Below are 57,671 nucleotides of genomic sequence, written 5' to 3'. Positions count from 1 at the left end.
TGAATCGATGCTCTGCAATCCCGATAAAACCGTAAAGCAAACAAACGGAATGGTTACAAAGATACCACAGGCAATCTCCCAGGCAAAGTATGCACCTGCCGTTGGTGTCCAGTTTATATTCTTTTCTATAATTCCCAGTGTTTTTAACAGAGTATTTAATGTTCCATAATCCGTATTAATGATAAACTTCCATACAGATGCCTGAATTACAAGTGTTGTAGCCCATGGAAATACAATAATCGCACGCGCGATCTTACGTCCTTTGAATTTGTTATTCAATATAAGAGCAAGAATGAATCCCAGCAAAGTGGACAATCCTACTACCACAATAGTCCAGACAACCGTATTTTTTAACACCATCGGAAACGCCGATGTATGGATTACTTTCAAAAAGTTATCAAATCCAGTAAATTCTTTTACAATTCCAGCCCTTGTAACCTTGCTTAATGACATTCTCAATATGACAAAAATAGGAATGATAATAAAAATTCCCATCAGAATCATACTTGGTGCCATCCAAATGTATGGTTCCACTTTCCGAAACTTTTTCTTATTCATAGTTATCCCTTCTAACTTTTTCTAGAAAAAATAGGGGAGCAGCAAATTGCTCCCCTATCTACATGTTCATTATGCGTGAATTAAAATTATTCTCCTGCGATAGTTGTCTGAAGTTCATCAAGCAATGTCTTAACATCTTCACCATCAAGTGCTCTCTGTTCAACATCGATAACGCCCTTCTTAACATCTGCCCACTCAGCTTTTGCTGTTGGGTAGAATTTACAGCTGTCAAGGATAGAAATCCATGATTCCTGTGATGGATCAGCTTCTACCATCGCCTCTGCTCCACTCTGTGTAGCCGGCAGGAATCCTTCCATGAGTACCCACTCAGAATAACGTGCATCATCATAGAAATAGTCGAAGAATGTCTTGATTGCTTCAATCTGTTCATCTGAGTAGTCATGATCGAAGCACATAAATCTGTCCATAACACCTGCAGATACAGATGTACCGCTATTGGTTGGAATAGATGCCACACCATAATTAACTTCATATCCACCATCTGCGCAGTATGTTGGAAGGCTGTTTGGTGCAATTACCATAGCAAGCTTGCCAGCTCCGAACAGATCCTGAAGATCATAACGTGTCTCAGTTGCAGGTTTTTCATTGGTAAGACCATCTTTTACAAGACCGATCTCATACTCAACTGCTTCTACGTTAGCGTCTGAATTCAGTGCCCACTCTCCGTCTTCGTCAACGAAGCCGCCGCCGTTATTCCATGTATAGTATGCAAATGCAGCCTGACCTTCGTCAGTTGTCATATCAATACCCCATGGATAAACATCTGGGTTAGTCTCTTTAATCTTCTCACATGCTGCTTTCAGTTCATCCCATGTTGTCGGAACTTCAACGCCTGCTGCATCAAGAATATCTTTGTTGTAATACATCGCACGAGCAGATGCAAGGTCAGGAATTGCCCAAACTGTTCCGTCAATCTCTGACTGTTCCAGGAAAGCCGGATACATCTTATTATATGTCTCTTCAGATACCACATCCTGAATTGGGAGCAACAGATCATCTGCCTGATAATCTGCAAATACGTCAATATTCAAAATATCCGGTTCCTTGCCACCAGAAATACGCGTATCAATTACAGATGAAATATCATTCCATGATACTACTTCTACACTAAGATCGATATCTGGATTGTCCTTGTTAAAGTCCTTAACAAAATTATCCCACCAATCCGAAGTGTTCTGTCCATACTGAGCTGCTACAACGCTGATAGCCGTCTTTCCATCTTCGGATTTCTTGTCATCTGACTTAGAATTGCCACATGCAACCATTCCGAATGCCATTGACATCACGAGAAGTGATGCAACTAATTTCTTTTTCATAACTCTCTCCTCTTCTTAAAAATAGAAACCTTTCCTCTAGTGACCGCAAGTATTTTATCTTGCATTGTGTATGGATTCTTGTCAAAGCATTAATTAATTCGAGTTTCCTCTCTTAACTCTATTCCCCGGGCATCTTCAACCTTATCCTTACACCACATTTATTATGTTGCTTTCATTTTCTCATAAATTTGCACAAAAGCCTTTGCATTATCAATCTTTTATTTTGCACAATTAACCACATTTAGAAGCGTAGCAACTTTTTATCGTTCATATTTTTATGCTATTTCTATAAAAGTCTCTATCTTCCACTTCACCGCGTTGGTTTGATAATTTTGATACATTCTTGTCAATTACTGTAGTCAAGCGGATATTCGCAATCCGCTTCGCTACTTGCTCATAACCGAATGCTGCTTTGCAGCTTATCAGGAGTGGCTTGCACCACTCCTGATACAAGCAAGTTCCAGCCCACTGCTTATTGCTTTGCGCAATTGAAGCAGGGGACTTGCTTGATTCGGTTAAAAAACCGGCTGTCTCCAGCCGGTAAACAATGTTCAATATTAATTACAATTCTTAGTATTCGATTTCTACCGGAACACCCTTCTCTGCAGACTCAAGAATAGCCAGAATAGCAATCGCTGTCTTTCTGGAATCTTCCAGCGTTACACGGAATTCTCTTCCGTCAACCAGTCTGTCTACAAAATCACGGATACTCTCATAAGAAAGTCCCTTACACTTATCAAACACCATGTTAGATACCAGAACATCCGGTACGCTTGACGACTCTTCTGTAATCTCCTCGATCATATTGTGAGCAGACAGGTTCAGTTTCATCATACCTTCTGTGCACATTACATCACAAAGGAAGTCATTCACATTTCTGTTACCATTTGGTGTAACCCATCCATTCTCCATCTGAGCTACTACACCGTTCTCAAATTCGATTGTAGTCAGATAAATATCCGGAACATCTACTCCTCTTTCTTTCAGAAGTCCTTCTCTCTTCACTGAGTATACTCTCTTAGCTTCAGAATCAACTAACCATCTCAGAGAGTCAAGACTGTGGCTTCCCAAGAACCAGAGAATAGAAGATTTAGCAGCCCATGAAAGCATATCTGTAGCCACCCACTTCACATCACTGTGACGAATATATGCTGTGTATGGTTTGCCAAGCTTACCGGAAGCAATCTCCTGTTTTGCTTTGTTAAATGGAGCATTCCATCTGTTGTGAAGGTCTACCATGCAGCGTACACCATTACGTTCTACTGCTTCACAGATACGGTCAATATCTTCTCTTGTAGTTGCCAGTGGTTTCTCGATCAGAATGTCTTTACCGGCATCAGCCATTGCGCAGGCAATGTCCGCATGTGCAAAATCCGGTGTAACAATTGCTACTGCATCGATCTCAGGATCTGCTGCCAGTTCCTTGTAGTCAGTATATACTTTGCGGATTCCGTATTTATCTGCGATCGCCTGAGCTTTTTCTTTGTTCATATCACAGATAGCAACCGGATCAGCGCAGATATGCTCTGCGTAAATTGATGCGTGTGTTGCTCCCCATGTACCAGCTCCAACAATACCCATTCTAATCTGTTTTAATTCCATAATATTTATCCTCTTTTCTTTCAGTCTGTCTGTTTCCCGAATTTATTATTTACTGTTTCACAGCTCCTGCTGTCATACCGCCTACCAAGTGTTTCTGCAGACACAGGAACAGGATTACAACCGGTATGGTGATTAGTACCGATCCTGCCATTAATGTTCCCCAGTCCGTCGCATACTGACCTTTGAAACTGGCGATACCTACCGGAAGAGTCCAGTTATCGTAGCTCTGCATAAATGAACTTGCGAAGAGGTACTCGTTCCAACCGTTGATAAATGCGAACAATCCTGTAGATACCAGTCCCGGAACCGTCAGCGGAAGTGTTACCGTAAAGAAACAACGGAATGTTCCCGCGCCATCTACTCTCGCCGCCTCTTCCAGAGAGATTGGGATCGAATCAAAGAAGCCCTTCATCATCCAGGTACAGAACGGTACCGTAAATGTAACGTACGCTAACATCAATCCGATCTTGGTATTCAAAAGTCCAAGATTACTCATGATAATATACAGCGGAATCATCAACAGTGATCCCGGAAGCACCTGCGTAGTCAATACGATATAGCTGAGTGCCCCCCGGCCCTTGAACCGGTATCTGGATATTCCATATCCACCAAGCACAGCTATAATCATGGAAAATATCGTTGTCAGGAATGCTACAAAAATACTGTTTGCAGCCCACTGCTTAAAATTAAATGTAGCAGTCTCTGTCGTAAACATACTGGTATATCCATCCATTGTCGGATGCTTTGGAACGAATGTAGGTGCTGCTGTATAGATCTCCGAATTCGTCTTAAACGAAGTAGAGATCATCCATATAAATGGAAACAGCGCAAATATGCATACAATAATTACCAGTATAATAGTTACCGCTTTGCCGCCTTTTTTGGTTTTCATTAGTCGTCCTCCCCTCTGTTAACTGCTCTGAAGTAGAAGAAGGTAAAGACAAGCGATACCAGAAGCATCAGCATACCGGCTGCGGCTGCCTTACCGAAGTCAAATGACTTGAACGCCGTCTGCTGGATAAAGATCGTCATGATCTCTGTCGCTCTGGACGGACCGCCTTTTGCAAGTACATATGCGATCGCATAGTCTTTGATCGTCCAGATAACCAGCAACAGGAATACTACCGTTGATACGGATTTGATTCCCGGTATGATAATGTAACGTACCTTCTGAAGCCACGAAGCACCATCAATATCAGCAGCTTCAAACAAATCTTCCGAAATGCTCTGCATACCAGCCAGAAGCATAATTGCCACAAATGGAAATCCTTTCCAGATATTAACCACCATCGCCGCCGGTAATGCAACCTTTACGTCCTGCAGGTAAGCAATGTTCTGCGACAGAATACCTGCATTATTCAGCAAGAAGTTGATAATACCGTAATCTCGGTCATACATCAGCATCCATACCAGACAAGCCACAACCTCCGGTACTGCCCACGGAATAATTACCAGCGCACGGGCAATTCCTCTTCCTTTAAACTTGGTATTCAGCAGCAGGGCTGTAAGGAATCCTAATACATATCTTCCAAGCACGGTTACCAGGATATAGATCACTGTTACCTTAACAGAATTATAAAAATTCGAATCCGAAAGCAGGTTCTTATAGTTATCCAATCCCACAAAATAATTACCATCTGCCGATGGTCTTACTATGTAGTAATACTGGAAACTCATGATCGCCGCTTTCACGATCGGTATCAGCAGAAAGACCAGTAATATCACCAGCAAAGGTGCCAGAAAAAGGTATGGTTCCATCTTCTTCTTTAATTGTCTCTTTTTTCCCATATCCATGTTTCTACCACTCCCTGAAGCTTGTCGCTTCATTTCTTTCTATATGCAAGAATGCCAGGCAGGCTGGCATTCTCGCGCCATTGCGTATTTATTATTTATTCATTACTTCTTCAATCTTAGACTGTGCATCATCCATCTCACTCTTAACATCTGCTCCCTGCTCTGAGAACATATGCTGGCATGCATCCAGCATGATCTGAGAAATCTCACCAAGCTGTGGGATGTTAGGGTCAGCGATCAGAGTTGTGTAATTATTCTGCATAAAGTCTACGATCTTGTACTCAAGCTCGTGATTCTTAATGTACTCATCACTTGTAGAGTAATCTGTGTTACTTGGGATCATACCGCAGTCAGCGATAATAGCCTGTGCTTCATCTGTAGTCATCCACTCAAGGAAATCATATGCTTCCTGTGGGTGCTTGCAGTCTTTGTTGATCATAGTAACCAGTGGATAATTGGTCGGGTTTGGTTTGTATGTCTCGCCATTGTATACGATATCCGGCTGAGCGATGATGCCTGTATCTTCCAGGACATCGTCACTTGTCATACCTACGAACCAAGGTCCGTCCATACAGAATGGAACTTCACCATTCCAGAACATCTCACGCACATCACTCTTATCTGTTACAAGCTTAGCAGCTTTGTCTTTCAGAATAAAATCCTGCCACCACTGAGCAGCCCATACGTTGGCATCACAGTTAACATTTACATTGTCTGCTGTGTAAGGCTCACTCTCTCCATTCGGGAAGTAAAGTCCACCGGATACCGGTCTTGCAACCAGTCGGTTCCATTCACTTACAGTAAATGCATGAGTTCCGGATACGATACCTGTTGCATATCCTCCATCCTTTGTGAACTTTAAGCATGCATCTCTGAAGTCATCCAGTGTCTTAATGTCATCCGGGTTGATACCTTTCTCTTCCAGCATAGACTTGCGATAGAAGATACCAGTAGTTCCCCATGCATAACTTGAGATAGCCAGTGTCTGTCCATCTACAGTACACATATCCTGTCCGGTCAGTTTAGATTTCAGATCGTCACTCATGTAATCATCAAGATTAACGAATGTTCCTTCTGGTTTCAGAGCCTGGTAAGTAGAGATATTCTCCGGATATACCTGGATCATGTCACTTGCCGTTCCTGACTGGATCTCATTGGTAATATTATCCCAATATCCATCATAACCAGCTCCAAGAACCTCGATCTCAATATCTGGGTTCTTTTTGTTGTAGGCTTCCAGAAGGGCATCGATTGCTTTCTGATGTGGTTCCTCTACATAAACGGATGTAGAGAATGTCAGCTTAATCTTTCCATCCTTTTCGCCTGACTCCTCTGAATCGTTCTTGCTTCCGCATCCTGCAAGTCCGGCCACCATAGCCGCGCAAAGCAGAACAGAAAGTATACGGTTCCTCTTTTTCATACCTTATCCTCCTTTAGTACTGAATATAATACGCTATATTCATTCTCTCGCAATCTTGCACAAATTGCTTTGCATTATCAGTTATTTAATTTGCACAATCTGCTCAATACTTCGGATCACCAAATTTTTAAACGTTTACTTTTTGTGCATTTTTGCTTTATTTCATAGCGGACAGTGCTGCTTCATCCGCTACTACTACCACGTCATTATGAAGTTGCAGGACAGATGCCGGCACCTTCGGTGTAATCGGTCCACACAGTGCTTTTGCTAATGTCTCAGCTTTATCCTCTCCACTGACCATCAGAAGTACCTTCTTTGCACGCATGATTGTTCCGATACCCATTGTATACGCCTGTTTCGGCACATCATCTGCAGATGCGAAAAATCTCTTATTTGCCTCAATTGTGCTCTCCTGCAGATCTACACAGTTGGTCATCTTGGTAAATTCATCACCCGGCTCATTGAATCCGATATGTCCATTGTGTCCCATACCTAGAAGCTGGAGATCCACTCCACCCATACTCTTAATCTGATTCTCATAGCGGATGCATTCTTCCTGTGGATCCTCTGCAATACCATTTGGAAGGTGTGTATTCGCCGGATCAATATTTACATGATCAAAGAGATGTTTGTGCATAAAATAATAATAGCTCTGATCGTTATCTCTGGTCATTCCTCTGTACTCATCCAGATTCACGCTCTTCACTTCTGAGAAATCAAGATCTCCCTTTTTGTACCATTCCACAAGCTGCGCATACATGCCTTCCGGCGTAGAACCGGTAGCCAGCCCCAGCACGCAGTCCGGTTTTGTGATTACCTGTGCAGAAATAATATTTGCTGCCTTTCTGCTCATATCCTGATAATCTTTTGCTTTGTATATTTTCATAACGTCCTCCTTCTCGGCACTTATAACAGTGCACCTTTTTTAATAATTCGCTTTATATTCAGATCCTGATCCAACAGAACCAAATCCGCATACTTTCCTGCAGTAATACTGCCATACTCCTTATCAACACCAAGGCATCTGGCCGGATTAATCGTTGCACATTTCACTGCTGATTCCAATGAAATATCCATCTTCTTCACTGCGGTGCGCATACAGTCCATAAGATTCGTTACCGAACCCGCCAGTGCTCCGTCCGATACCAGCGTTGCCCGATTGCCCTTTACCTGTACATCAAGTCCGCCCAGGGTATAAACACCGTCCGGCATACCTGTCGCACGCATGCTGTCACTGATCAGTACAATACGGTCATCACCAAGCATCTTAAATGTGGCTCTTACAGTTGCCGGGTGGATATGAACGCCATCACAGATCAGTTCGGCCCACACATGTTCGCAGTCTGCAGCTGCTCCCACCACACCTGGTGCCCGATGTGTAAATGGCGGCATGGCATTATAAAGATGCACCGCATGATCTGCACCTGCCTGAAATGCCGCAAGTGCCGTATCATAGTCTGCATTCGTATGCGCCAGCGACACATGGACTTCATCCTTTACTTCTCTGATGAACGATACCGCATCTTCACTTTCTTCCGGTGCAATGCCAATAAACTTCACCAATCCTTTTGAAGCCTCCAAAAATCTGCGGCAGATATCTACATCACACGGAATGATATTCCTCTCATCCTGCGCGCCTTTCTTTGCCGGACTGATAAATGGTCCTTCCATGTTGATTCCCACAAGATCCGCTCCCGGTGCAGGATTCTTCTGATACTCAGCAGCATTTGCAAGAATCTGTTCCAGTTCAGTTGTCGGAAGTGTCATAGTTGCAGGCGCGATCGTTGTAACACCTACCGAAGCCTCATATGCACTGATTTTTTCCAGGGCTTCCCTGGATCCGTCACAGAAGTCTGCACCAATGCATCCGTGGAAATGCAGATCGATGAGACCGGGAAGGGCATATGCACCTTCACCATCGATCACTGGCTCCGAAGCATCTTCTGTGACAGATCCGGCAAACAGTTCTCCCTCTATGTATATTTCTGCGTCTTCAAAGTTACAATTTTCGGTATATTTCTTAACATTCTTAATGATCATAATACTTTGCTGTGATCTCCTTCATCTGATCCCATTTTTCTTCCATATCTTTTACCAGTTTGAACTGTGTTCTGCAACGATCCAGATTATGACCTTCCCGATGTACCTTAAAGTAATGATCTCCCTCCAGATAATCTGTCAGAAAACGCATACCACACTCGTAAGTCATCGTCTTTGCTCCCATTGGCAGAAGTTCCATCTCACGGGCAGTGAGTTTACCGTCACACCCTTCTACGAATCCTTTTGTATAGGCTTCAAAGTATTCCATACTGCAGGATACTTTGTCCAGATCTTTCTCATCTTCTGCTGCTGTACTTGCACCAAATCGGATAGAATCGCCAAAATCATTCACGGAAAGTCCCGGCATTACCGTATCCAAATCAATCACACACAATCCCTTTCCTGTCACATTATCAATCATAACATTATTCAGCTTGGTATCGTTATGTGTTACACGAAGCGGAATCTCGCCATTAGCCAGACAGTCACACAGATAATTGGCCACATCTTCACGATCCAGCACAAACCGGATCTCTTCCTGCACATCCTTTGCACGTCCCATCACATCCGCTTCGACTGCTTTCTTGAACACTTCCAGTCTGGCTTTGGTATCATGGAAGCCTTTGATCACTTCGAACAATGTATCTGCCGGATAATCTGCCAGCATTCTCTGGAAATTACCAAATGCTACGCCACTCTGATAAAACTGCTCCGGTCTCTCTACCTGGTCAAAGCTGGTCGCGTCCGTGATAAAGATATAGGATCTCCAATAATCGCCAAACGAATCTTTATAATATGGCTTGCCATCTACTGCCGGGATCACACTCAGTGTCTCACGCGTCGGATCACCTCCGGCCGCCGCTATCTTCTCACGCAGGAAATCAGTCACACCCAGAATATTCTCCATCAGCTGAACCGGTTCCTCAAATATTGAATTGTTCATCCGCTGAAGAATCACTTTCATCCGTCCCATCTTATTCAATTCGAACGTCAGCAGAAAAGTATCGTTGATATGTCCATTTCCAAAAGGTTCGTCCTTGATCAGTCGTCCCTCATACTGAAAATGTGCGATTGCTTCGCTCTTCTGCACCTTCATCACCCGTGCCATAATTTTCCTCCTTTTATCCAAACCACCAGTTTGTCTGTATTGTACTTCACAATTGCACAAAAATCTTTAGCTGATTCTTCGCTATTTTTGCACAATCGTCCTATTCTTTTTGCATTTTTTTGAGTTATACGTTAAAATATTTGTATAAAAGTTACTATTCACAGCCGATATACAGATACTGATAAGAGCGTCGTGCTTGCACGTAAGCGATTGTCAGCATCTATATATCGAGCCTGTGAAGCAGGAACTCCACCCACATAAGCAGTCTTAACTCCGTCAGGAGTGAAACTGGAGCCTCGGAAAAGGCGACGAGTGCGCATGTGCGTGGAGGACTGTGAATAGTACCGTACAACACAGAGGTGACTTACATGGCATATATTGGCAACGAATTAAACACAGTCTTCACTGTAGGAAAACTCTACAGTATTCACTATTTTGAATATATGAGCACATTTGCATTTGAAGGAGAATCCCACGATTTCTGGGAGTTCGTATACGTAGACAAGGGTGAGATAAATATCACTGCAGGTACGCGCAATATTGTATTAAAGAAAGGGGAAGTTATATTTCACGAACCGAACGAATTTCACAATGTTAAGGCAACCGGTGATATTGCCCCTAATCTGGTCGTTGTCGCATTTGAATGCACCAGTGAAGCCATGCAGTTTTTCCGGCGCAGGATTCTAAAGTTAGATGATATGGAACGCACACTGCTTGCCAACATCATTGTAGAAGCAAGACATTGTTTCGACTGTCGACTGGATAATCCTTATCTTCAAAATATGCCAAAGAAAGAACAGGAAGACTTTACCGGTTCTGAGCAGCTCATTCGTCTTTATCTGGAACAATTTCTGATCTTTTTGACCAGACACCCACTGAGCACGACTCCGTCTGACACAGTCTCTGATTCCCGTTCCATCAAAGCCACCAAAATCCGCAATGATCTGGAGATTTTCCGCCGGGTCATTGAATATATGGAAGCAAATCTTTCCGAAAAACTGACGATCCAGAAGATCTGTCGGGATAATCTGGTCAGCAGATCGCAGCTTCAGAAGCTTATTATGCAGCAAACCGGAATGGGCATTATCGAATATTTTTCCCATTTAAAAATTCGTGCAGCCAAGGAAATGATCCGCACGCAAAAGATGAATTTCACCCAGATTTCGGATACACTTGGGTATTCATCTATTCACTATTTCTCCAGACAGTTCAAAAAAATAACCGGCATGACTCCGTCAGACTATACCTCTTCTATCAAGGCAATGTCTGACCCGGAGACAGCCGGCAAATAACATTTCTATATTACTTAGATGCCAGGGTCAAAAGGTCTAAATCCACATGAGCTCGCTCATAAGTGGATGAAAGTCCTTGGGACCCGCCCCAACATCTTACTTATTGTACATGAGCATGCTCCTGCGACGTCACAGATACGCGCTTCGGCATGCTTTTTCCTGAAACCGGAAGCTCCATATTCATCACCGCAATTGATCCCAGAACTAATACGATTCCTGCGAGATTACCAATGCCTACCTTTTCATGGAACACCATCACACCTACGATTACCGCCACAACATTCTCTACGGATGCAACTACCGGAACTTTACTACTTTCTTTGATCTTGCTCACACCATTAAAATATATGATATAGCAGATTCCTGTCGGAATCAGTGCATACACGAATCCATATGCAAGAATCTTGAAATTCATCGGATCTGCTACTGTCGTCCATGGATGTCCGAACAAGCCAAGGAAAATTGTTCCAAACAGGAAATTGTAAGTTGCCACAACAAACGGAGAAGATTCTCCGGATGCCAATCTTCCAAAAATGCCTACCAGTGAATAGCATGCCGCAGATGCCAGACCAAACAGCAATCCTGAAGCTGCAAACGACATTCCCTTCAGGCTTCCGCCAGTCACTGTCAGTACGCATCCTGCCAGATTCAGGATCATCGCCAGGTATTTATTCGGTCCGAATTTCTCGCGGAACAAAAAATACGATATTACACTTGCAAATGCAGGTGCCATATAAGTCATGACGCATGCAAAAGATACGCCCAGACTGTTGATTGCGGAACTATATACATAATTGTACAGTGCCTGACAGACCAAGCCTAACAGTGCGCAGGAGATCAATGTATTTTTACTGATCTTAAAGGCTTTCGGTCCCTCTTTCACTAATGTGATCACCGTCAATATCAGCAGGCTCAATGCAATCCGCACAAATCCGGTATACGCCGATGTAGACCCTGCTCCCTGCATCAGTTTTACGAAAAGTCCATTGGTTCCCCACAGACATCCTGCCACAAATATACATCCATAACTCTTCCAGGCACTGTTCATTTTCTAATTCCCTCACTTCATAGAATCGCGTACATTTTCACGCTCTATAAGAGAATCTAGCACCAGAAGACTTCCGCTGTCAATAACCTTTTTTCACCAGAATGCTTATGTGATTATTAGCATCCCTTATCTCATAAATTTCTCACACCTTGATTATTTCTTATTCTCAGATAATTGCCGAGATTTGTCACGCACATCAGTGTTGTCACGAGAAATGCACCCGGTATCAGTATGATCCACCAGGCTCCATTTAGCAATGCCTGATCTGCTAACGATAACATACTGCCCCAGGATACCACCTCCAGCGGCAGGCCAAGACCCATGAAACTCAAGGTCGATTCTGCCACGATCGCCCCGCGGACATTCATAACTACCATAAACATGATTGATGAGATAAAATTCGGTGTCAGATGGCGGATTAATATATAGAAGAAACTCCCTCCCATACTGCGTGCCGCCAACACATATTCGCTGTTCTTTAGCTGAATCACTTCTGTCCGCACAATCTTCGCAATGCCGGTCCAGCTCGTAATTCCAATTACAAATGCAAGCGACCAGATTGTTGCTTTTCCAATTACTGCCTGCAGTAAAATAATGATCAGAAGTTCCGGCACACTTAAAAATATCTCCGTCAGTCTCATCAATATCTCATCCAGCCATCTCGGTGCATAACCACTGACTGCGCCGAACACAATTGCGATCGCCGTTGAAATCGCCGTCGCAAGGAATCCTATCGACAGAGAAATCCGTCCGCCATACCAGATCATGGAAAAAATATCACGCCCCATGGTATCCGTTCCAAACAAAAATTCACCATTCGGCGCGTGACTGTAATTAGCCAGATCCATATATGTAGGATCTTTGGTCATGATGAACCGACACCCGATACAGCCAAGGATGATCAGCCCCAACAACACAGAAGAGATTATCGGCTTTTTCTGCTTCATCGCATGATCACCTCCGCATCCTCTGTCAGATCCGGGCCTTTCATCCGCGGATCAATTCGTTCATTAATCGTCTGCGCGATCATATTGCACAGGATCACAAGTGCCCCTGATAACAAGCAGATTACCATCAACAGGTTATAGTCCTGATATCTCGCGCTCTCATAAGACAATGTACCGATTCCCGGATAGGAAAATACTGTTTCTATAATATAAGTACCACCCAGAATATGCGGTACTGATATTGCCATAATACTCAGATATGTAGGGATAATATTGCGCACACAATGACGAAACATAACACTTTTCCCGGTAACACCCTTAGATTTGGCAAGAAGCACATAATCTGTGCGCACCTCTTCCAGCAGTTTGTTGCGGATCAAGTACGCGTAATACCAGAGATGTCCCAGCACCACGACCGTCATCGGCAGAATCAGATGCAGGATACGGTCACCCAGATCATTCTCTTTTCCTATTGTATAGGCTCCGCTACTTGGAAGTACTTTGAGTTCCACTGCAAAGATCAGAATCAGCACCAGCGACAGCCAGAATTCCGGAATACAACTGGTCACCGTTCCAATCTTGCAGATCGCACGGTCAATCAGGCGTTCCTCGTTCCACGCGCACCAGATTCCAAGAAGCAGTGCCAACACAAAGATCAGCACGAATCCCACTCCGCCAAGCAGCAGTGTATTCCCGACTCTGCCTTCGATCACTTCCAGCACATCCATTTTATACTTATAAGAAATGCCAAAATCTCCACGTACTGCCCGCCCCAGCCATTTACCATACTGTACAGTGATGGATTCATGAAGACCAAGCTTCTCTTCTGCCCATGCCCGCTCGCCGGCGGTCATTTTCTCTGCCCGCTCGCCGTAATAAGATACCAGTGGATCGCCCGGTGCAAGCCTTGCTATATAGAATACAATTACCGACAAAAGAAAGATACTGACCACAAATATAAGCAGCTTTTTACCATAATAAATCCATGGATTTTTTCGCATTCTTATGCTCTCCTCTCTTCTTTTCTTCCCGGCTCCGGTAATGGGATAGATTCCATCAACCGCTTTGTATAAGAATGCTTCGGCTGTGCGAACACATCTTCTGTGAGTCCGACTTCTACTAATTTGCCATGATACATAACACCTACACGGTCACACAAATATTCCACCATAGACAGATCATGCGCAATAAACAGAAACGTAAATCCATGCTCTTCCTGCAGATGCCGGAACAGATTCACGATCTGTGCCTGGATCGACACATCCAGAGATGCGATCGGCTCATCCGCGATCAACAGCTCCGGTTCCATCACCACTGCACGGGCAATCGCCACACGCTGCCGTTGTCCGCCGGAAAGTTCCCCCGGATACTTGTCCAGAAAACTTTCATCCAGTCCCACGTATTTCATCTGAAACACTGCTTCTTCCCTGTAAGTCCCGCGCTTTGGGCGGATACGATTGATTACGAGAGGTTCCGTGATAATATCTTTCACTTTCATCCGCGGATTCAGACTGGATGTCGAATCCTGAAAAATAATCTGTATATTCTGCTGAATCTGCCTGTGCATCTTCCGGTATACCTTTCTGTCATGCAGCGGTATTCCATTATAATACACTTCTCCAGAACCCTTATGATATAAATTCATGATGCATCTGGCTACCGTAGATTTACCGGAACCAGACTCTCCCACCAGTCCAAATATCTCTCCTTTTCTAAGCTGAAATGACACATCGTCCACTGCTTTTACCGCAAGTTTTCTACTCAATGGAAATGCATGATTCAGATGTCGTACATCCAACAGGACTTCCGCATCCTTCCATTCCTGATGTATCACTCTCTTTTTTCCATTTTCCCGTCCAAACATAATCTTCGGCGCATCTTCCGCCAACAGCCACGTAGCCGCATAATGAGTCGGACTCACCCGAAACATCGGCGGTTCTTCCTCATAATCTCTGGCAACTGCGTAAGGATTCCGGCACGCAAATGCGTCTCCCTTCGGAGGATGCGCCAGATTCGGCGGCATCCCCGGTATCGTAAAGAGTTCTTCTTTTCCTTTTGATAATGCCGGCAATGACTGCAGCAGACACCAGGTATATGGATGCTTCGGCTGATAAAAGATCTCTTCAGTTGTACCGATCTCCACAATCTTCCCCGCATACATAACCGCCACCCGGTCTGCCACTCCAGCGACCACGCTCAGGTCATGAGATACCAGAATTGTGGCTGTCCTGAACTTCTTCTGTATATTGCGGAACAGTTCCAGAATCTGGGACTGGATTGTCACATCCAGTGCCGTCGTCGGTTCATCTGCAAAAAGGATACGTGGATTCGATGCCAATGCGATTGCCAGGACACATCTCTGGCGCATACCGCCTGACATCTGCCCGGGATACTGCTGCATCCTTTCTTTTGCACGATCAATACCTACAAGCCCCAGAAGTTCCAAAACTCTTCCATCCAGTTCCGCCTTTCGGATCTTTGGTTCATGCACACGCACTGCTTCTGCGATTTGTGCACCAATCTTCATCGTCGGATTAAGTGAAGTCATCGGATCCTGAAACACCATCGAGAATACATTGCCCCGAAGCTTCTCCATCTCCCGCTCCCGGTAATCGGTAATATCCGCGCCATCTACAAGGATACGTCCGCCTGCAATATGAGCCGTCTGTGGGAGCAGCTTCATTACGCTCTTACAAAGCACGCTCTTACCACATCCTGACTCGCCCACGATTGCCAGTACTTCGCCTTCCTGCACTTCCAGACTGACGTCGCGCACCGCCTGCACGATCTCTTTTCCCGTATGAAATTGTACAGATAAGTCCTGTAATTCCAGTACTGCTGCCATCTAACATTCCTCTTTATCCCTGCTTATTCTATCGTCCAGTCTGCTACACTCCAGAAGATACCCACACCGTGATGTCCCATAACAGTATCCGGCTCAATTCCTTTGATCGATGACTTTGCCACATAATTAGCATCGATATAGCAGATAAATGTATACGGCGGATCCTGCGTAAGCTCTTGCAGGAATCCTGCATAAGCCGCCTTTCGCACCTCCGGATCTGCCGACTGACGTGCTTCTGTCAGATACTGATCTACTTTCTCGTTAGAATAGCTGGAATAATTCGCACCTTTTCCGGTTCCAAATACTTTATAGGTATGGTCATCTGCATCAAACGGACTTCCCCATCCGATCAGATATGCCATCTGTCCTTCCCAGTCTACCTGTGCCGGAACTTCCACTGTCACATCAATACCGATTGCTTTCAACTGCTGTGCTGCGGCCTGCGCAATATCCACACGAACCTGATCGCCGGCACCCACACAGATTACAAATCCAAGCTTCTCGCCATTTCTGTAGTAATAACCATCATCCTTCTTCTCACATCCAACAGACTGTAGAATCTCTTCTGCCTTCTCCGGATCGTAATCAAAATGCTCCATATTTTCATCATTGTACACATTACGCTGGATCGGGCTATACGCTGTCATTCCTTCTCCCAGCAGTACCGCATCCACGATTGCCTGCCGGTCAATTCCATAATTTATCGCCGGAATAATGTCTTTATTCTCCTGCCAGTACTCATTTGCAAAATTATAAAGAATTCCCCGATAATCGGAAGTCTTCATATCATAACAGGTGTACCCTTCCTTATCTGCAAATTCCTTTGCATCCTTTGGAGTCAAAAGTGCCAGATCCAGATCACCGGACTGCATCTGCATTGCTTTGGCATTATCATCTGTCACGATCTTAAATATGATCTTGTCAATGTTCGGTGCACCTTTAAAATAGTCCTCATTTTTTACCAGCGTAATCGCCTGTCCTTCGTCCCAGCTGTCTAGCTTATAAGGTCCTGTTCCAATCGGATGCCGGAAAAACTCTGACTCCTGCATATTCTCTCCTTCCAGGAGATGCTTTGGCAGAATCGCCATTGTCATATAATCCAAAAATGCTACATTCGGCGCATCCAGCTTGAATGTAATTGTATAATCATCCACCACATTAATCTCCTGCACATCTTCATAATTCGGTGCATTTTCCGAACCGTTATCCGGATCCATAATAGACTCGATGGTAAATTTCACATCATCAGCTGTAAAATCTTCCCCGTCATGCCACTTTACACCCTCTTCCAGATGAAATGTATATGTGTATGTTGATTCATCAAACTCCCAACTCTTGGCAAGTCCCGGTACAACCTCATTATTGCCGTCATGCGCAGTCAATCCATTAAACAACAGGATATTGATCTCCCCATGTTCATCCATCGCCGGATTGATCCTCGTATAATCATTGCTTCCATAAACTAATGTATTACTTTCCTTTGCTGCATTCTCACCTTTCCCTTTTTCCGATGATGCCCCACAGCCTGCTAATCCTACCACCATGCTGAGCACTAACGCTCCTGCTAACAATCTCTTCATCCTTTTGCTCTCCTGTCCGTTATTGATCTGATGATATCCCAGATTTCATGCTATTAATTTATCAAAATTCAAAGACCCCAGACAAGCCCCCCTTAGGGTTAAGGAGGCAGGTTTCCCTTATAATACAAAAGCGCGGAACACAATTCAGAAGAAAAAAAGACCTGCAAAGCTATGCTTTACAGGTCTTAAACTCCCCGAGTTGGGCTCGAACCAACAACCCCACGGTTAACAGCCGTGTGCTCTACCATTGAGCTATCGAGGAATACGTGATTCATATCACTCGTTTAATATAACCCCTTGCGTGAAAAAATGCAAGGGGTTTTTGCAAATTTTTTTAATTTTTTCTACAATTGTTGTTTTTATATTCGAACTGTGTTTTATAACGGACGGTCAATGATTCAGTCAGCTATCAATTCCAGGAATTTTTCATGAATCCGATTATCCGCATCCAGTTCCGGGTGAAATGACAAGCCGATCTGCGCACCGTACTGCACTGCCACAATTCTGTCATCTACATGGGCGAGCACCTGAACCTGCTCGTCTGCTGTCTCAATATAAGGTGCTCTGATAAATGTCATCGGCACTTCTCCGATGCCTTTAACTTCTGCATCTGTATGAAAGCTATCCCTGTACGGTACTCTCACCTCCCGGAAGTACCAGACCAGTTTTTTCATTGCAAGGTCATCTCGCATAGCTGGTTATTGCACAAAAAAAAGAATGCTTCGAAAATTCAAAGCATTCCTTAAACTTTTCCAGACTATCTGAACATTAGAGATCATTAGTTTTTGTCTCCATTATACTCAATAGCATATTTTACAGCTTCATGGATGTCGCCAGCTTCAGCACTGGATTATACTCATAAATCGTTTTAAGAAATTCATTTTCCTGAATCATTGCAATCATGCTTTTTCCGATTCCGGTTGTGTACAACATTGTGATCACAAGAAATACCAGCCACACGATTATCAGTACCATCAGCATACCAAGCACACCGCCTGCCAGGCGATTCACCAGTCCGACTACCGGAAGCTCTGACACCACATTCAGCGAGAAAATAATCGCCCGAAGTATGATCGAAACAACTATAAATGTCAGCAGAAATGCCGCTACATTAATAATCAGTTTTGCCATATAAGCAGACACATAACTCACGAATCCGGTCACACCAAGCTTATCGTAGATCTCACTGTTGTTGTTCGTCAGAAGCAGATTCTTAAATACTGATGGTATGTCCGCATTCTCGATTGCCGAGATCTGCATATCTCGTGGAATTTCGATGTTTTCCAGTGGCTCAGTCCCATTATCTGCACTCTGCTGATTAATGCCATCCAAAATATTCCGCGAAATTCCCATTTCTGCCAGATCATTCTTGCTGATACTACCGTTCGCAATATCTTCTACGGTAATGCCAAGTTCATTTAGTCTGTCTTCGTCCACGCCCGCTGCTTTCAGCGCACTCCGAATCTGGTCTTCTTTGTTCGTTCCGCCTTCTTCGCTGTCTCCCATGACCATCCCGGCAATTGTAGACTCTATCTTCGTCTCCAGAACATCCTGTGCAGGTGTCATCTTTGTAATTCCTTTACTCACATACGGTGTCAAAAAGAAGACTAGCACAAATGTCACGATTGTTGCCAGAAGTGATACTGTGATTTTAATCGCCCCTCTTGCAATACCTATGATCAGACCAAGCAAAAAAGCTCCTGCCACAACGGCCACTAACCAGTTATCCATATATTTCTCCTTACTTTACAAACCGGACAACTTCCATCCCATTTGCACTCATCACTATATATTTGTTCACTCCGAATGTAGGGAATATCTCCAGAATAACATCATCCACTTCACCCTGATATTTATGAATGCCGTTACGAGTATAAACACTACATTTTTTACCATCGTACATCAACACCTGACTGCCACTGATCTTCACATTGGCATAGTCACCGGTAAAGTCTTCCGACAGGATCTTCTTGCCCGATTTATTATACAGGCACAGTTCGTATCCGCCTTTTCCTTCATTTTTTAAAACCAGACCGATATATTTGTCACTGTGAAATGCACTCTTGATCTTTTTATTTATTGTAATATTCTTGGAAAGCTTCGGCTTCTCTGCACCTTTGTAAATGAGCAGACTGTTATCTGTCACTACTGCTGATGTATCCGCATCCATATAATATGCTGATGCAGCCACAACTCCAGGATACTCGTCTGATGTCACTTCATAATCCTGACTCTTCTCCTTGGTTCCATCAAAGCTATAATATACTACTTTGGTCAGAATCTGACCTTTCTGTACACTGAGATAGGATACCAGAAGCATCTTGCCGTCCTCCGACAGACTGACATCCATTGGATATCCCGTACCAGAGAGAGATGTGGTAAGCTCTACAAGCACATTCCCTTCTGCATCATAGCAGACCAGCTTCGGTGAGGCATTGGTCGTAAGTACTGCACAGACAATCCCCTGTGAAGACACGGATACCCGTTCTACCGGAAGTGCCGTCTGCATCTCGCCTTTCAGACCTTTTTTATCCATAACCATGATCGTATTGCCACCTTTGTCGGCTACAACCACTGCTTCATCTTGCCACGTATTTACAATGGGATTCTTAATCTGATAAGGTTGATTCCACTCTTCATCACCCTTACGGTTCACCAGCGCGATACCATCCTTACTATATTTCAATACTCCATTACCAAATTCCAGATAGCTTACATTCCCTTCTGCATTGATCTCATAAGTCGTACTAACTCTGGATGTCGTATAGGTTCTCAGATTAATCACCAATACCATTGCTACAACTACGACGACGATCAGAACCGCCGCGATAATCCTCTTTGTCTTTTGACTCTTCCTATGCTTACGCACCTGTTCGTCAATCTCCTCCTGCACGCCATCTTCTTCCCGGAGCTCCTTCAACACTTCATCAATCAGTGCATCGGTCTCATCCTCATGATTCTCTACTATATGTATATCTGATTTCTTCTTTCGTCTCATTTTTATCCCCTTTACTCTATAGTAACGGTTTTATTCAACATTCCATTTACTGCCTACTTAGACTTTCTTATCATACCACACTTTTATGGCAATAACAATTTCTGTCCGATGAATATCAGATTCCCATCTTTTAATCCATTCATCCTGCAGATTGCATCCGTTTCTGAAGTTGTCCCATAGAGCTTTTTGCTGATCAGATCCAGGGTATCTCCCTTCTGTACCACATAATAATCCTCAGATGAGCCCTGCAGTTCCTCCTGAATCGTAGACGGATCCGGTGTGGTTCCTCCATTCGTCTCCTGCGATGCTTCATCAGTTCCGCCCGCATTCTCTCCCTGGTCACCCTGCCCGGTCTGCTCTGCGATCTGCTGATCACTCTGCTCATCTGAATTCTGCGCATCCTGGCTCTGCGTTTCCTGTGTATCCTGATTATTCTGCGCATTTTTTCCGGATGATCCGTTTGCTCCCATATTCGAAGACAACGTTTCGATCGAATTCTGCACGGAATTCATTTTATCATAATTATTCATGGTTGAGATACCGATTGCAAGCACTATTACAACTAACAGGACACTTGTCAGATATACGTATCTGGATTCCCGCCTCTGCTCTCTGACTTCCATCCGCCCTTTTATGGTGCTGCGAAAATCCTTTGCAGCTCGATCCTCAACCACTTCGCTGGGTGTCACGCCAATCTGCCTGCGTTCCCGGATCATGTAACTCTGCATGTCCGGATTCTTTTCATAAAATATATAATGCCCGCCAATCTCCATCAGTTCTTTAAATTTATAGGCAAAATACAGTTCTTCTTCCTGTCCTTTCAAGATCAATAAACTGTTCTTTTCCGGCATTAATTTTTCGTGCGCTTTTGCCATTTCCCGACTTAATGCAAGCGGTCTGTCCGGTACAGTCTGAAACCATCCTATAATGTCCATTTCATGGAAATATTCCCGGCTCTCCACCTTTGCCGTTTCCAATTCTTCTTTCGTGATCACTGGAGCTATTTCCTCCAAAATACCATCCTTCACCTGCAAGGCACCGGTCACAAAGATACATTCTTCTCCCTCAATCTGCACCTTTTCTCCCAGCAAAAATGCCGTTATCGTCACTTCTCTTCCCTGTTCTTCCAATTGATTCAGAAATGTCTCCACATAATCTTCCACGTAAATGCGCGGACTGTCACTGACATTTCCGATCTGTTTTACATTTTTTGGAAATTGTCTCTCCATTTATACTCACCTCACCCAATATTTGCGCCTATCATAGCACGTGATCTGCGCGTATTTTAGCAATCGGTGAGATCTGTTTTCACAAAGTTTCTTCTTTTTCTCCTGCGGTATGCGAAAAAGCGCCCCGGCAATTGCCGCAGGCGCTTCTCTTCTGTCGTTATTCTATTGATGATGTCGAAATATCTCTGATATCTACAACTGTTCAGAGCACCTGAAAATCTGCTCAGCTCTGAACAGTTACAAACTGACTGTTATACAGATTCGCATAGAAACCGCCTGCTGCCAGCAGTTCTTTGTGGTTCCCCTGCTCGATAATACTTCCGTCTTTCATAACCAGAATCACATCTGCCTCTCGGATCGTTGAGAGTCTGTGTGCTACAATAAAGCTGGTACGTCCCTTCATCATTTTTGCAAATGCAGACTGAATCTTCATTTCCGTACGTGTATCAATGGAAGATGTTGCTTCATCCAGAATCAGCATCATTGGCAGACACAGCATGGCTCTCGCAATACACAACAGCTGTCTCTGTCCGGCTGACAGATTACCGCCGCCACCTGTGATCATGGTGTCATATCCCTTCGGAAGTCTGCGGATAAAGGAATCTGCATGAGCTGCCTTCGCTGCCTCTATAACCTCTTCCTCCGTGGCATCTGGTTTGCCATAAGCGATATTCTCCCGAACTGTTCCGGTGCAGAGCCAGGTATCCTGAAGCACCATCCCATATCTTCCCCTCAGATCATGTCTTGTCATATCCCGGATATCTGCGCCATCTACACGGATCTCACCGGAATCCACATCATAGAATCTCATCAGCAGATTGATGATCGTTGTCTTACCACACCCGGTCGGCCCGACAATCGCCACACGCTCACCAGAATTCACCTTCAGATTCAGATCTTTGATCAGTGGTCTGTCCGGCACATACCGGAATGCTACGTGGTCAAGTTCCACCTCACCTTTACACTCCGGGCTGATTGCCGGATCTTTTTCCGACACTTGATCTGCCTCTTCCAGAATATCAAAAATACGTTCCGCACAGGAAATCGCATTCTGCAACTCTGTTACCACACTGCTGATCTCATTAAATGGCTTCGCATACTGACTGGCATAATTCAGGAACACGCTCAACTGCCCGATGGTAATACCGCCGGATACTGTAAAAAATGCTCCAATCAATGTAATCACCGCATACACGATATTATTCACCAGACGGGTACTGGGATTGGTCAGGCTGGAAAAGAATGTTGCCTTCATCGCCACCTGTTGTAATTTATCATTTACCTCATCGAATTCTGCAAGTTTCTCCTCTTCCAGACCAAATGCTTTGACTACACGCTGTCCTTCTACCAGCTCATTGATCATGGCAGTCTGCTCACCACGGATTGCCGCCTGTGCCTCAAAAAACTTATGAGTTGCGGAAGCAATAAATCTTGCAACCAGGATAGACAGCGGCGTCAATATCAATACCGTCAGTGCAATCAGTGTATTCAGATACAGCATAATTCCAAGAATCGCTACAATCGTGATCACTCCGGAAAATAACTGGGTAAATCCCATCAGCAGACCGTCCGCAAAGGTATCCACATCCGCTACCATACGGCTGACCAGATCTCCGGTCGGATGATTATCCAGATAAGCAAGTGGCAGACGATGCATTTTCCTGCTGACCTTATCACGCATATCTCTGCACACCCGGTACGTAACCCGGTTATTAAATGCCGCCATAATATACTGCGCTGCTGCCGCGATCACAGCTACCACTCCAAGGATGAGCAGATAATGATCACGGTCGCCATGCGACGCTGCTCCTTCTGCAAAGGTATCGATCACATTCCCCGTAAACACCGGGATCAGCAGACTCGCCGTTACGCTGAGCAGTGCACACAGCAGGCTGCACAGCACATATAACTTATAAGGGCGGATCAGAAATAATATCTTTTTCCATGTACGTTTTTCTTTCATGATCTCGCCTCCGTTTTCTTTTCAAACTGACTTTCATAAATCTCCCGGTATACCTGACAAGATGCAAGCAGTTCTTCGTGAGTGCCAATACCTGCCATCTGTCCGTCATCCAGTACCAGAATCTGATCTGCATGAGCGATCGTTCCTGCACGCTGACTGACGATAAACACGGTTGTTTCTTCCGGCAATGTTTTTAATGCTTTCCGAAGTGCCGCATCGGTCGCGTAATCCAGCGCTGATGAGCTGTCATCTAATATCAGGATATCCGCCTGGGCGATCAACGCTCTTGCAATGGTAAGACGCTGTTTCTGTCCGCCGGAGAAATTAGCGCCGCCCTGTTCTACCGGCTCATCCAGTCCACCAGCCTTTCCGCGGACCACTTCAGCTGCCTGGGCAATCTCCAATGCTCTCCACATCTCATCCTCTGTAGCATCCGCTTTTCCCATTAGAAGATTACTTCGGATTGTCCCGGTAAACAGCTGTGCCTTCTGAGGCACGATTGCCACCTTCTCCCGCAACGCCTCCTGACTCCAGTTCTGGATCGGCTCACCGTTCAAATAGACATTCCCCTTCGCCGCATCATAAAATCGCAGGATCAACTGCACCAGCGAAGATTTACCACTTCCCGTACCTCCGATGATTCCGATCGTCTGTCCTTTCTTTGCCGTAAATGTAATATCCGTCAGAGAGTCTGCTCCCGCACCTGCATAGCGCATATCTACATGATCAAACCGAACTGCCTCTGCTGTCTCAGTTCCTTTTGCATTTCCATCAAAGGTCATTGAACTTTCCATATCCAATACCTGACCGACACGCCCCATACTTGCAAGTGACTTGCTGATGATAACGATCAGGTTGGCAAGCTTCACAAGTTCCACCAGAATCTGATTAATATAGTTGATCAGTGCAATGATGTCTCCGGAAAAGAGCACACCCCCCTCTACCATATCGGAACCAAACCAAAGAACAGCAATGATAACTGCATTAATTGTCACATAAGTCAGTGGATTCATGATTGCCGACATATCTCCCACATGAATCTGCGCGTGCAGCAGCTTACTGTTGCGTTCTGCAAAGTTCGTAATCTGCGTCTCTTCTCTTCCAAATGCACGAATCACACGTACACCTGTCAGATCTTCCCTTGTCGCCTCGGTGATCTTATCCAGCTTTTGCTGCGTACGTCTATATAACGGAGCCGTCAGCTTCATTACACCAAACACGATAATAAACAGTACCACAATCGCTGCAACAAACAGCAATGCCATCTTCGCATTGATCGTAAATGCCATGATCATCGCGCCGAATACAATGAATGGACTCCTCATAAACAGACGCAGCGTCATATTCAGTCCATTCTGCACCTGATTCACATCACTGGTCATACGTGTGATCAGTGTTGCCGCTCCTGTCTGATCAAATTCTGTAAGGCTGAGACTCTGGATCTTGTCCAGCAGTTCATGCCGAAGTCCTGCGGATGTTCCCGTTGCCGCTCTCGCTGCAAAATACTGTGCGGTAAAGCTACAGGTAAGTCCAAGCAGTGCCATCACAAGCAGTAATCCGAAATGTGTCAGTATATAATGTGTATCCCTGCCCGCAATTCCCACATCGATCAGATCTGCCACGATCAGTGGCACGATCAAGTCAAAGCATGCTTCCAGCATCTTAAACAGCGGCGCAAGTATACTTTCTTTTTTGTATTTTTTCAAATACGGTATCAGATATTTCACGTTCTCATTCTCCTGTTGTCCCGTAACTGTTCCATACAGTTACCTGCATTTTACATTCTATAACTTTATAACATTTCCAGTATATTACAGATCGCCTTGAACTTCAAATATTACTACTTTATATTGCCCTGAAAATTGTATTCCAAACCACGTTTAACAACTGAAAAAATGGGAGAAACTACCTATGATATTATTGACACAATTCAAGGAGGAACCATTTATGGATTACAACATGTTCTGTTATCAATGTCAGGAAACTGCCGGAGGCTCCGGCTGTACACGCGTCGGTGTCTGCGGCAAACGGCCTTCCGTATCGAATCTGCAGGATCTCTTAGTGTATGTCACAAAAGGACTATCCGCAGTTACAACCAGACTCCGTGAGGAAGGAATGCCAGTCTCCGGTAATGTCAACCATCTTGTTACATTCAATCTGTTTGTGACAATCACCAATGCCAATTTCGACGAAGACTTCATTACTGATCGCATCATTAAAACTCTCGAACAGACGCAGCTTCTTCTACGTCAGTTAAAGGATACTTCTGATCTTCCGGACGCTTCGACCTGGTATGGGGCTGTCGATACCTTTACCGAAAAAGCTGTAGAATCTGGCATCTTATCCAGTGATGATGACGATATCAACTCGCTTCGGGCTCTGATTACGTACGGACTCAAAGGATTATCCGCTTACACAAAGCACGCCAACGCCCTGCTTCAGGACAGTGAAAAACTGGATGCATTTATCCAACGGGCATTAGCCGATACCTTAGATGATGAACTGACTGTTCCTGAGCTTGTAGATCTGACTCTGGAAGTCGGCAGACACGGTGTCGAGGGAATGGCACTCCTGGACAAAGCTAACACCGACGCTTACGGGAATCCTGAAATTACCAACGTCCGGATTGATGTTGGAACACGCCCGGGCATTCTGGTATCTGGTCACGACCTGCGGGATCTGGAAATGCTCTTAGAGCAATCAAAAGACAGTGGCATCGACATTTATACCCACTCCGAAATGCTTCCTGCCAACTACTATCCCGCCTTCAAGAAATACAATCATTTCTATGGCAATTACGGCGGTTCCTGGTGGAAACAAAAAGAAGAATTTGAAGCATTCCGCGGTCCGATTCTCATGACCACCAACTGTCTCGTTCCGCCAAATTCCAGTTATCAGGACCGTATCTACAACACTGGTCCTGTGGGCTATCCTGGCTGCCATTACATTCTGGGCGGAATCGGAGAAGAGAAAGATTTCTCGGAGATCATCGAGCACGCAAAAAAATGCCCACCTCCGGAGCAACTGGAAAGCGGCACGATCGTCGGCGGTTTCGCCCATGCACAGGTCTTCGCACTCGCTGACCAGATCGTCGAAGCTGTCCGCTCTGGTGCCATCCGCAAATTCGTTGTCATGGCTGGCTGCGACGGACGCTTTAACAGCCGCGAATACTATACGGAATTTGCCAAAGCACTCCCGAACGATACTGTCATCCTGACCGCCGGCTGCGCCAAATACCGCTACAACAAATTAGATCTCGGCGATATTAACGGTATCCCACGTGTACTGGATGCCGGACAGTGTAACGACTCTTATTCCATTGCCGTCATCGCGCTGAAATTGCAGGAGTTGTTCGGTCTGGATGATATTAATGAGCTTCCGGTCATTTACAATATTGCCTGGTATGAACAGAAAGCTGTATTGGTGCTGCTGGCGCTGTTGTCTCTCGGAATCAAGAATATCCATCTCGGTCCGACACTGCCAGCATTCTTAAGCCTAAATGTTACCAAAGTGCTGGTTGAGAACTTTGGAATCGCAGGAATTACTACCGTAGAAGAAGATATGAATCTGTTTTTCGGTAATTAACCATGCAAAAAACGGATGTGCAAAAATCTACTTTGATTTTACACATCCGTTTTATTTATCTGTTCATCTTTACACTTACTTTTTTCCCTGAAAATGCAATTCCAAACTTCAATATATCTTTCATCCCATCGTTCTTCATATCAGCATCATATCTTTTACGATCAATCTGATCCAACGCTTCATCTGCAAGCACATCCAAAGATTCTATATCCATGTCTTTCTGCCATTTAAGTTCCATGATAATTCCCGGATATCTCGCTTCTCTCGGAAACATACTGATATCATATCTTCCATCTCCGGATTCCCGGTTCGATGTTATCTTATACTGATTATCCATCAATGCGATCAGTCCCAATACCAGACCGTGATAGAATCCTTCTGCCCCGGCATCATAAAAACTGATGGATTTATCCATGTACTCACCAATTGCCTTTTGAAGCTTACTGTGATCGTTTGTAAAAAGACTTTCCGCGATCTTATTGGCTGTGGTTCTTGTAATCGCTCCGATCTGCAGCAAATGTGACAGAATCTCCGTCTTATAGACTGCTGCGATCTCTCTGTTAGGGATTGATACCTCACACAGATACGAACCGTCCATCTGCAGTTCCTTTTTGGGTGTCTTCAAGTATCCAGCTACTAACAGCAGGCTGTAAATATTAGCCGGATCTTCTGCGATCGATCTGTAGACTACATTCTGGTCAATCCTCGCAACTACTTTTTCGCCTTGCAGAAGTGAATATAATTTCTCGGTTATATCGTCTGTGGCAATCTTTAACACGTCTTCCAGAATCTCATTCTTCCCAGTGTTCACCCAGTATGCCTGCGGTATACATCCTCTGGAAATATAATTAATGACTGACCACGGATTGTAGATATCTTCCTTACCAAATAAATATCCGTCATACCATTCACGAAGTTCCTTTTTCTTCTCAGGCACTTTATAATATTCCAGCATCGCCTGTACTTCCGTTTCAGTAAAGCCAAAATAATTATCATATTCCTCGTCCATCACAGAATTAACCGTCAAATTATTAAGGCCGCTGAAAATACTTTCCTGTGCTATCCGAAGGATGCCCGTCAGAAAGCCATACGAAAGATTCTTATTATCCTTAAATGCTCCCGAGAAGAAATTGCGCATGAATCCTATAATCTCTTCATAGAAATCCTTAGAATACCCCTCCTGAATCGGTGTGTCATATTCATCAATAATAATGATCGGTGCTCTGTCATAATAAGTACAAAGCATCTTTGACAATCTTTCCAGGGACGTTGTAAGCTCCACTTCACCCGCAGTTCCACTAAGTATCTTCTGAAAATATTCTTTTTCATATTCCACAAGTCTGTCACTGGTGATCAGTTCTTGATGTCTCCCATATTCTTCCTGCAAGAGACCACGGATCTTATCAAGCGTTGCTTCCCATGTGTCAAACTTCACATCCTTAAATGTAAGAAATATAACCGGATACTTTCCCTGATGCGCGCGATATTCCGCACCACATCTCCATATCTTTTTATCCACGAAATATTTCGCTGTATTCTCCTCTGAGATCTCAAAAAATACTCGGAGCATATCCATATTCAGGGTCTTGCCAAATCTCCTTGGTCGTGTGAATAATGACACTAACGGCTTCTGATCCAGAAATTCCTTAATCAGCAATGTCTTATCAACATAGTAATATTCTGATTGCGCACGCACATAATCCGAGATACCGATAGGAAGCGGCTTTATCTCTCCCTGCACTTCTCTTTTTATATACTTTCCTGAAATGACTCTTTTATCTACAGGTCTGCTTGCATCATCCGGTATCTTCCAGACACCTTTTTCCTTCATCACACCTGGTATCTTCCCAGTCTTGCACATGTTATTCACGGAACGGTCTGAAATCCCCCATTCCATTGCTTTCTCTTTACAGGTTTTCATGTCGGGCACCTCCCCACGTTTATATCGATAAGTATATTACTTTCTTCGAATATTATACTCCGCAATCCGCAAAATATCAATTTATTTTGATATTTTGCGGATTATAATATGTTTTTTGCAGAACAAAGAATGTGCCTTGGCACATTCTCGCGCCTGCGGCGGTCGCTTGCGACATCTACCTTATCTGCCGCAGTGCGCATCCTCGCGGAGCGGTTTTTACTTTACAGGAAAGCAATTTCCTGTAAAGCAAAAACGCCCCGGCTATTGCCGGGACGCCTGTCCTACATATCATATATCTCTTATACGAATGCTTTTACTTTCTCATAAATGCTGTCTGCATCTAAGCCATATTTCTTAACCAGTTCCGCTGCCGGACCAGACTCGCCGAATACATCGTTGATTCCGATTCTAAGCTGCTTTGTAGGCGCTTTCTCAGTAAGAACTTCTGCTACTGCTCCGCCAAGTCCACCGATTACAGAGTGCTCTTCTGCTGTAACAACCTTACCGGTCTTCTGAGCTGATGCAACGATCAGATCAGCATCGATAGGTTTGATTGTGTGGATGTTGATTACTTCTGCATCAATTCCATCTGCTGCAAGCTTCTCAGCTGCTTCCAGACAGTTAGCTACCAGGATACCTGTTGCGATGATTGTAACGTCTTTACCTTCTCTGAGGGTAACTCCTTTACCAATCTCGAACTTGTAATCCGGCTTGTCATTGATTACCGGAACTGCTGCACGACCAAATCTCATGTAAACAGGTCCCTCATATTCATATGCTGCAAATACAGCTGCTCTTGCCTCAACATCATCTGATGGGCAGATAACTGTCATTCCCGGAATTGTTCTCATAAGAGCAATATCCTCATTGCACTGATGTGTAGCACCGTCTTCACCTACTGTAATACCAGCATGTGTAGCACCGATCTTAACATTCAGGTGTGGATATCCGATGGAATTACGTACCTGCTCAAATGCACGTCCTGCTGCGAACATTGCAAATGTACTTGCAAATGGTACTTTACCTGTAGTAGCAAGTCCTGCTGCCACACCCATCATATTAGCCTCTGCGATACCACAGTCGATATGACGCTCCGGGAAAGCTTTCATAAATACAGCTGTCTTAGTAGCGCCGGCAAGGTCAGCGTCCAGTACTACAACGTCTGCATGCTCTTTACCAAGTTCTGCTAATGCATTACCGTAACTTTCTCTTGTTGCAATCTTCTTTACTTCTGACATATCGCTTCACCTACTTTCTTCAAATCTTCCATAGCAATAGCATACTGCTCATCGTTCGGAGCTGAGCCATGCCATTTAGCCTGATTCTCCATAAAGGATACGCCCTTACCTTTTACAGTCTTGGCGATAATTGCTGTCGGCTGTCCTTTTGTCTCTCTTGCTTCCTTAAATGCAGCAGCAAGCTGATCAAAGTCATGTCCGTCTACATTAATCACATGGAAGTTGAATGCTTCAAACTTCTTATCGATCGGATATGGAGAATTAACCTTTGTAATCTCTCCATCGATCTGCAGGTTATTATTATCAACGATCACTACCAGGTTGTCCAGTTTCTTATGAGCTGCAAGCATAGATGCCTCCCATACCTGTCCTTCCTGAATCTCTCCATCTCCAAGGAGTGTGTATACACGATAGTCCTCTCCAGAGAGCTTAGCTGAAAGAGCCATACCAACTGCAACTGAGATCCCCTGTCCCAGAGAACCTGAAGACATATCTACACCTGGAGTATGCTGCATACATGGGTGTCCCTGCAGGTAAGATCCTACATGACGGAATGTCTTAAGATCTTCTACCGGAAAATATCCTCTCTGTGCCAGTACAGAATAGTAACCTGGAGTTGTGTGTCCTTTGGACAATACAAAACGGTCTCTGTCTGCCTTCTTAGGATCTTTTGGATCTACATTCATTTCTTCAAAATACAGATATGTGTAAATATCTGCTGCTGATAATGAACCACCCGGATGTCCGGATTTTGCGCTATGTACGGCCTCAATGATGCCTTTGCGTACTTCATTAGCAGTCTTCATCAATTCAACTTTGTTCATGAAAATTGCCTCCTATTATGTTTGCTTCCTTCTTAGTAACCCAAGTATTTTTATTATATCCACAAAAATAATATCGGTCAATAGATGTTCCAAAATTGCCACATTTTATGCAAATGTTCAGAACACATTTGCGTTTTATTTCACTTAGAGTTCTGTTCTGCCTTCCAGCGCGCGAAGCAATGTCACTTCATCAATATACTCCAGATCGCCTCCGACCGGCACCCCACTCGCGATCCTGCTGACCTTGATCCCGGTCGGCTTGATCAGCTTACTGATATACATCGCTGTTGTCTCGCCTTCCAGGCTGGAATTAGTCGCAATGATCACTTCGTTCACATCTCCCTGCAGACGCTGCATCAGTTCCTTCAACTTAATATCTCCGGGACCGATACCGAGCATCGGCGAGATAGCTCCGTGAAGCACATGATAGACTCCTTCGTATTTGCCCGTCTTTTCATAAGCCGCCAGATCTCTGGTCGTCTCTACTACCATAATGGTCTTATGATCACGCTTGCTGTTGCGACAGATCGGGCAGAGTTCCTGATCCGTAAGTGTGTAACAGCAGCTGCAATATCTTACATTCTCTCTGGCGTCAACCATAGAATCTGCAAGCTCTTTCACTTGCTCTTTAGGCATATGGATCAGGTGAAATGCCAGACGCTGCGCAGACTTCGGACCAATGCCCGGAAGTCTGGACAGTTCTTCGATCAGTTTCGAAATCTGACTACTATAATAATCCATAATTAGAACATTCCCGGCATATTCATGCCGCCTGTCAGCTTAGACATACTTCCTGCTGCAGCCTGATCTACCTGTGTCAACGCTTCATTGACAGCAGCTACGATCAGATCTTCTAACATCTCAACATCATCCGGATCTACTACTTCTTCGTCAAGCTTTACAGAAAGAAGCTGCTTTTTGCCAGATACCTTCACCTCTACCGCACCGCCTCCGGCTGTAGCCGTGTACTCTTTCGCTTCCATTTCTTTTGCCTGTTCTTCCATCTGGCGCTGCATCTTCTGCGCCTGTTTCATAAGATTTGCCATATTTCCAGGCATTGCTCCGCCTGGGAATCCACCACGTTTTGCCATGGTCTGTATCCTCCTTTAATCTCTGTTAGTCTTCAATGGTAATATCCATGTGAACCATTTTTTGTATATCCACAAAACTATCTTCAAAATGTCTGCCTTCTTCCACGTGGCGGACATCTATCTCCATAGTCTTGCCGATTTTTTCTTCAATGAGATGTATGATCTCTTCCTTGTGCTCCGGCTTGGCCACGAATCCGGCACTTACTTCATCCGGCAACACGATCAGCAGCCTGTCATTCTCACCTGCGCTGAGTCTTGCCTGTTTCAGATACTGCTTCAGCATCATCGACGCATTATCTGCGATACTGCGGAAGTTCTTTGCCACATTCCGAATATCTTCGGATAATGCCTTCGGAAGCTCCGGCTTCGGTCCGGCCGGCTTCTCTTCCACTGCTTCCCGGTACACAACCCGCTCTGTCTGCGGCGCAGAAAGTCCTTTTTCCACTTCTGCTTCCAATGCCCTTATTCTGGATAATAATGCATCTGGTCCACTCTCCATCTGCGGTCTGCACAGCTTGATAAATGTTACTTCCAACAGCACTCTCTTTTGCGATGAAAACTTCAACTGATTCGTCAGATCCGAGAAAATGCGGATGTAGCGGATCAATTCATCCATCTCGATTAATTCCGCCTCTTCCTTCATCCTTGCCAGATTCTCTGTCGAAACATCCAGCACATCTTCCATATTCTCCGAACTCTTCAACAACAGAAGATTACGCAGATACCAGGTAAAATCAGCCGCAAGCTGCGACAGCTCCCGTCCCTGCATGATCAGCTCATCCAGTGTCTCAATCACGCCTTTTACATCTCTCGCCACAAGCTCTTTAAAAATGCGGCTGAACACATCCACATCTACCGCGCCAAGCACTTCCAGTACCCGGTCATAGGTCAGACGCTCTCCGATATAAAACGCCACACACTGATCCAGCAGACTCAGTGCATCACGCATGCCTCCGTCTGCCATTCTGGCAATGTAGCGGACTGCTTTGTCTTCTACATCCAGACCTTCCTTCTCAATCAGTTCGTTCAATCTGTCACAGATGGTTTCAATCGAAATTCTCTTAAAATCATATCGCTGACACCGGCTCAGAATTGTAACCGGAATCTTATGTGCCTCTGTAGTCGCAAGTATAAAAATAACATACTCCGGCGGTTCTTCCAGTGTCTTCAGCAACGCATTGAACGCTCCCGCCGACAGCATATGCACCTCATCGATAATATAAACCTTATATCGGCCTTCCGTCGGACGATATGCTACCTCTTCACGGATCTCTCGGATATTATCCACGCCGTTATTAGACGCCGCATCGATCTCGATCACATTCATCGATGTGCCTGCTGCGATTGCCTTACACATCTCGCATTCTCCGCACGGACTTCCGTCCACCGGATGTTCACAGTTCACCGCTTTGGCAAATATCTTGGCAACCGTCGTCTTGCCGGTACCTCTTGTTCCACAGAACAGATATGCATGGCTGATCCTGCCTGTCCTGATCTGATTCTTTAATGTCTTAACAACCGCATCCTGTCCCTTCACATCCTCGAATTCAGTTGGTCGGAACTTGCGGTATAATGCTGTATAACCCATGTATCTAACTCCCTGTTGTAACCGTTCTGCTCCCCTGCACACATTCGCAAAACCGCACAATTTCGTGCTTTCTCGCTGCTTCGCAGCTAATTTTGCTCATGTGTGTTTGGGAACTCTATTCGAGTTCCCCTGAAATATGAAAAGCGGCTTCTTACCTGCAAGCACGACGCACCAGCTTTTCATATTTCAAAGGGGAGCTGAATCAGTTACTCCTTAATTTATAACATTTTATCAATGTCTGCCAAAAGCAAATCTATTATAGCATACCCCCCGGAATTGTGCTACAATAAACGATAGCGAGAATGGTAAAGGAGATGGATATATCCATGGATAGATTAGATATTAAGCTTTGGAATCTTGCATCCAAAGGACAGATCGTACCGGACAGAAGTTTACTCAAGACACCGGAACAGATCGCTGAGATCAGAAAGAGTGCAGATCTGAACACTGCTGTTCTTGATCACGTAGCAGCACACATCAAAGCAGGCATGTCAACTGCCGAGATTGATAAATTAGTATATGACTTTACAACCGAGCACGGTGGCATTCCGGCTCCACTGAACTATGAAGGATTTCCGAAGAGCGTATGCACTTCTATTAACAACGTAATCTGCCATGGTATTCCAAGCGAAGATGAGATTCTTCAGGATGGCGATATCATCAATGTAGATGTTTCCACTATATTAAATGGCTATTATTCTGATGCATCACGCATGTTCGCTATCGGCAATCTTGACGAACGCAGTGAGAAGATTATGCGTGTCACAAAAGAATGCGTAGAATTGGGATTAAAAGCAGCTAAGCCTTGGGGTCACCTGGGAGATATTGCTCATGCAATCAATTCCCATGCACAGGCGAATGGCTATTCTGTAGTAGAAGAGATCGGCGGACATGGTATCGGACTGGAATTCCACGAAGAACCTTTCGTCAGCTACGTTACCAAGAAAGGCACTGAGATGGTACTGGTACCGGGCATGATGTTCACCATCGAGCCGATGATCAACGAAGGTACACCAGAGTTCTTCGTAGATGAAGACAATGGCTGGACTGTATATACCTTGGATGACGGTTTATCCGCACAGATTGAATACATGGTACTGGTAACCGAAAAAGGTGTAGAAGTACTGACCAAATAAATGACATTTAAAAGGCAGCCCAATGGGCTGCCTTTTTATCAGTATTCCATATTCTTAAGCACTAACACCGAGTACGCTCCCAGATTCACAACAACTTCTCCATCCTGGATCAGATATTCTTCGTGTTCTGTCGTATACCCATTTTCATAGCTGTAGATCAATCTCCGCATACTGCCTTTCTGCGGCAATTCTGCCTGCCACACCGGGATACACACCTGCTGCAGTTCATCACTGTTATTCACCACTGTAACGATCTGCGCCTGGTCATCAAATCTGGCATACGCCAACACATTATCTCCAGCCAGCAGCAATTTGATTGATCCAATGCGAAGTGTCGGATACTTACGGTGGATTGCGATCATGTCTCTGTGAAACGCGATCATCTCCTGATCTTCATGTCCCCACGGATAGGTCCTTCTGCTATCCGGATCAGTAAATCCACACACACCGGCTTCATCGCCATAATATACGGTCGGCGCACCCACCCAGGTCATCTGGATCGCAACTGCTTCCCGCATAACCGCCGGGTTCACATTCTGCTCAGCATCTTCCGGCCGGAAAACTCCGATTCGTCCCACCACATGATTGGTTCTGGTAAGGAATCTGGAATGATCGTGATTAGACAATTCATTCATAGCCACCTGCATGGACGAGTTCAGATAACTTGCCATGTTGTGCGCTACTGAATGACTGAAGGCATATCCATTGCCTCTAAGGTCAGCACGTTCTTCATCACTGTGCTTCTCCATCCCGGTCAGAAACCAGGTCACCGGCTCCATAAATGCATCGTAATTCATAACCGAATCCCACTCTTCACCATCCAGCCATTCTGCCGGATCGCCATAATGTTCCGCAAGAATCAGCGCATCAGGATTCGCTTCCTTTACTGTCTTACGAAACTTCTTCCAGAATTCATGGTTATATTCGTTGCTGTGTCCCAGGTCTGATGCCACATCCAGTCTCCAGCCATCTACACTATATGGCTCAGATACCCATTTTCTGGCAATATGCAGAATATACTTTTCCAAAGCTTCAGAATGTTCATAGTCTAATTTCGGCAGTGTATCATGTCCCCACCATCCGTCATAATTACCATTATACGGCCACTGTTCCGGACCTGCACCCCGGAAATCAAAGAATGTATGATATGGACTGTCCGCAGACACATAAGCACCCGGCTGATAACCGTCCTTCCCTTCGTAAATTTGTTCTCTGTCCATCCATTTATTAAAAGAACCACAATGATTAAACACGCCGTCCAGAATCACCTTCATACCTCTGCGATGAATCTCTGCCACTAACTGCGCAAAGAATTCATTGCTTGCTTCCAGATTTTCCCAGTTAGTTACACGGCTCTGGTAGCGGGTTGCGTGTCTGTTATCCAGATCACCTTCCGCCAGCACATCACCTGCGTCCTCCCTGATCACTCCAAAATGCGGATCAATATAATCATAATCCTGTATATCATATTTGTGATTAGACGGAGAGACAAAAAGCGGATTAAAATAAATAACTTCTACTCCCAGATCCTGCAGATAGTCCAGCTTATCCCAGACTCCCTGCAGATCACCTCCATAAAAATTACGTACATCCATAGCTTCCGGATAATGATTCCAGTCATCGACCTTTCTTACTGGCTCGTGAATATAGGAATATTCCCGTTCCAGCACATCATTGGACGGATCACCGTTACAGAATCGGTCTGTAAAGATCTGATACATAACGGCACCTTTCGCCCAGTTCGGCGTTGTAAATCCCGGAGTAATCCGAAAGTCATACATCTCAATCCACTTATCAGTTACGCCAAAACGATTAAAATATACCACTTCATCTCCGGAAGTCACCCGAAAAGAATACTTCATCATATCCGTTCCGAGCTTCCAGCTGATCCGGTAATAGTCGAATACAGACCCCGTATCTGTCTTCTTCATTTCATAATAGTTGCCGTCCGTATACAGTTCCACACAGTCCACATCCGATGCCGCAGTACGGAAGAGCAGATCTATCGTCTCTTCCTCATTCGGCTCCGGGGGAATAACGTAGCTTCCTGTTCCGTCACAAAATAATGCATCTCTGTTCATAACATCTCTCGCCACACAATTCTAATCTTCTGATATCTCCACACCTTCAAACAGGGCTTCAAATTCTTCTCTTGTAATCTTCTCTTTTTCTATAAGAAGCTTCGCACATGCATCCAGTTCATCATGATACTTACGGATAATGTACTGTCCACGCTGATAACAGGTATCGATAATACTTCGGATCTCTCTGTCAATCTCACCAGCCACTTCTTCACCGTAACCTCTGCCAGTATGTGCCAGATCACGTCCGATAAATACTTCATCACCGTCATTATCGTAATTGATCAGGTCAAGCTTCTCAGACATACCAAACTTCGTCACCATAGATTTGGCTGTTGCGGTCGCCTGTTTAATATCCTGTGATGCGCCAGTTGTAATGTCTCCAAAGATTTCTTCTTCTGCGATACGTCCTCCAAGTGCAACTGTAATATCCTGAAGCATACTGCCCCGTGTCTCAAACATATTATCCTGATCCGGCAGCGGCATCGTATAGCCAGCCGCACCCATTCCCGTAGGAATAATGGATACGCTGTACACCGGTCCCACATCCGGCAGCACGTGGAACAGGATCGCATGCCCTGCTTCATGATATGCAGTAATCTTCTTTTCTTTCTCAGAGATTACTTTACTCTTCTTCTCCGCTCCAATACCCACTTTGACAAATGCCTGGCGGATATCTGCCTGACGGATATACATGCGATTCTCTTTTGCTGCTGTAATCGCAGCTTCATTCATCAAATTCTCCAGGTCCGCTCCGGTAAATCCTGCTGTCGTCTGTGCGATCTGCGTCAGATCCACATCATCACCAAGCGGCTTGCCCTTGGCATGCACCTTCAGGATCTCTTCTCTTCCCTTTACATCCGGACGTCCAACGCCCACTTTACGGTCAAATCTTCCCGGACGCAGAATTGCAGGATCCAGAATATCCACACGGTTAGTCGCAGACATTACGATAATACCTTCGTTCACACCGAATCCGTCCATCTCCACCAGCAACTGATTCAGTGTCTGTTCACGCTCATCATGTCCGCCGCCCATACCGGTACCACGTCGTCTTGCCACCGCATCAATCTCATCGATGAAAATAATACAAGGTGCATTCTTCTTGGCTTCTTCAAACAGATCTCTCACTCGTGAAGCACCGACACCGACAAACATTTCCACAAAATCAGATCCGGAAATGCTGAAGAACGGTACCCCCGCCTCACCTGCGACTGCTTTGGCAAGAAGCGTCTTACCTGTTCCCGGAGGTCCTACTAACAGGACACCCTTTGGGATACGTGCTCCCACCTGGATATATTTCTTCGGATTCTTTAAGAAATCTACGATCTCTTCCAATTCTTCTTTTTCTTCCTGAAGTCCTGCAACATTTTCAAATGTCACACTTTTTCCGCCTGTATGAAGCTTTGCTCTGCTTCTGCCGAAATTCATTGCTTTATTATTGGCTCCATTCTGACGGTTCATCATGTAGAACAACAACAGAATACCACCAATCATAATGACCGATGGAAGCAGAGATGTCACCATCCAGTTCTCTTCCGGCACATCCTCCAACTGATATTCCACATTCTGTTCATCCAGATAATTACAGATTTCTTTGACATCTGCTACATTTAACTGCCATTCATTACCGGAATCATCACCTTTTTTGTTCAATTCTACATGTCCGGTCGGAACATCCCGGTTCTGCACGACCGTCACATCCACTGCATTGCCCTCTTCCACCAGAGAACGGAATTCGCTGTAACTCAGTTCCCGCTCCTTCTGTTCTATCTGATTGGTAAACCAGAGCGCACCAAAGAGGATCACAATCAACATCAGAAATGTGATGCCACCCGCTCCACGTCTTTTATTATTCTCCAAATCTGTATATTCCTCCTACTCTACACCTTCCACAACACCAATAAACGGAAGATTTCTATATTTCTGTGCATAATCCAGACCATATCCTACTACAAATTCGTCCGGAATGTTAAATCCTGTGTAATCTACATCCACCATCTTGACACGTCTGTCCGGCTTATCCAACAGTGTGCACAGACGCATGCTCGCCGGCTTTCTCTCCTGTAATACTTTCATCAGGTAAGACAATGTTCTTCCTGAATCAATGATATCCTCTACGATCAGTACATCTTTGCCTTCCAGCGGTTCATCCAGATCCTTTGCAATTCGTACCACACCGCTCGACTTTGTATCATCACCATAGCTTGATACGCTCATAAAGTCCATGCTGACTGGAACGGTAATTCTCTTTGCCAGTTCACACATAAAAAATACTCCGCCCTTCAGCACACATATCAGATGCACTTCTTTCCCTGCATAATCTTTACTGATCTGCTCGCCGAGTTCTCTGATTCTTTTATCTACTTCTTCTTCAGATACTAATACTTTAATATGCTCTGCCATCTTCTTTTCCTCCGTAATCTTCTACTTGAATCTCCAGGATCCTCTTTGTATGTTCTGTCACCTGGTATTTCTGATTCTGTCTGTATCCTATGATCCACAGAATCTCCTGTCCCACTGCGATCAGCGGTATCTGGTCTCGCTGCCCCTTTGGAATCTTTGCATTGATCAGATAATTCTTCAGCTTCTGCGTATGTCCCTGCGCATCAATCTGCAGATAATCTCCCGATCTGCGTCCCCGTAAGACAACGTTACTCTGTATTATATCATAATCAAACCATTTCGTGTAGAGTCGTTCCTCAAATGCATCCGGGATTTTTTCGCAGGTAAATACCCGCAAGTGCACTCCTTCCTCCGTCTGACGGTCAAATGCCTCCTTGCCAGATCTACAGAGCAGCACTTCTGACAACTTTCCCTCGCATTCTTTTACTCCATTTTTTCCATTTCCCCATCGTTCCATTTCTGACTTCTTTTTTCGGATCCATATCGTATCATATTCTCGCACGGCTTCCAGTCCATATGGGAGCATCACACGCCTTCCACTCTGTCTGTCGCAGAGTTCTGCCACATTTCTCACATGAACCGACTCAATATCCTTCTCTCTTCCTGCCGCTGCTGCGATCACCCGACGAATCAGATAGGGATGCAGTGCCTTGTCCTCTTCCTGAAATGGTTTCAGTGCGATCTGATATCCTATATCCGAATCTTTCACACATGCATTCCACAGCTTATCCGTCTGTCGGTCCAGATAGCCTGCTGCCTGTTCCATCTGCTCTGCATATTCCTGCATATGCTCGACCGTTTTCCGGTTCACATGACTCTCCAGATATGGAATCACATGATTCCTGATACGGTTGCGGGTATATGCATCCTCCAGATTCGTACTGTCTGTCTGATATTCTATATGCTGTTTCCGGAGATATTCCTCAATCTCACTTCTGCGCACAGCAAGAAGCGGTCGGATATAGTTGCCATTGACCGGTCGGATTCCTGCCATTCCTTTCATACCGGTGCCTCGTGCCAGGTTCAAGAGCATCGTTTCAGCATTATCATCCATATGATGAGCAAGTGCAATCTTCGTGCCGTTATAAGCATCCATTGCCTGACGATACGCTGCCCGGCGCACCTCACGTCCGGCTTCTTCCTCCGACAGTTTATACTGTTCTGCATAGGCTTTTACATCTTCCCGCACACACAGGAGCGGAATATCCATTTTTTCACAGAGATTCCGTACAAACATTTCATCTGCATCCGCATCCTTACCCCGCAGACAGTGATTCACATGCACCACTGCCAGTCCAAAGTCCCATTCTTTTTTCAGCTTTTCCAGAAGCAGAAGAAGGCATACCGAGTCAGCTCCTCCGGATACGCCTGCAATTACCACATCTTCTCTTTCTATCATGCTATATCTGCGTATATACGTTTTTATCTTCTCATACATAGCTTTCCCTTTCCATAACAGCATTATTTTATCATGCTTATATGGAAAAATATAGGATAACCTCTGATTCCGCTACATTTCCCAGATTCCGATCACTATGACCGTCATATCATCTATCGGCAATTCCCCGGTACTCTCCAGTACTCGTTCCAGCACATGATGCGCCATTTCTTTCGGATTCTGACTGCTCAGTTCGCACAGATATCTGCCAATCTGTGCTTCCTGTTCTCCCACCGGCAGCGCATCCATTACGCCATCTGTGACCATGACCACAAAGTCTCCGTCCGATAATTTTCTGGTCACGCAGTCAATCTCTATATTCTGCATCACTCCCACAGGCAGAGTAGTCGAAGTAATCTTCTCCACCTCTCCACCATGACGGATAAATGTCGTCGATGCCCCCGCCTTTAAGAATTCGCAGCTTCCCTCATAGAGATTGAACACACACATGTCCACCGTCGAGAAATACACTTCCTCCCGTCCCATAACCAGTGCAGTATTCAAAAGCTGAATTGCCATTTTCTCCGGGAATCCTGCCACCAGCAGTTCCTCCGCCATTTCTACCACCATAGCGCTCTCCCGAAATGCTTCTTCCCCGGATCCCATTCCATCCGATAACATCACGCTCTCCCTGCCGCCGGGCAGATACGTCATCAGAAATGTATCCCCTGAGATCTGCTCGCAGCCTTTTCCGATCTTTGCCACTCCCTGCAGGGTATGATATCTTGCCGCTTCCCGCAGAATAATAGTTGTGTATTCTTCCCAGATAATGGGCTGTTCTCTCGCTTCCGGATACATGGATCTGCCCACGCAATTGCTGACTATTTTCGCCATTTCTTTCGTAGCCACACAGTGTCCTTTTGCCGCTTTCAGCGTAAGATGCACCTCACACTTTCCCGCTTTTGTCATATAAAACACACTGCTGATTACCCGTATCCCGACCTTTTTCAGTTGATTGACAATCTTCTTTTCCAACCGTTCGTCCGAATAAATCCCGGCTCCCAGCTCCCGCGCTGCCTGACTGATCGTATCCGCAAATGAGATCAGCGACCTGGCACAGCCTTCCCGATTCTGCACGATCCGGTTATTCCACAGAAGCTTTTGTTTGGCATCTCCAAAGACCTCCAGCGTCTCTCTTAGAAACCTTGGCGCACGATCACATTTTTTCTGCAGTTTCCGTTTTATCTCCACATTCAGTTCCGCGCCAAACTCTTCTGCCGTACACAGAATCTCACAGACCATCTGGCAGGTCTGAATGCGGTTCTCACACAGACACCAGTTCCGCTTTTCGCAATTCGTACAGACACGCTCCGACACTCGCCGGAACATCTCCTCAATCTCATCTTTCGTGAAACTCCCTTTATAATCCTCCAAATACAAGAACGTCTCTGACAGATGCTTCAGAGACTCTGCAAAACGATCCATCTGTATAATGTATGGATTGGAAAATAATTCCCGGTCCTTCACATACTCCATACCATTTCTCCTTTTCTGCCAAAAAAGAGAATGTGCTTTCACACATTCTCTTTTGCCTGATTCTTTATTCTTTTATCATTTCTTTTTAAATATGATCTCGTTCTCATGCACAAGATTCAATTTATCTTTAGCAGTCTGTTCAATGTACTCGTCTGTACCTACATACTCTTCTAAGCTGTCAATCTCTTTGGATCTTTCTTCCTCTGCGTCAATCTGCTCCTGCAGCTCCTGTTCCTGTGCAATGTATGCCTTATTCTTTGCCCGCAGTGATATACTGCTGACGGTAACAACAGCTACCAGCAAAAGCAATACTCCGCTGACTGCCAATACGCTTGCCTTATGTCTGCGAAGCCGGTTCTTCTTCCGCCTCGCCTGACTCTTTTGTTTAATCTTATTCATTTATATACTCACCCTGTTCCGATACCCCTATCGGATTACCCCTTATCATAATGTTATATTTATCTTATCTTTTTTTATAGTCGATTTCAATAGTTTTCAGGGAATTCTTTTTCTTTTTTTGACGTATCTGTTTACCCTGTTTCGGATCCTTTTTTCTACTGTATAAAATACAGCAGCTCCCACAATAATTCCAACCACAAAATACCACCGGATCACGCCATTACTCACATGATAAATCTGTTCAAACAGATACCATGCCATACAGATCCAATATACCGCATCTTCCACATTTACCAATATTCTGGAATGTCGGAATACCTTCCTCAGGTTCCTGATACATACATATGCACATACCATCGTCATCCCACTGAGTACCGCTGTCGCCAAACCTCTTAATTCGGTTCCAAGCTCCTGCATCCCGACCACCTAACGGAACAGCTTACCAAACAGAGACTCTTCATTTTTCCCTCTGCTGCCAGCCTCCGAATACGCCACACTGTCAATATTCCCCGACAGATCTACTTCGCCTTTTTCCAGATTCAGGCGGTTCACGTGCAGATCCATTCCTTTTACCATCAGCATCCCCTGTTCCGTCTCTAACAGCACCTCATTTAGATCAAATGACAATACATCCAGCACCCCTGTCACCAGACTTGTCTGCCGGTTGTTGATCACCAGCTTGTGCGGACCACGTACCTGCTTCTCTTCCATATTCTTCACAACCTTTCCCCTTCTCACTCTGCCTTATCGTTGTCCTGTAAATAAGGTTATGAACAGCTGCGAAGATTTATTACTGTTTATTCATTCGTCGGCAGTAACATCTGACTTACAGATAACGGAACAGATCCTTTGCCTCTTCCTTCTTTGTCGTATCACGGATATCAAGTACTTCAGCTTTTACCGTCTTTGTGCCAAATTGAATTTCAATAATATCTCCCGCCTTTACCTTTGCAGACGCCTTGGCAACTGCTCCGTTTACCAGAACTCTTCCTGCATCACAGGCTTCATTAGCCACGGTTCTTCTCTTGATCAACCGGGATACCTTTAAAAATTTGTCCAGTCTCATATCATTCTCCTCATTTATTGACTCGCCACACTAATCGAGCAGGCTGACACCTGCTCGACGCGATACAAAAAGGCACCGGGAAAATCCCGATGCCATCATATACACATTCTTCAAAACACTATTAAGCGTTAACAGCATCCTTCAGAGCCTTACCAGCTTTGAACTTAGGAGCCTTGCAAGCACTGATCTTCATTGTCTCACCTGTCTGAGGATTTCTTCCCTCTCTTGCGGATCTTTCAGAAACTTCGAAAGTACCAAATCCAACTAACTGAATCTTCTCACCTTTTTTCAATTCTTCTGCTACTACATCTACAAATGCTTTCAAAGCTTTTTCTGAATCTTTTTTTGACAGCTCAGCTCTCTCTGCGATTGCTGCTACTAATTCTGTTTTATTCATGTATATTTCCTCCTCTTGTCTCTTGGCATCATTATGCTCTAGTCTTATTATACAGTTTTCCATATCCTTGTCAAGGAAATAAAGTCTGAAATCCCTTATTTCATGGGATTTATCGAGGTTTTCCACTACCTGTGAAAACCAAATATTTCTTCCAGTAGTTTTTCCTTTTCTTTCATTTGTGATACAGACATCTGGAACTTTTCTACATTCTTTACAGATGTCCATGCTTTGTTGGATTTGTAATATGATCCTGCAATCTTCCAGAATTTTTCCGGATAAATAAACCGGGCTTTCAGATATTCCATTTCCCGGTCAGTTACCGGACAGATTGCACTATATGCATTCATCATATGATCAAATAATCTCGCGTCCCATTCATGCTTTTCCATCGTCTTCCTTAGAAAATAATAAAAATCCTCCATCTGCACATGAATACGGAATTTTTCAAAATTCGTTGTCGCGATTCCGTCTGTGCAGATCAGAATATTGTGATAATTATATTCTCCGTGAACCATTACCCTCTCGCGCAGACTGTCTTGATACAGTTCCTCACATCGGGATTCAAGCAGTACCTCCATAGCAATTTCTGCCCACTGATACAAGCCCTCATATTCCTGAAGAAACCGGAGTTCGAACTCATCCTTCGTCCTGCGGCTGCGCACAAAGCTTCTCACCTTCCGCAGCTCTCTGTTATGACGTTCATATATCTGTTTCAGACTTTCGTCCTGCATGGTCACACCATCTGTTGGTTCACGCATTAAAAGATGAAGTCTTGCAAGATTCTTTGCTCCCATCATAAGTTCTCTGGTCCTTCTGGCATCACATTCCCTGGCTGAGAACCACCGCTTCACAAGATAGCGTCCGCCTTCTTCTGAGACGGTGACCAGTCCGCCTTCCACATTCGGCTTCAACTGATCAATTCCCCGATATCCGGCTGCAATCAACATTTCCCCTAATTTATATAATGCGTCTGCCCGCTTTTCGGATATTCCTGCCTCTTTAAGCAGGAACAATCCCTCCTCTGCCTCGCAAAAAAATGCACCCCTGACTCTCCGGGTGCTTTTCACATTCAAAGCATAGCGATCCAGTATTTTCAGTTCATATTCCTGCATAACAATCCCCCCGCACCTCACAATCCATTCTTTTCAATGTATGAGGGCAGGGGGATTATTATGACTTTATACTTATAACTCTATCCGCTTCAAAAGCTCTTCTTTCTGATTAAGTTCCGGATGTTCCAGCACCAGATCCAGAAAATGTTCCAGCATCTGACCAATCTCTTTTCCCGGTTTCATTCCGGCAGCAATCAAATCTTTACCTGTCACTGCCAACATCTTTAACGACACGCATTCCTTTCTCTCCATAATCTCATGATAGAGTTTTTCCACGCCGTCAATATCAGCAACTTTTTCCTTGTGCTGATACATACTCTGTGCCGCCACGTCCGCACGGCGCACCTCGAGATAAAGCGGGAACAGATCTTCTCCAATCTCATGAACCGCACGGCGCACATGTGCAGGAGTCACAGGCATCCTGTGATCATGATAACGCACCAGCTTCGTCACCTTACGGATCGTATCATTATCGAATTTCAGCCGATGCAGAATCTCATTGGCCAGCTCACTGCTCTTCTCTGGATGTCCCTTAAAATGCGCAACTCCATCTGCATCCATTGTCTTCATATATGGCTTACCTATATCATGGAGAAGCATCGTCAGACGCAAAATCCGATCCGGTCTTACCTCCAGCAGTGTATGCAGGATATGCTCGCCCACCGTGTACATATGATGAACAGTCTCCTGCGTTGTCTCCATGGCGAGGTCAAATTCCGGCAAAAATTCTTTTGTAATGCCAAGCTTCCATGCCTCCCGCAGCAGATCCGGTCTTGACGAAGTCAATGTCTTCACCAGTTCTACCTGGATTCGTTCTGCACTGATCTTCCTAAGCGTCGGTGCCAGCAGCCGCATGCCTTCTCTGGTCTCATCTTCCAGTTCAAACCCAAGCTGCGCTGCGAAACGGATTCCCCGCAAGATACGAAGTGCATCTTCTGAAAATCTCGCCTGCGCATTACCAACACATCGGATGATGCCTGCTCTCAGATCATCCATACCGCCAAAGATATCTACAAGCCCCTCTTTTTCATTGTACGCCATCGCATTAATAGTAAAATCCCGGCGCAGCAGATCCTCTTGCAGATTGCGGACAAATATAACTTCTTTCGGATGACGGCTGTCTTCGTACTTGCCATCCACACGATAGGTTGTCACTTCAAAGCCTTCGTGATCGAGAAGCACCGTGATTGTTCCATGCTCGATCCCTGTATCAAATGTATGTGGGAATAATGCCTTTGTTTCCTCCGGCATCGCAGATGTCGTGATATCCCAATCCATTGGTTCCCTTCCGAGAAACGAATCCCTCACACACCCACCTACTGCATACGCTTCATAACCATGTTCCTGAAGTGTATGAATGATCTTATTTACTTTTTCAGGGATATGTATTTCAACCATGTAACTTTTCCTCTCATTTCATCATGTTTATTTCATTATAAAAGAAAAAGGCTGTTTTTTCAAACAGCCCTTTTCCCATAACATATCTTTGAATACGTTTTAGTATGATTTGCCCCAGTATGCCATGTGTTTCGCCGGCTTACCACACCAGATACATTTGTCAGATACAAATTCTTCGTCTTCGATCAGACATCTGGTAGCTGCTCCGCCGGTTACATACTTCACTTCGCCTTCACATTCCGGATCTCCACACCAGCATGCCTTTACAAATCCACGTTTCTTAGTAAACTCTTCCTTCATCTCATCCAGACTGGTTGCTGTGTAAATATGAGTATCCAGGAAGTCTTTCGCTCTGTTATACATATCATTCTGGATAGTTTCCAGAATCTCACGCAATTTCACTGCGATTTCATCCATAGATACTACGATCTTCTCGCGGTTATCACGACGTACAACTACAACCTGATTATTCTCAATATCCTTCGGTCCGATCTCGATACGTGTCGGGATACCAAGCATCTCCTGCTCAGAGAATTTCCATCCCGGACTCTTCTCAGAATCATCGATCTTCACTCTGTATCCGGCTTTCTTAAGTTCAGCAAACAGTTCATTTGCTTTGTCAAGCACGCCTTCCTTGTGCTGTGCAATCGGAATCACACGACATTCAACCGGTGCAAGATGCGGTGGTAATACAAGACCATCATCATCACCATGTACCATGATCAGTGCTCCGATACTTCTTGTGGATAATCCCCAGGAAGTCTCATATACACTGTGCAGCTGGTTATTCTTATCTACGTATTTAATATCAAATGCATCCGGGAATCCGTTACCGAAGAAGTGGCTGGTAGCAGACTGCAGTGCCTTACCGTCATGCATCAGTGCTTCTACTGTATAAGTATCCTGTGCTCCGGCAAATTTCTCATGCTCTGCTTTTCTTCCTGACACATAAGGAATAGCCATAGTTTCTTTATAAAAGTCTTCGTATACATGCCACATCTGAATGGTACGTTCTTCTGCTTCTTCATATGTTGCATGAATGGTATGTCCTTCCTGCCACAGGAACTCTCTGGAACGAAGGAATGGTCTTGTAGTCTTCTCCCAACGAAGAACGGAATTCCACTGATTCCATACCTTTGGAAGGTCTCTGTAAGACTTTACAGTTCTTGCCCACAGATCACAGAACAGAGTCTCTGATGTAGGACGAATACAAAGTCTCTCCTGAAGTCTCTCCATTCCACCGTGAGTTACCCATGCTACTTCCGGTGCAAATCCTTCAATATGATCTGCTTCTTTCTCTAATAATGATTCTGGAATCAACATTGGCAATGATACATTCTCTACACCAGTCTCTTTGAATCTTCTGTCAAGATCTGACTGAATCAGCTCCCAGATCGCATATCCGTTCGGCAGATAATTCAGACATCCCTTTACACTAGAGTAATCACAAAGCTCTGCTTCGCGTACTACATCTGTGTACCACTGTGCAAAATTCTCTTCTCTCGAAGTAATGTTCTTTACCATTTTTTCCTTAGCCATATCTCTTCTCCTTTTCTTTCTTCGCAGAGCCCTTGCTCCACTGCTTGTTGAGGGGGATTCCTTCGTGACTTTTGTTATACAAAAAACAAACGCCGAACACTTCTGTCCCCGCTAAGGGACCGAAATATTCGGCGGTACCACCCTAATTAACTGCATATGTAGCTGCAGTTCTCTCTTCACATCGTTAACGCCAATGCATACGCTGTACTTTCATACAGAGGCTCCAAGGCAGGTTCACCGTCTCTCGGTTCGGAGATCTCTCAGCTAACAATCTCTTCTCTGTGGAACGTCCTCACGATTACTAGTCCTTTTCAACACCAACTCTGCTTTCTGTAACTATCATTACCAGCAGATATTTTCATTAAACGTAATTTTAATAGAAAGACAGATGTTTGTCAAGGGGTGAAGTGAGGATTAAATTCCAAGTTCTACTCTGTCTATACAAACCGCATACTCTCGGCAAATATCTTCTCATAATTCTCCGTCTCCGCAAGTTCAATATATTCCATTCGTTCAGCGAGCCCTTCCATCTCTTCCTTCACCTGTTCAGAGAGTAATGTCATATATGCACCGGTCTTGGATGAATTACCCACATAGATAATTTTATTCTCCACTTCTTTTGGCAGAATACCCGTTCCCGTTAATGATTCAGCCGGCAGATGTGCGCCAAACTGTCCTGCGATCATCACTTTATCCAGTTCTTCCATGCGAATCCCGGCTTTATTTAACAACGCCAGAAAGCCTGACAGAATCGCACCTTTTGCAAGCTGTACCTGTCTGATGTCTCCTTGTGTCACCACCAGTTCTGGTGCCTCGCATATCAAGAATTCTCTCTTTTTTCCGTTCATGCGTATCATCGGATAACGGTAATCTTCTTCAGGAATATTTTCTTTTTTGACAAATGCGCCATTTTTTCTGACAAGTCCTATCCGGATCAGTTCTTTCAGCACTGCCAGAATTCCACTTCCGCAGATACCCACCGGTTCTTTTCCATCAATACAGGTAAACTCTACTCCACGCTCTGTGATCTTCACATCTTCAATAGCGCCTTCTGCCGCCCGCATTCCACAACTGATATTCATACCTTCCAGTGCCGGTCCTGCCGCACAAGAGCAACACAATAATCTTCCCTTCTGTGACAAAACGATCTCGCCGTTTGTTCCTATATCAATAAACAAAACATTCCCATCCTGTTTTTCCAGTTCGCATACATAGGCTCCTGCCACAATATCCGCACCGATAAACGCAGATACCTGCGGCAGACAATATACCAGCGCGCTGTTATCCATACCAGCGTGCAGACCGATCTCACCGGCACTGCGCTTCTGCGCTTCTAAAAACACCGGCTGATATGGGGAACGCCCGATACTTCTGGCATCCGTTCCCAACAACATATGCATCATGGTACAGTTAGCTGCTATATCTATTTCCAGAATCTCTTCTGTTGAAATTCCTGCGTCCCTGCACACCTGTGCAAGCATATCATTTACAGAATCCACGATTGCACATCTGAGGTGTTCAATCCCCTCTTCTGCATGCTCATATTCATAAGTGATCCGTGTCAGCACATCCAATCCAAAATGCTTCTGCGCATTGATCATAGATGCGGATGTAATCTCTCTTCCGCTCGCCAGTTCTACCAGCGACGTAACAACTGTTGTCGTTCCGATATCAATTGCAACACCATATCCTCTGTCATGCTCATCACGAGTAAATTCTGGAACATATCCTTCTGTCAGAACTTTATGCTTCCGTTCTTTTTGCAGCAATTCAACCTGAATATCACCGGAAACACATGTCATACATGCCAGACGGATACCCTGTGTCAGTTCCTCCTGACTGAGTAATTTCTGTTCTGTCGCAGATACTTTCGACACCTCTCCATCTACAATTCGCACTTTGCATTTTCCACATATACCTGTTCCATTGCATGGGTTATCCACAAATGCTCCTGCCCGCAGTAATTCTGCCAACAGATTTGCACCTTCTGCACACTCTCTGACCGTTCCATCATTTACGATCTCAATTCTAGCCATCAGATTCCTCCACACTTGAAAGCAGTGCCTGAATATTGCGAAGTGGGGAACTCATGCCGAGTCCACACGCAGGTGACACAATATCAGAGCCACATTTTATGCAGTTCCCAGCCAGTCTCCTGACTGCTTCTTCACTGCCAAACTCTAACGTATAGGTACTGACATTTCCCATCAGCACACGGTCAGCCAGATTCTTTCTCGCATCCATCATCGGCACCGCTGAATCGAAACTCAATGCATTGCTGTGCACTTCACTTACTTCTTTGTATACATTCTTCATGTGTCCGCAAATGTGCACGATCGTCTCCACATGCAAATCTGCCAGTCCGTCCAGCAGCTGATTAATATACCTCACTGCAAACTCTTTAAAAAATCGTGGTCCGAGAATCTCTCCGGTACCGCTTGGATCCGCGATTGTAATGACATCTGCACCCGCTTCCACCTGCGCCCTGCCAAATGCGATCAGCTGCTCGGTCACAAAATTCATATACGCATGTGCCTCTGCATTTTTTTTGCGCAATTCTTTATAAAATACGACTGGCTCAATAACTGAACTCGCCGTACTGATTGGTCCAGTGAGATTACCGATGATCGGCATATCTTTCACTTCTTCTTTTAATATTCCGATTGCATCCAGCACTACTTTCGCACGGCCTTTTGTCAGATCGATCCCCGACAGTTTCTCATAATCAGATACTGAATCAATCGCATATTTTACCACATGCGGTTCATATATCTGAGAACCCAGATCCACCCTCGCTCCCATTTCTTCCGCTTCAATAGTCATGCAGAATGGAACACCACAGTTTTCGAAACAGCCCTGCTCATATACTGCTTTCGCAAGATTCGCCATTTTCCTGGCATCCGTATGCGCCTCAGGAAGATAGATTCCCACCCGTTCCATCAATTCTGCCGTAACCATATTCATCATTCCACCCGGACAGATACACGGCGGACGATCTACGCGCTCTCCGTTCAGGCTCATTTTTAATCGTTTCTTTGGATTCACTTTTATTCCCTCTTATGCAATTGCCAGCAGACGTTTCGCTAATTTAACCGCTTCTACAGCTGTCGTTGAATATCCATCTGCACCAATCTTATCCGCATAATTCTGTGAAACCGGTCCGCCTCCGATCATAACTTTGACTTTGTCACGGAGTCCTTCCTTTTCCAGCAGATGAATAATTTCTTCCATTCCAGGCATGGTAGTTGTCATCAGCGTAGACAGGCAGATCAATTCCGCTTCTCTTTCCTTCGCGGTATCCACGAACTTCTGCAGCGGAACATCCCTGCCAAGATCGATCATTTCAAAACCTGCTGTTTCCAACATAATCTTGACCAGGTTCTTACCAATATCGTGAGTATCTCCTTCTACAACGCCAATCACACATTTATGCTTAACATCATTCTTTTCTTCCGGCAAATATGGACGGAGCACATTAATTCCTGCATACATGGCATCCGAGCAAAGAAGCAGATCTGTTACAAAATATTCCTCTTCCTCAAATAATTCGCTGGCCTGGTTCATTCCATCGATCAATCCCTGGTTTATAGCATCCAGTGCCGGATATCCCGCATCGATATATTCCTGCGCAGCCTCCGCCACATCATCCTCTTCCATTTCCAACACACCCTCTGAAAGACGTTTCAACAGTTCTTCCTTTGTGCTCATAAGCTTTTCCTCCCTCTGCCTAATAAAGCCTGATTTCTCTAAACTTTTTATTTTCCAATTGATAATCAATATTCTTAATGCACATCTGTCCTGCCACTGGAACTTGTCCGATCAATGATACACAAGCTTCGCCGTAACGCATCACTTCCGGCAATTCATGATCCACATAACAGGCTTTTTCTGTGCCGATCAGCGCAAGAGTAGTCTTCGGGCACAATAACAGCATTGCTTTTCCATCCAACAACTCTATCGCCTTTTTCAAAAAGTCATACGTAAAATCCATCACTACCTGTTCTGCCATCTTCGGTCCGAGAATATTCACCCCACCCGATGAATCTGCATAGCTGATCATATCCACACCATACTCAACAGCAATTTTAATATAGGTTAGTAATTCTCTTTCTATCTTTTGAAAGATATCCCGCATAAGTTCCGGCTGTTTGCGCATTGCCTTAAAGACATATTTCGGATCAATCAATACATTGAATATCGTAAATGGTCCGGAAATCATCAATGCCACATGCTCTCCCTGTTCCCGAAGTCTCTGACACGCTTTGAGCACCTCATAAATCCGACCTTTCGAACAATCAATTTCCGGAAGTTCCAGTAATTCTGCCGCAGAGGTACAACAGTATTCCTTTGCCCGCGGACCCAAATTACCATCTCCCATATTAACAATGCCCCCCATCGCTTCTGCTTCTACTGTATGGCAGAACGGAAGCATGCAAAAAGCTGCTCCTTCTTTCTGCTTCATAGCATGTGCGATTTTCGCCATAGTATCCGCATGCATATAAGCATCCGGAAAGGACAGCTTCAAATCTTTTGTAATCTCCGTAGAAATACCGATTGCATTATCAAATGTACAACGAAAATCTGATATCATCAGCCCCACCGCCTTCTGCATTAACTATAATAATTATACCAAACCAGGAAACATTTTCCTACAACAAAGGCAGATGCCATTACTGACACCCGCCTTATTCCTACACATTATTTTAGTCGATTGTCCACTTGAGCAGACGTTCTTTTATCTTCTCAAATATCTGCATCACAACCACCAATACAATTACCATGAATACAAATCCAACCCAGGTATTTGCAAATACTCCAAGTTCGGAATTCTTTTTTACAAAATAACCCATTCCGGAACCACCGCCATACATCTCAGCGAATACGAGCATTACAAATGAACTTCTCAGTGAATTTACAAATCCAGCCAGAATCGACGGGCTTGCTGCTGGCAGTATTACCTTCACAAAGCGCTTTACCCCTGTCAGTTCCAGCGTAGCTGCTTTATCCAGATAACGCTTATCGATCGTCATGATTCCCGTAATTGTAGCAAATAATGTTGCCCATACAATATTATATACAACCAGAAATACGGATGCTGAAAACAAACTCGGTGACAGCAACAATACAAACGGCGATAACAAAATCGATGGAATTACACTAAATGCATAAATTACCGGATGCAACACTTCACGAATCTTTTTATTCATTCCCATGATTGTACCAAGCACAACTGCTACCACCAGAGAAATGATCACAGATGGGATCAGCAATCTGAATGACGCGAACATATTTGTCAGCATCTCATGCTTGTTCGACATAAAGGCTGTCACAATCTTTTCCGTTGCCGGAAACAAATACGGATTCAGTTTCTTCACATCTGCCACATAGTAGTATGTAAACACTAATCCGACGAAGATCAACGCTGTAATCCAATATTTTTTTACAAAGCCTGTAATCGTTTTCATTTACCCATCTCTCCTAAAATATACTATTTGTCATTTTCTTCAAAGAATTTCTGCTGTGCATCGTAGAAGTCCGGTGCCTCATCGCCGTAAGCATCTTTCGCTTCAGACAGAGCTTCTTCATAAAGATCTGTGTTAATATGATCTTCAATGTTGATCTGGCAGTCATCACCAAGGTATCCTGTCTTGTCAAGGATGCCCCATGCACGTACAACGCTGTTCTTAAGTGGATCAACGTTTACAAAGTAATGCTCGTCATCCAGCATGTATGCTGCAACATAGTCATCATCCTGACCGATCTTCTTAGCATGCAGAGAAACAGCCTCTTCCTTATTAGCCTCATACCATGACTGAGCACGAAGTAATGCGCGGATTATAGCCTTTACTGTATCAGGATTATCATTTACCCACTCTGTCTGTCCAACCATACGGCAGCAAGAGTAGTTTTCCATGATCTCGCTCTGGTAGCTTACGATCTCGATCTCGCCAGCGTCTACCAGCTCTTTGATACCATAGTTGTTCTGTGTTCCCATAAGAGCGTATTTTACTTCACCGTTCTGTACAGCAACAAGAGCATCATCATAGCTTGAGTATACTTTCCAATCTACTACATCCAGAGGATTGTCATATCCAAGATCCATAACCGCACCTGTGAATGCAAAGTAGCTTGGATTTACAGCCACAGACTCACCGATGAATGACTCAATACCGTTCCACTCTGTTCCTGCTTTTGCGATAACCGGCATACAACCTTCTACCATGTGTCCGCCGAAGATTGTAAGGTCTACACCCTGTGCGATCTGCTGAAGTGGGTTAGATGTACCTGCATTTGATACTACGTCTACCTTACCAGCCGCAAGAAGTGCCATAGCATCCATGTTCTGTGTAGCTTCTACCGGCTCGATCTTGATTCCTTCGTCTTCAAAGTATCCTTCTTCCTCTGCGATCGTTACCAGAACGTTACCACTTGAACCATAGTTCCATTTTACAGTTGTAAGTTCATCCTTAGATTCTGTGTCAGCTGATTCTGCTTTCTTGTCGCTTGTGTCTGTGGCTTTGTCACTGCCAGCACATCCTGCAAGTCCAAAAGTCATGCCGAGTGCTAACACCATTGCTAATACTCTCTTCTTCATAATCTTTCTCCTTCTAAAAAATAAATAAACCTACCACATTACCCATCTGATGGTCAGCTACTCCATTCATTTTCGGATAACGCATTATATATAACAGGCGTCCCTGTATATACCATAATTAGCTCCGCTCATCCTTACGCATCACCATTTTAAATATGTGTCGTTACATCTTTGTTGATCTGATTGATCAATGTCATCCGCAGCTTCATCATTTCCATATTTTCAAACAATGTGTCACGAGTCGGATGCTGTTCTTCCGGAATCGTAACATCATAAATAATATGACTCGGTGACTGTCCAAGTACCAGAATACGGTTCGCCAGTAGAAGGGCTTCATCCACATCATGTGTTACGAAAAATACCGTTTTCTTCTTTTCTTCCTGTGCCCAGAGTTCTCGGATCAAATCCTGAAGTCTTGCACGAGTTACCGCATCCAATGCGCCAAACGGCTCGTCCATCAACAGGATTGGCGGATCAATACTAAATGCCTGTGCGATTGCACATCTCTGCTTCATACCACCAGACAGTTCTTTCGGAAGCTTCTTATATACTGCTTCATCCAATCCAACAGCTTTTATCATGTTGATAGCAATTTCCTTTAATTCCTTTTTATCCCTTTTCGGGAACTTCTGTTTCAATGCCAGCATGATATTTTCACCTGCTGTCATCCACGGAAACAGACCGTAATCCTGGAATACCACTCCCTTGTTGAGGCTCGGGCTACCGATCACCTCACCATCATTCAAAATCTCGCCCTCTGTTGCCGTCTCAAGACCAGCCAACAGACGAAGAAGTGTACTTTTCCCACATCCGGACTGTCCCAGAATGCAGACAAATTCTCCGTCTCCAATCTCCGTATTAATATCTTTTAAAATTAATTTGCCGCCACTTTCATATGCAAATGATAAGTTGTTAATCTTAATACTACTCATGTATAAAAGCCTTTCTCTCTTTCAAAATCCCATCCATAATACGCTTCGCACCAATCTCTACATTCTCTCTCGAAGTGGCAAGATTCATGCGGATAAATCCATTAAACTGTTCACCACCGAACCAGTCTCCAAAGTCTACCGCCAGACGGCATTTCTTCTGTATAAACTCTCTCGTATCTTCCGGCTTCACATATGCCCGCAGATCAATCCATACCAGATAAGTACCTTCCAGCGGGGTTACCACAATCTCCGGAAGATTCTCTTTAAACAGCTCTCTCAAATACTGATCGTTATCGACAATCTGCTTCTTTACTTTATCAAGCCAGTCCTGACCGCCTTTGTAAGCCGCCTCCGCAGCCACAAACCCAAACGCATTACCTGTCATCAGACGGATTCTCTTAGCGAAATCATCCCATCTCGCACGAAGCTTTTCATCCGCAATGATCATAAATGAATTCTGACCTCCCGCGAGATTAAATGTCTTGGACGGAGCTGTGATCGCAACCATTTCATCCCAATGCTCTGTTGCCTGGTAAGACGGTATCTGCACTTTGTCACCAAACACAAAATCCTGATGAATCTCATCGGAGATTACATACACATGATGTCTGTGACAGATTTCAAACATCCTTGTGAGTTCTTCCTTCGTCCAGACTCTTGCCACTGGGTTATGTGGTGAGCACAGAATAAACGCTTTTACATCGTTGTCTATTATTTTCTTTTCAAAATCCTCAAAGTCAATCGTGTATTTACCATCTTCATTCACCAGTTCCGATGTGATCAGCTTACGTTCGTTATTTGTTACTGCCTGCAAAAATGGATAATACACAGGAGTCATTACGATCACTGCCTCGTCTGGCTCTGTCAGAATCTGGAGCATCCAGTTAAATGCAGCTACCACACCCGGTGCGAAACGCAGCCATTCTCTTTTCACTTCGAAATTAAAATGTGCCTTTTCCCAGTTAATAAATGCATCATAATATCCATCTGGAATCCGATAATAACCAACTGTTCCAAAATCCACATAATCATGTAATGCTTTCTGAACACATTGCGGAATCTTAAAATCCATGTCAGCAACCCACATAGCGTGAAGTCCTTCCTCGCCAAACATTGCCGTCTGACCATCCCACTTATTACAATTAGAATTTCGTCTATCTACATATATCAGTTCTTCCATCATTCCACTCCTCGCATATCCTTTATTCAATTTTTATTTTCCAAAACAAGACACAAAAAAATTGTCCTTTTCCACATTCTCATAGCATGTATGATTTTCACCTGGGTGTCCGCATACGTGTAAGTAGCTAGGGGAAGGACAACTTAAAATCTTTTGTTTCTTTTCTATTAAAAATTATATCAAATTTAAGAGAGTGTGCATAATAGGTTTTTCACATCTATTAATAGATGTCATCTATAAACACACGCTACTTCAGCAGATAATTATAATTAGTCTCCGCGCAGAAATGTTCCATTTAAATCATCATTTTGCGGTAATCCTAATGGATATCATCAGCATTTTCTTTTACCATTTTCTTATATTACATTTCTATTTAATTCACATAAATTATTTTTATTTTTCAACATAAAGTTCTTGATCAGTTCACATAGTTATGCTATATTGTTTCTACCCGGTACCGTAATCTTCATTTTTCACATTGCAAAGCATCGTTTATGATGATATACTA

50 protein-coding genes, 1 tRNA gene and 1 other annotated feature (1 of these 52 running past the window's edge) are annotated in these 57,671 nt (G+C 44.4%); of the genes, 3 read left to right on the top strand and 48 right to left on the bottom strand.

Features of this window, described 5'->3' with window-relative positions; all coding sequences use genetic code 11:
• The 9 genes from DWZ93_RS07665 to DWZ93_RS07625 form a co-directional block, all read right to left on the bottom strand.
• Positions 1–558, bottom strand: partial view of a carbohydrate ABC transporter permease gene (locus DWZ93_RS07665; protein WP_118452472.1) — the 5' portion only. Its footprint begins 324 nt before the window's first position; 558 of the gene's 882 nt are visible here — the first part of the coding sequence; it begins with the start codon at positions 556–558; its stop codon lies off the left edge, out of view.
• Positions 559–644: 86 nt separating this feature from the next.
• Positions 645–1,895 (bottom strand): ABC transporter substrate-binding protein, encoded by a 1,251-nt coding sequence (locus DWZ93_RS07660; protein WP_243061203.1) that lies wholly within the window; start codon positions 1,893–1,895, stop codon positions 645–647.
• Between the two features lie 570 nt (positions 1,896–2,465).
• Positions 2,466–3,497: a Gfo/Idh/MocA family protein gene (locus tag DWZ93_RS07655; protein WP_118383077.1), complete on the bottom strand. Its 1,032-nt coding sequence runs from the start codon at positions 3,495–3,497 to the stop codon at positions 2,466–2,468.
• A 49-nt stretch (positions 3,498–3,546) separates the two neighbouring features.
• Positions 3,547–4,389, bottom strand: coding sequence for a carbohydrate ABC transporter permease (locus DWZ93_RS07650; RefSeq protein ID WP_118452471.1), 843 nt, complete (start codon positions 4,387–4,389; stop codon positions 3,547–3,549).
• Positions 4,389–5,291, bottom strand: coding sequence for a carbohydrate ABC transporter permease (locus DWZ93_RS07645; protein WP_118383079.1), 903 nt, complete (start codon positions 5,289–5,291; stop codon positions 4,389–4,391). The genes DWZ93_RS07650 and DWZ93_RS07645 overlap by 1 nt, the downstream gene beginning before the upstream one ends.
• Before the next feature lie 91 nt (positions 5,292–5,382).
• Entirely contained in the window at positions 5,383–6,711 is a 1,329-nt protein-coding gene (locus DWZ93_RS07640; RefSeq protein ID WP_118452470.1) for an ABC transporter substrate-binding protein, read from the bottom strand.
• A gap of 157 nt (positions 6,712–6,868) precedes the next feature.
• Entirely contained in the window at positions 6,869–7,597 is a 729-nt protein-coding gene (nagB, locus tag DWZ93_RS07635) for a glucosamine-6-phosphate deaminase (RefSeq protein ID WP_118452469.1), read from the bottom strand.
• A gap of 20 nt (positions 7,598–7,617) precedes the next feature.
• Positions 7,618–8,751: an N-acetylglucosamine-6-phosphate deacetylase gene (nagA, locus tag DWZ93_RS07630; protein WP_118452468.1), complete on the bottom strand. Its 1,134-nt coding sequence runs from the start codon at positions 8,749–8,751 to the stop codon at positions 7,618–7,620.
• Positions 8,741–9,859, bottom strand: a complete 1,119-nt coding sequence (locus DWZ93_RS07625) for a phosphotransferase enzyme family protein (RefSeq protein ID WP_118452467.1) — start codon at positions 9,857–9,859, stop codon at positions 8,741–8,743. Before DWZ93_RS07625 ends, nagA begins: the two co-directional genes overlap by 11 nt.
• Before the next feature lie 368 nt (positions 9,860–10,227).
• Here DWZ93_RS07625 and DWZ93_RS07620 point away from each other — a divergent pair, with 368 nt between their 5' ends.
• Positions 10,228–11,151, top strand: coding sequence for a helix-turn-helix domain-containing protein (locus tag DWZ93_RS07620; RefSeq protein WP_243061193.1), 924 nt, complete (start codon positions 10,228–10,230; stop codon positions 11,149–11,151).
• Positions 11,152–11,251: 100 nt separating this feature from the next.
• Here the strand turns inward: DWZ93_RS07620 and DWZ93_RS07615 are convergent, their stop codons facing one another.
• The 12 genes from DWZ93_RS07615 to DWZ93_RS07560 all read right to left on the bottom strand — a co-directional run bounded on the left by DWZ93_RS07615 (position 11,252) and on the right by DWZ93_RS07560 (position 25,488).
• Entirely contained in the window at positions 11,252–12,199 is a 948-nt protein-coding gene (locus DWZ93_RS07615; RefSeq protein ID WP_118452466.1) for a DMT family transporter, read from the bottom strand.
• 131 nt (positions 12,200–12,330) lie between these two features.
• Positions 12,331–13,146, bottom strand: coding sequence for an ABC transporter permease (locus tag DWZ93_RS07610; RefSeq protein WP_118383085.1), 816 nt, complete (start codon positions 13,144–13,146; stop codon positions 12,331–12,333).
• Positions 13,143–14,147 carry an ABC transporter permease gene (locus DWZ93_RS07605; RefSeq protein ID WP_118452465.1) on the bottom strand — a complete coding sequence of 335 codons (1,005 nt, stop codon included), beginning with the start codon at positions 14,145–14,147 and terminating at the stop codon, positions 13,143–13,145. Before DWZ93_RS07605 ends, DWZ93_RS07610 begins: the two co-directional genes overlap by 4 nt.
• 2 nt (positions 14,148–14,149) lie before the next feature.
• Positions 14,150–15,991, bottom strand: a complete 1,842-nt coding sequence (locus DWZ93_RS07600; RefSeq protein WP_118452464.1) for a dipeptide ABC transporter ATP-binding protein — start codon at positions 15,989–15,991, stop codon at positions 14,150–14,152.
• 23 nt (positions 15,992–16,014) lie between these two features.
• Positions 16,015–17,571 (bottom strand): ABC transporter substrate-binding protein, encoded by a 1,557-nt coding sequence (locus tag DWZ93_RS07595; protein ID WP_330421741.1) that lies wholly within the window; start codon positions 17,569–17,571, stop codon positions 16,015–16,017.
• A gap of 190 nt (positions 17,572–17,761) precedes the next feature.
• Positions 17,762–17,833, bottom strand: a tRNA-Asn gene (locus DWZ93_RS07590).
• Between the two features lie 136 nt (positions 17,834–17,969).
• Positions 17,970–18,245, bottom strand: a complete 276-nt coding sequence (locus tag DWZ93_RS07585; protein ID WP_330421740.1) for a hypothetical protein — start codon at positions 18,243–18,245, stop codon at positions 17,970–17,972.
• 139 nt (positions 18,246–18,384) lie between these two features.
• Positions 18,385–19,302 carry a CvpA family protein gene (locus DWZ93_RS07580; protein WP_118452462.1) on the bottom strand — a complete coding sequence of 306 codons (918 nt, stop codon included), beginning with the start codon at positions 19,300–19,302 and terminating at the stop codon, positions 18,385–18,387.
• A gap of 10 nt (positions 19,303–19,312) precedes the next feature.
• The gene (locus DWZ93_RS07575; RefSeq protein ID WP_118452461.1) at positions 19,313–20,569 is read right to left on the bottom strand and encodes a DUF5711 family protein; all 1,257 of its coding nucleotides are present in this window, start codon (positions 20,567–20,569) and stop codon (positions 19,313–19,315) included.
• An 83-nt stretch (positions 20,570–20,652) separates the two neighbouring features.
• Positions 20,653–21,798: a LysM peptidoglycan-binding domain-containing protein gene (locus DWZ93_RS07570; protein WP_118452460.1), complete on the bottom strand. Its 1,146-nt coding sequence runs from the start codon at positions 21,796–21,798 to the stop codon at positions 20,653–20,655.
• Positions 21,799–22,021: 223 nt separating this feature from the next.
• The gene (locus DWZ93_RS07565) at positions 22,022–23,761 is read right to left on the bottom strand and encodes an ABC transporter ATP-binding protein (RefSeq protein ID WP_118452459.1); all 1,740 of its coding nucleotides are present in this window, start codon (positions 23,759–23,761) and stop codon (positions 22,022–22,024) included.
• A complete protein-coding gene (locus DWZ93_RS07560) occupies positions 23,758–25,488 on the bottom strand; it encodes an ABC transporter ATP-binding protein (protein WP_118452458.1) in 1,731 nt (576 codons plus the stop codon). The genes DWZ93_RS07565 and DWZ93_RS07560 overlap by 4 nt, the downstream gene beginning before the upstream one ends.
• Positions 25,489–25,708: 220 nt before the next feature.
• On the opposite strand from DWZ93_RS07560, the gene hcp reads away from it, so the two are divergent.
• Positions 25,709–27,346 (top strand): hydroxylamine reductase, encoded by a 1,638-nt coding sequence (gene hcp / locus DWZ93_RS07555; RefSeq protein ID WP_118452457.1) that lies wholly within the window; start codon positions 25,709–25,711, stop codon positions 27,344–27,346.
• A 55-nt stretch (positions 27,347–27,401) separates the two neighbouring features.
• On the opposite strand, the gene DWZ93_RS07550 is transcribed toward hcp, so the two are convergent.
• From DWZ93_RS07550 to dnaX, 6 genes are all read right to left on the bottom strand, one after another.
• Positions 27,402–29,267 (bottom strand): AAA family ATPase, encoded by a 1,866-nt coding sequence (locus tag DWZ93_RS07550; protein WP_118452456.1) that lies wholly within the window; start codon positions 29,265–29,267, stop codon positions 27,402–27,404.
• Between the two features lie 299 nt (positions 29,268–29,566).
• Positions 29,567–30,505, bottom strand: a complete 939-nt coding sequence (locus tag DWZ93_RS07545) for a transketolase family protein (RefSeq protein WP_118452455.1) — start codon at positions 30,503–30,505, stop codon at positions 29,567–29,569.
• Positions 30,493–31,329 carry a transketolase gene (locus DWZ93_RS07540; protein WP_118383097.1) on the bottom strand — a complete coding sequence of 279 codons (837 nt, stop codon included), beginning with the start codon at positions 31,327–31,329 and terminating at the stop codon, positions 30,493–30,495. The genes DWZ93_RS07545 and DWZ93_RS07540 overlap by 13 nt, the downstream gene beginning before the upstream one ends.
• A gap of 144 nt (positions 31,330–31,473) precedes the next feature.
• Complete coding sequence (recR, locus tag DWZ93_RS07535; protein WP_118383098.1) at positions 31,474–32,070, bottom strand: recombination mediator RecR; 597 nt, start codon at positions 32,068–32,070, stop codon at positions 31,474–31,476.
• A gap of 2 nt (positions 32,071–32,072) precedes the next feature.
• Entirely contained in the window at positions 32,073–32,420 is a 348-nt protein-coding gene (locus tag DWZ93_RS07530) for a YbaB/EbfC family nucleoid-associated protein (protein ID WP_118383099.1), read from the bottom strand.
• A 25-nt stretch (positions 32,421–32,445) separates the two neighbouring features.
• Complete coding sequence (gene dnaX, locus DWZ93_RS07525) at positions 32,446–34,008, bottom strand: DNA polymerase III subunit gamma/tau (protein WP_118383100.1); 1,563 nt, start codon at positions 34,006–34,008, stop codon at positions 32,446–32,448.
• A gap of 326 nt (positions 34,009–34,334) precedes the next feature.
• Between dnaX and map the strand changes: the two genes are divergently transcribed.
• Positions 34,335–35,144, top strand: coding sequence for a type I methionyl aminopeptidase (map, locus tag DWZ93_RS07520; RefSeq protein WP_118383101.1), 810 nt, complete (start codon positions 34,335–34,337; stop codon positions 35,142–35,144).
• A 38-nt stretch (positions 35,145–35,182) separates the two neighbouring features.
• Here the strand turns inward: map and DWZ93_RS07515 are convergent, their stop codons facing one another.
• From DWZ93_RS07515 to DWZ93_RS07415, 21 genes are all read right to left on the bottom strand, one after another.
• Positions 35,183–37,225: an alpha-glycosidase gene (locus DWZ93_RS07515; protein ID WP_118452454.1), complete on the bottom strand. Its 2,043-nt coding sequence runs from the start codon at positions 37,223–37,225 to the stop codon at positions 35,183–35,185.
• A gap of 21 nt (positions 37,226–37,246) precedes the next feature.
• Positions 37,247–39,088 (bottom strand): ATP-dependent zinc metalloprotease FtsH, encoded by a 1,842-nt coding sequence (gene ftsH / locus DWZ93_RS07510; RefSeq protein WP_118452453.1) that lies wholly within the window; start codon positions 39,086–39,088, stop codon positions 37,247–37,249.
• 15 nt (positions 39,089–39,103) lie between these two features.
• Complete coding sequence (gene hpt / locus DWZ93_RS07505) at positions 39,104–39,631, bottom strand: hypoxanthine phosphoribosyltransferase (protein ID WP_118452452.1); 528 nt, start codon at positions 39,629–39,631, stop codon at positions 39,104–39,106.
• Positions 39,615–41,030, bottom strand: coding sequence for a tRNA lysidine(34) synthetase TilS (gene tilS / locus DWZ93_RS07500; RefSeq protein ID WP_243061191.1), 1,416 nt, complete (start codon positions 41,028–41,030; stop codon positions 39,615–39,617). The genes hpt and tilS overlap by 17 nt, the downstream gene beginning before the upstream one ends.
• Before the next feature lie 111 nt (positions 41,031–41,141).
• Positions 41,142–42,545 carry a SpoIIE family protein phosphatase gene (locus DWZ93_RS07495; protein ID WP_118452450.1) on the bottom strand — a complete coding sequence of 468 codons (1,404 nt, stop codon included), beginning with the start codon at positions 42,543–42,545 and terminating at the stop codon, positions 41,142–41,144.
• A gap of 75 nt (positions 42,546–42,620) precedes the next feature.
• On the bottom strand, positions 42,621–42,944 hold the full coding sequence (locus DWZ93_RS07490; RefSeq protein WP_118452449.1) for a septum formation initiator family protein: 324 nt from the start codon (positions 42,942–42,944) through the stop codon (positions 42,621–42,623).
• 96 nt (positions 42,945–43,040) lie between these two features.
• Positions 43,041–43,361 carry a spore cortex biosynthesis protein YabQ gene (gene yabQ, locus DWZ93_RS07485; RefSeq protein WP_118383105.1) on the bottom strand — a complete coding sequence of 107 codons (321 nt, stop codon included), beginning with the start codon at positions 43,359–43,361 and terminating at the stop codon, positions 43,041–43,043.
• 9 nt (positions 43,362–43,370) lie between these two features.
• Positions 43,371–43,655, bottom strand: coding sequence for a sporulation protein YabP (gene yabP / locus DWZ93_RS07480; protein WP_118383153.1), 285 nt, complete (start codon positions 43,653–43,655; stop codon positions 43,371–43,373).
• A gap of 115 nt (positions 43,656–43,770) precedes the next feature.
• A complete protein-coding gene (locus DWZ93_RS07475) occupies positions 43,771–44,010 on the bottom strand; it encodes an RNA-binding S4 domain-containing protein (RefSeq protein ID WP_118452448.1) in 240 nt (79 codons plus the stop codon).
• Positions 44,011–44,131: 121 nt separating this feature from the next.
• Complete coding sequence (locus DWZ93_RS07470; protein ID WP_118383107.1) at positions 44,132–44,407, bottom strand: HU family DNA-binding protein; 276 nt, start codon at positions 44,405–44,407, stop codon at positions 44,132–44,134.
• 125 nt (positions 44,408–44,532) lie between these two features.
• The gene (locus DWZ93_RS07465) at positions 44,533–45,519 is read right to left on the bottom strand and encodes a MarR family transcriptional regulator (RefSeq protein WP_118452447.1); all 987 of its coding nucleotides are present in this window, start codon (positions 45,517–45,519) and stop codon (positions 44,533–44,535) included.
• 72 nt (positions 45,520–45,591) lie between these two features.
• On the bottom strand, positions 45,592–46,917 hold the full coding sequence (locus DWZ93_RS07460; protein ID WP_118452446.1) for a CCA tRNA nucleotidyltransferase: 1,326 nt from the start codon (positions 46,915–46,917) through the stop codon (positions 45,592–45,594).
• Positions 46,918–47,016: 99 nt separating this feature from the next.
• Entirely contained in the window at positions 47,017–48,456 is a 1,440-nt protein-coding gene (proS, locus tag DWZ93_RS07455; RefSeq protein ID WP_118452445.1) for a proline--tRNA ligase, read from the bottom strand.
• A gap of 111 nt (positions 48,457–48,567) precedes the next feature.
• Positions 48,568–48,780: a binding site (T-box leader), on the bottom strand.
• A gap of 113 nt (positions 48,781–48,893) precedes the next feature.
• The gene (locus DWZ93_RS07450) at positions 48,894–50,492 is read right to left on the bottom strand and encodes an ASKHA domain-containing protein (RefSeq protein ID WP_118452444.1); all 1,599 of its coding nucleotides are present in this window, start codon (positions 50,490–50,492) and stop codon (positions 48,894–48,896) included.
• Positions 50,485–51,501 carry a methylcobamide:CoM methyltransferase MtbA gene (locus DWZ93_RS07445; RefSeq protein ID WP_118452443.1) on the bottom strand — a complete coding sequence of 339 codons (1,017 nt, stop codon included), beginning with the start codon at positions 51,499–51,501 and terminating at the stop codon, positions 50,485–50,487. Before DWZ93_RS07445 ends, DWZ93_RS07450 begins: the two co-directional genes overlap by 8 nt.
• A 12-nt stretch (positions 51,502–51,513) precedes the next feature.
• Complete coding sequence (locus tag DWZ93_RS07440) at positions 51,514–52,164, bottom strand: corrinoid protein (protein ID WP_118383113.1); 651 nt, start codon at positions 52,162–52,164, stop codon at positions 51,514–51,516.
• A 19-nt stretch (positions 52,165–52,183) separates the two neighbouring features.
• A complete protein-coding gene (locus DWZ93_RS07435) occupies positions 52,184–53,047 on the bottom strand; it encodes a uroporphyrinogen decarboxylase family protein (protein ID WP_118452586.1) in 864 nt (287 codons plus the stop codon).
• Between the two features lie 112 nt (positions 53,048–53,159).
• Positions 53,160–53,921, bottom strand: a complete 762-nt coding sequence (locus tag DWZ93_RS07430) for an ABC transporter permease (protein ID WP_118383119.1) — start codon at positions 53,919–53,921, stop codon at positions 53,160–53,162.
• A gap of 23 nt (positions 53,922–53,944) precedes the next feature.
• Positions 53,945–55,051, bottom strand: coding sequence for an ABC transporter substrate-binding protein (locus tag DWZ93_RS07425; protein ID WP_118383120.1), 1,107 nt, complete (start codon positions 55,049–55,051; stop codon positions 53,945–53,947).
• 149 nt (positions 55,052–55,200) lie between these two features.
• On the bottom strand, positions 55,201–55,983 hold the full coding sequence (locus tag DWZ93_RS07420; protein WP_118383121.1) for an ABC transporter ATP-binding protein: 783 nt from the start codon (positions 55,981–55,983) through the stop codon (positions 55,201–55,203).
• On the bottom strand, positions 55,976–57,163 hold the full coding sequence (locus DWZ93_RS07415) for a MalY/PatB family protein (RefSeq protein WP_118383122.1): 1,188 nt from the start codon (positions 57,161–57,163) through the stop codon (positions 55,976–55,978). Before DWZ93_RS07415 ends, DWZ93_RS07420 begins: the two co-directional genes overlap by 8 nt.
• Positions 57,164–57,671 lie beyond the last annotated feature (508 nt).

This window comes from Dorea sp. AF36-15AT (genome assembly GCF_003477705.1).
Lineage (GTDB): Bacteria > Bacillota > Clostridia > Lachnospirales > Lachnospiraceae > Claveliimonas > Claveliimonas ammoniilytica.
This window is presented reverse-complemented; position numbering and strand designations above follow the sequence as displayed.

What these genes read in the sequence shown, in the direction of transcription:
- DWZ93_RS07660 (WP_243061203.1), bottom strand. Translation starts at nt 1,895, where the DNA reads ATGAAAAAGAAATTAGTTGCATCACTTCTCGTGATGTCAATGGCATTC.
- DWZ93_RS07655 (WP_118383077.1), bottom strand. Translation starts at nt 3,497, where the DNA reads ATGGAATTAAAACAGATTAGAATGGGTATTGTTGGAGCTGGTACATGG.
- DWZ93_RS07650 (WP_118452471.1), bottom strand. Translation starts at nt 4,389, where the DNA reads ATGAAAACCAAAAAAGGCGGCAAAGCGGTAACTATTATACTGGTAATT.
- DWZ93_RS07645 (WP_118383079.1), bottom strand. Translation starts at nt 5,291, where the DNA reads ATGGATATGGGAAAAAAGAGACAATTAAAGAAGAAGATGGAACCATAC.
- DWZ93_RS07640 (WP_118452470.1), bottom strand. Translation starts at nt 6,711, where the DNA reads ATGAAAAAGAGGAACCGTATACTTTCTGTTCTGCTTTGCGCGGCTATG.
- nagB (WP_118452469.1), bottom strand. Translation starts at nt 7,597, where the DNA reads ATGAAAATATACAAAGCAAAAGATTATCAGGATATGAGCAGAAAGGCA.
- nagA (WP_118452468.1), bottom strand. Translation starts at nt 8,751, where the DNA reads ATGATCATTAAGAATGTTAAGAAATATACCGAAAATTGTAACTTTGAA.
- DWZ93_RS07625 (WP_118452467.1), bottom strand. Translation starts at nt 9,859, where the DNA reads ATGGCACGGGTGATGAAGGTGCAGAAGAGCGAAGCAATCGCACATTTT.
- DWZ93_RS07620 (WP_243061193.1), top strand. Translation starts at nt 10,228, where the DNA reads ATGGCATATATTGGCAACGAATTAAACACAGTCTTCACTGTAGGAAAA.
- DWZ93_RS07615 (WP_118452466.1), bottom strand. Translation starts at nt 12,199, where the DNA reads ATGAACAGTGCCTGGAAGAGTTATGGATGTATATTTGTGGCAGGATGT.
- DWZ93_RS07610 (WP_118383085.1), bottom strand. Translation starts at nt 13,146, where the DNA reads ATGAAGCAGAAAAAGCCGATAATCTCTTCTGTGTTGTTGGGGCTGATC.
- DWZ93_RS07605 (WP_118452465.1), bottom strand. Translation starts at nt 14,147, where the DNA reads ATGCGAAAAAATCCATGGATTTATTATGGTAAAAAGCTGCTTATATTT.
- DWZ93_RS07600 (WP_118452464.1), bottom strand. Translation starts at nt 15,991, where the DNA reads ATGGCAGCAGTACTGGAATTACAGGACTTATCTGTACAATTTCATACG.
- DWZ93_RS07595 (WP_330421741.1), bottom strand. Translation starts at nt 17,571, where the DNA reads ATGAAGAGATTGTTAGCAGGAGCGTTAGTGCTCAGCATGGTGGTAGGA.
- DWZ93_RS07585 (WP_330421740.1), bottom strand. Translation starts at nt 18,245, where the DNA reads ATGAAAAAACTGGTCTGGTACTTCCGGGAGGTGAGAGTACCGTACAGG.
- DWZ93_RS07580 (WP_118452462.1), bottom strand. Translation starts at nt 19,302, where the DNA reads ATGGATAACTGGTTAGTGGCCGTTGTGGCAGGAGCTTTTTTGCTTGGT.
- DWZ93_RS07575 (WP_118452461.1), bottom strand. Translation starts at nt 20,569, where the DNA reads ATGAGACGAAAGAAGAAATCAGATATACATATAGTAGAGAATCATGAG.
- DWZ93_RS07570 (WP_118452460.1), bottom strand. Translation starts at nt 21,798, where the DNA reads ATGGAGAGACAATTTCCAAAAAATGTAAAACAGATCGGAAATGTCAGT.
- DWZ93_RS07565 (WP_118452459.1), bottom strand. Translation starts at nt 23,761, where the DNA reads ATGAAAGAAAAACGTACATGGAAAAAGATATTATTTCTGATCCGCCCT.
- hcp (WP_118452457.1), top strand. Translation starts at nt 25,709, where the DNA reads ATGGATTACAACATGTTCTGTTATCAATGTCAGGAAACTGCCGGAGGC.
- DWZ93_RS07550 (WP_118452456.1), bottom strand. Translation starts at nt 29,267, where the DNA reads ATGAAAACCTGTAAAGAGAAAGCAATGGAATGGGGGATTTCAGACCGT.
- DWZ93_RS07545 (WP_118452455.1), bottom strand. Translation starts at nt 30,505, where the DNA reads ATGTCAGAAGTAAAGAAGATTGCAACAAGAGAAAGTTACGGTAATGCA.
- DWZ93_RS07540 (WP_118383097.1), bottom strand. Translation starts at nt 31,329, where the DNA reads ATGAACAAAGTTGAATTGATGAAGACTGCTAATGAAGTACGCAAAGGC.
- recR (WP_118383098.1), bottom strand. Translation starts at nt 32,070, where the DNA reads ATGGATTATTATAGTAGTCAGATTTCGAAACTGATCGAAGAACTGTCC.
- DWZ93_RS07530 (WP_118383099.1), bottom strand. Translation starts at nt 32,420, where the DNA reads ATGGCAAAACGTGGTGGATTCCCAGGCGGAGCAATGCCTGGAAATATG.
- dnaX (WP_118383100.1), bottom strand. Translation starts at nt 34,008, where the DNA reads ATGGGTTATACAGCATTATACCGCAAGTTCCGACCAACTGAATTCGAG.
- map (WP_118383101.1), top strand. Translation starts at nt 34,335, where the DNA reads ATGGATAGATTAGATATTAAGCTTTGGAATCTTGCATCCAAAGGACAG.
- DWZ93_RS07515 (WP_118452454.1), bottom strand. Translation starts at nt 37,225, where the DNA reads ATGAACAGAGATGCATTATTTTGTGACGGAACAGGAAGCTACGTTATT.
- hpt (WP_118452452.1), bottom strand. Translation starts at nt 39,631, where the DNA reads ATGGCAGAGCATATTAAAGTATTAGTATCTGAAGAAGAAGTAGATAAA.
- tilS (WP_243061191.1), bottom strand. Translation starts at nt 41,030, where the DNA reads ATGATAGAAAGAGAAGATGTGGTAATTGCAGGCGTATCCGGAGGAGCT.
- DWZ93_RS07495 (WP_118452450.1), bottom strand. Translation starts at nt 42,545, where the DNA reads ATGGAGTATGTGAAGGACCGGGAATTATTTTCCAATCCATACATTATA.
- DWZ93_RS07490 (WP_118452449.1), bottom strand. Translation starts at nt 42,944, where the DNA reads ATGAATAAGATTAAACAAAAGAGTCAGGCGAGGCGGAAGAAGAACCGG.
- yabQ (WP_118383105.1), bottom strand. Translation starts at nt 43,361, where the DNA reads ATGCAGGAGCTTGGAACCGAATTAAGAGGTTTGGCGACAGCGGTACTC.
- yabP (WP_118383153.1), bottom strand. Translation starts at nt 43,655, where the DNA reads ATGGAAGAGAAGCAGGTACGTGGTCCGCACAAGCTGGTGATCAACAAC.
- DWZ93_RS07475 (WP_118452448.1), bottom strand. Translation starts at nt 44,010, where the DNA reads ATGAGACTGGACAAATTTTTAAAGGTATCCCGGTTGATCAAGAGAAGA.
- DWZ93_RS07470 (WP_118383107.1), bottom strand. Translation starts at nt 44,407, where the DNA reads ATGAATAAAACAGAATTAGTAGCAGCAATCGCAGAGAGAGCTGAGCTG.
- DWZ93_RS07465 (WP_118452447.1), bottom strand. Translation starts at nt 45,519, where the DNA reads ATGCAGGAATATGAACTGAAAATACTGGATCGCTATGCTTTGAATGTG.
- DWZ93_RS07460 (WP_118452446.1), bottom strand. Translation starts at nt 46,917, where the DNA reads ATGGTTGAAATACATATCCCTGAAAAAGTAAATAAGATCATTCATACA.
- proS (WP_118452445.1), bottom strand. Translation starts at nt 48,456, where the DNA reads ATGGCTAAGGAAAAAATGGTAAAGAACATTACTTCGAGAGAAGAGAAT.
- DWZ93_RS07450 (WP_118452444.1), bottom strand. Translation starts at nt 50,492, where the DNA reads ATGGCTAGAATTGAGATCGTAAATGATGGAACGGTCAGAGAGTGTGCA.
- DWZ93_RS07440 (WP_118383113.1), bottom strand. Translation starts at nt 52,164, where the DNA reads ATGAGCACAAAGGAAGAACTGTTGAAACGTCTTTCAGAGGGTGTGTTG.
- DWZ93_RS07435 (WP_118452586.1), bottom strand. Translation starts at nt 53,047, where the DNA reads ATGATATCAGATTTTCGTTGTACATTTGATAATGCAATCGGTATTTCT.
- DWZ93_RS07430 (WP_118383119.1), bottom strand. Translation starts at nt 53,921, where the DNA reads ATGAAAACGATTACAGGCTTTGTAAAAAAATATTGGATTACAGCGTTG.
- DWZ93_RS07425 (WP_118383120.1), bottom strand. Translation starts at nt 55,051, where the DNA reads ATGAAGAAGAGAGTATTAGCAATGGTGTTAGCACTCGGCATGACTTTT.
- DWZ93_RS07420 (WP_118383121.1), bottom strand. Translation starts at nt 55,983, where the DNA reads ATGAGTAGTATTAAGATTAACAACTTATCATTTGCATATGAAAGTGGC.
- DWZ93_RS07415 (WP_118383122.1), bottom strand. Translation starts at nt 57,163, where the DNA reads ATGGAAGAACTGATATATGTAGATAGACGAAATTCTAATTGTAATAAG.